The following is a 57,671-nucleotide window of genomic DNA, read 5'->3' as shown; positions in this document are numbered from 1 at the left end:
CGACGGCAGCCACCTGGTGCGCAACGCCAACAGCGGCAAGGTGCTGGCGGTCAGGGGCGGTTCGGCCGAGCGCGGCGCGCGGGTCGTGCAGGACGCGGACGACGACTCGCCCGACAACCGCTGGTGGTTCGTGCCGCGCGGCGAGCAGCGGCTCGAAAACCTCAACAGCGGGCTGGTGCTGGGCATCCTCGACATGTCGCTGGAGAACGGCGGCCCCGCGCTCCAGTGGGACAACACCGGCACCGCCGACCACTTCTGGGGCGCGGAGCGCGCGGGCGACGGCGCGTTGCTGCTGCGCAACCGCAACAGCGGGCTGGTGCTGTCGGTGGCGGACGCCTCGACGGAGGCCGGCGCGTCGGTCGTCCAGTGGCAGGACAGCGGAGCGGCGCACCAGCGGTGGCTGCTGCGGCACGGGCGGGACGGGTACTTCCGGGTGGTGAACGCGCACAGCGGGCTGGTCCTCGGCGTCCAGGACGCGGCGACGGAGCGCGGTGCGAGGGTTATCCAGTGGCGGGACTCGGGCACGGACGACCACCTCTGGCGCTTTGTGTGACTAGGGGAGCGACCACGCGCCGTTGCGTGTCCTCCACCGTTGTCGTCTGCGGCCCGTCCCAGATCACCCGCGCAGTTCCCCGCGCCCCCGGGTAGGTGAGGAGCGCGGGGAACCGCGCGAGCAACCGCCGCCGAGGCCGCACCGAGACCACCCCCCACCGTTGTCGTCCGCGGCCCGTCCCAGATCACCCGCGCAGTTCCCCGCGCCCCCAAACGCCCACCACCCCAGGGGCGCGGGGAACTGCGCGAGCAACGGTCACCGGGCCCGCACCCGCCCACGCACCGAGACCACCCCCCACCGTTGTCGACCTCGCCTCGTCCCTCATCACCCGCGCAGTTCCCCGCGCCCCTGGAGCGCGGTGCGCCGTCAGGTCAAGCCCAGGCCCAGGCCGTCGTCAGGCTCCGGCGCCGCCAGGTAGCGGGCGACGTCGGCCGCGCCGACGTCGGCCAACGTGGCGGGCCGCCACCGCGGGTTGCGGTCCTTGTCCACGACCTGGGCGCGAACGCCCTCCGCCAGGTCGGGGCTGGCCAGCAGCGCGCGGGAGATCCAGTACTCCCGCTCCAGCGCCTCCTCCAGCCCCCCGAGCCGGCGGGCCAGGCGAACGGCCGCCAGGGTGACCTTCAGCGAGGTCGGCGAGCGGGTCGCCAGAGTGGCGGCGGCCCGCCGGGCCGCCGGCTCGGGGCGGGCGGCCAGCCGGTCGAGGATCTCCTCGACGGTGTCGGCGGCGTAGCAGGCGTCGATCCAGGGCCGCTCGGCGGCGAGTTCGCCGGCCGGGACGGGGCGGGCGTGGGCGGCGACCGCCTCGGCGGCCGGGAGCCGGGCGAGGTCGGCGAGCAGCGCGGGCAGCGCGTCGGCCGGCGCGAAGTGGTCGGCGAAGCCGCAGTGCACGGCGTCGCCGGCGGTCATCTCCGCGCCGGTGAGCGCCAGATGGGTGCCCAGCTCGCCGGGCGCACGGGCCAGCAGCCAGGTGCCGCCGACGTCGGGCGCGAAACCGATGCCGGTCTCGGGCATGGCGACGCGGGAGCGTTCGGTGACCACCCGCAGGGTGCCGTGGGCGGAGAGGCCGACCCCGCCGCCCATCACGATGCCGTCCATCAGCGCCACATACGGCTTGGGGTAGCGGGCGATCCGCGCGTTGAGTCGGTACTCGTCGCGCCAGAACGCGGCGGCGGCGACGCCGGCGTCGGGGGCGCCCGAGGTGGCGTCGGCGTGGATGGCGCGGATGTCGCCACCGGCGCACAGGCCCCGTTCGCCGGCGCCGGTGATCGCCACCGTGGCGACGTCGGGGTCGGCCGCCCAGGCGCGGAGGGTGGCCGAAAGGGCGTGCACCATCCGGTGGTTGAGGGCGTTCAGCGCCCGGGGCCGGTTGAGGGTGAGCAGGCCGAGCCGGCCCGTCCTGGACGTCAGCACCTCGGGTTCCTCGGTCGTCACGCGCCTGCCCTTCCGTGTCGTTCCGCCGGCGCCTCTGCCGGGGCGGTTGCCGCGACGAGCCTACGGCCGTCGGGCCGAGGAGCGGGAAACCGGAACCGCGCGGGAGGTCTTGACGGAACGGCGTGGCCACCCCAACACTCCCGGTAGCCCGCATGACATCGTTGGTCAGCGATCCCAACGCGCCGCTCGATAAGGGGATTTGGCGATCCGGGGACCCGAAGGCTGACATCGATGTCGAGCGCGGCTCCCCCACGCCACGAGCCAGCCAGCAAGCCACCAGAGAGGGTGGTCCCCCCATGCCAGCACTGCGGGCGCTCGCCGCCGCGCTGTCCCTCGCCGCGCTGCTCCTCCTTCCCGCCACCTCGCTCGCCAACCCCACACCGGACGGCCCCGCGACCGCCGGCCCCACGCCCGTCACCTCGGCGCCCGTCGCCCCGGCGGCCGTTGACCAGACCACCGCCGAGGCCGGCAACCCGTTCGTGGACGGCTGGTACGCCGACCCGGACATCGTCGTCTACGAGGACCGCTACTGGGTCTTCCCGACCACCTCGCGCGGCTATGACGAGCAGACGTTCATGGACGCCTTCTCCTCGACCGACCTGGTGCACTGGACCAGGCACGAGCGCGTCCTGGACATCGCCGACATCTCCTGGGCCCGCCGCGCCCTGTGGGCGCCGGCCCCGATCGAGCGGGACGGGCGCTACTACCTCTACTTCGGCGTCAACGACATCCAGAGCGACGACGAACTCGGCGGCATCGGCGTGGCCGTGGCCGACCGGCCCGAGGGCCCCTACCGGGACGCCATCGGCGCGCCGCTGATCGGCGCGTTCCACAACGGCGCCCAACCCATCGACCAGGACGTCTTCCTGGACGACGACGGGCAGGCGTACCTCTACTACGGCGGCCACAGCCACGCCAACGTGGTGAAACTCAACGAGGACATGACCAGCCTCGGCCAGTTCGAGGACGGGACCACCTTCCGGGAGATCACCCCGGAGAACTACACCGAGGGCTCGTTCATGGTCCAGCGGGACGGGACCTACTACCTGATGTGGTCCGAAGGCGGCTGGACCGGGCCCGACTACTCCGTCTCCTACGCCATGTCCGACTCCCCCACCGGACCGTTCGAGCGGGTCGACCGGGTCCTCGAACAGGACCCGGCCGTGGCGCGCGGCTCCGGCCACAACTCCGTGGTCAACGTGCCGGGCACCGACGTCTGGTACGTCTTCTACCACCGCAGGCCGCTCAGCGAGACCGACGGCAACCACCGGGCGCTCGCCTACGACCGGATGTACTTCAACCCCGACGGCACCATCCAGCCCATCGAGATGCTGGTGCGCGACAACTTCGAGGACGACAACGCCATCGGCTGGCGCGCCTGGGGCGAGGGCGGCTGGACGGCGGCCGACGGCGGGTACACGGGCACCGCGCCCGGCGGGCTGTCCACCCAGGACACCGCCTTCGGCGACCTCGACTACGCGGCCGACATCACCCTGGCCACGGCGGAGGCCGAGGCGGGGCTGGCCTTCCGCGCCACCCAACTCGGCTCGGGGGCCGAGCAGTTCGACGGCTACCACGCCACCCTGACCGCCGACCGGCTGACGCTGGCCCGGGTCGCTGGCGGGGAGTCCGTCGAACTGGCGTCGGCGCCGGTGGAGTTGGCACCGGGCGACACGGTGCGGGTGCGGGTCACCGCCGTCGGCGCCGACCTCGCGGTCCATCTCGGCGACCAGGCCGAGCCGTTGCTCACCGCCACCGACGCGGAGCACGCCGCCGGCGCCAACGGCCTGCGCACCACAGGACCTTCCGGCGCCGAGGGCGCGCTGGCCACGTTCGACAACGTGACGATCGACGAGCCGTAGGAACGAGGAACGGCGGACGGGCTCCCGGCAACCGGCCGGGAGCCGCGCCCCGTTGCCCGACGCCCCTGCCCAACTCCCCCCGGCTCTGGCAGGATGCCGCCATGAGCCGTCTGAACCACCTGAGCCACCCGTCACCCGACCGAAAGGCCCATGCCGCGTAGGCGGCCGGGGCACGTCCGGGCCGAGCTGCCGCCGCGGCGCCGGACGTCACAACAGAGAACCGTGGACGGCCCCTCCGGCCTCTCCCGCGCGGCGCTGGCCGAGATCCTCCACATCGAGCGCACGCGGAACTACCTCTGGGCCGGCGGCACGGCGGAGGCGCTGCGGCGCTGGCGGACCTTCGTCCGCGAGCCGGGGCATCGCCTCTGGGACGAGCGGACGAACGGCGGCTGTCTGATCTGGGCGTGCTGCGGCGACCCGTTCGAGGCCAGGGAGTTCCTGGAGTCGGTCATGCGCGCGCTCTCCCGCCGCAGCGCGCGTGAACTCCGCGCGCTGGTCGAGCCGTTGGACGATCTCTACTGAAGCGGCGCCCAACTCCCCTGCGCCGGACGGCCGGTCACGCCGGGGAGATGTCGCCGCGCACCAGCAGATGCGTCGGCAGGGTGATCTGCTCCGTGGTGCGCGAGGGCCGCCCCAGCCGCTCCAGGGCCAGCGCGGCGGCGGCCTCACCCATCTGCGCCGGGTCGTAGGCGACCACGCTGACGCCCGTCGCCTGGGCCAGCTCGAAGTCGTCGAAGCCGAAGAGCACTACCCGCGACGGGTGCCCGCGCAGCGCGCGGGCCGCGCCGGCCGTGGCGCGGTTGTTGGCCGTGAAGACCGCCGTCGGCGGGTCGGGCAGCGCCAGCAGCTGGCCGGTCGCCGCCTCGGCCGCGTCCACGTCGGGCGCGTCCTGCCGGATCAGCGCCTCGTCCACCGGCAGCCCGGCCGCGCGCAGCACGTCCTCGTACCCGGCGCGGCGCTCCGCGTGCGGGCGGAGCCGCGAGGAGGAGCCGACGAACGCGATCCGCCGGTGGCCGGCGTCGACCAGCGCGCGCAGTGCCAGCGCGGCGCCGCCCCGGTTGTCCAGCACCACCAGGTCGCTGACCGCGTGGGAGAGGGGACGGTCCACGGCGACGATGGGCGTGCCCAGCTCGCGTTCGCCGTCGAGATAGGAGTGGTCGTCGGAGATGGGCACCAACAGCAGGGCGCGGACGCGGCGTTCGAGCATCGCCGTGACCGCCTGGACCTCGCGCTCCACCTGGTCCTCGGTGGCCGCGAGCACCATCGTGAGGTCCTGCCGGGCCAGCGCGCGCTCGACGCCGGAGGCGACGGCCGCGTAGAAGGGGTTGGTGAGGTCGCCGATGACGAAGGCCACGGTGCGGGACGTACCCCCGGTCCGCAGGTCGCGGGCGACCGCGTTGGGCCGGAACCGCAGCGCCTTGGCGGCGCGCAGCACCCGTTCCCTGGTGTCCGGCGCGACGTTCTGGCCGCCGGACATCACGCGCGAGACGGTCTTGCGGCTGACTTCGGCCAGCCGCGCCACATCGTCCAGCGTGGGGCGGGCCACGACGTCGACCGCGCCGGGCGCCGGCCGACTGTCCATCGAGGTCATGGCCGGAAGACTAACACCGGGCTGTGAGCGTGACCACAGTCCTCTTCACGCAGGTCATCGCGATGAGTTCGGGAAGTTAACCGAGTAAGCTCCACGGCCCGCCACGTTCCAACATTAGTTGACAACGTGAGACACGAAAGGACAGGTGCAACCGCTTTCCATCACCCGGCCCGCCGCCGCGTCCGGGATGCCGAACGGGCCTCTAGCGCCGCCCCCAACGCCGGCCGTCGACCGGCCCGTTCGGGCCGCCCCCTCCCCGAAGCCGGGGACGACAACGTGGGCCAGCGCGACCGGCCGGCTGCCGCCGGGCGGCGCGCGGTCGGAGCGGAACGGTCGCGAGGTGGGCCGATTGTGACAGCAACCCGCTCTCACATGTGCTTGTTACAGATTGAGATCAATCATCACCGACCAACAATCCGTAACAGAATCGACCTTGACAGCCCGATCCGGGGTCGTCAGACTCTGGGGTCGTGACATCGATGTCAACGGCCGCGCAGGGCGGCGGAGTCGAGCCGCGAACCGCCCAGGCGGCGCGCCGGCCGGCCCCCGCATCACACCCCGCGTTCGCCGTTCGAGACGGTTCTCACGGTCAACTCCCGCCGCCGGGCCCGCGCGCCGTCACCGCGCCCCGCCCGCGCCCGCGTTGACCCTCGTGAGCCAACGGTTGTCACGGTCGGTCTCCCGGAACCGCGAGCCGGGGACCCGTTCCCTTGGCCTCGGTGTCCGTCCGTTCCACGGTCCCGAGACCGCCACCGCCCAGGGCCTCGGGGCCCGAAGCACGCCAGGAAACCCGGAGGAGCAATGAAGATCCCAGGCAGGACGACCAGAACCCGGTGCATAGGGGCGGCGGCGGTGGCACTGGTCACCGCGTTCGGCGCGACCGCCTGCGGCGAGGACGGCGGCTCGGGCACCGGCGAGGGCGAGGTGGAGGTCTTCACCTGGTGGGCCCAGGGCAGCGAGAAGGAGGGCCTGGACGCGCTGGTCGCCGTCTTCGAGGAGCAGAACCCCGACCTGACCTTCGTCAACGGCGCGGTGGCCGGCGGCGCCGGCAGCGACGCCAAGAACGTGCTCGCCTCCCGCCTCCAGACCAACGACCCGCCCGGCACCTTCCAGGCCCACGCCGGCGCCGAGTTGACCGACTACATCGAGCAGGGCGACATCGAGCCGCTCACCGACACCTACGCCGAGCAGGGCTGGGACCAGCTCTTCCCGCCGGGCCTGCTGGAGCAGATCCAGCAGGACGGCGAGTACTACTCGGTGCCCTCCAACATCCACCGCGCCAACGTGGTGTGGGCCAACCCGGCGGTGCTGGAGGAGGCCGGCGTCGACCCGAACGCCGAGTACGCCGACCTGGACGCGTGGATCGCCGACCTGGAGCGCATCCAGGAGGCGGGCATCACCCCGCTGTCCATCGGCATGGACTGGACCCAGGTGCACCTGCTGGAGACGGTGCTCCTCGCCGACCTCGGGCCCGACGCCTACAACGGGCTGTGGGACGGGAGCACCGACTGGGCCGGCGCCGAGGTGACCGGGGCGCTTGAGCACTACGAGACGCTGCTGGGCTTCACCAACTCCGACCGCCAGTCGCTGGACTGGCCGGACGCGACCCAGCAGGTGATCGACGGTGACGCCGCGTTCAACGTCATGGGCGACTGGGCTGAGGCCGCGTTCGCCGGGCAGGACAAGGTCTTCGGCACGGACTACCTGACGTTCCCGGTGCCGGGCACGGACGGCGTCTTCGACTTCCTGGCCGACTCGTTCACGCTGCCGGTCGGCGCGCCCAACCCGGACGCCTCGCGGGCCTGGCTGGACACGGTGGCCAGCGCCGAGGGCCAGGAGGCGTTCAACTCGGCCAAGGGCTCGATCCCGGCGAACCTGGAGGCGGACACCTCGGGTCTGGGCGAGTACCAGCAGACCGCCGTGGAGTCCTTCGCGCAGGACACCATCGTCTCCTCGCTGGCGCACGGCGCCGCGGCCCCGGTGAGTTGGCTGACCGACATCACCGCCGCGATCAGCGAGTTCGGCAGCGGCGGCGACGTCGCCTCGCTCCAGGAGGACCTGGCCGCCACGGCGGAGAGCCAGCTCGCCGAGTAGGACCGACCGACCGCACCGGTGGGCCGGCCCTCACCCGGGCCGGCCCCCGCAATCCTGGAGGTGAAGCGTGCGCAGACGGGTCCAGAACTTCGGGCCGCCGCTGCTGCTGATCGCGCCGACGGTCGTGTTGGTCGGGGTGTTCGTCTACTGGCTGATCGCCGTCAACATCAACACCTCGCTGACCGACCGTCACACCCGCGCCCCCGCCGACGGCTATGTGGGCTTCGAGAACTACACGACGCTCTTCACCGACGACGACTTCCAACACGCCCTGGGCAACCTGCTGTTGTACACCCTGGCCTTCCTGGTCGGCGCGCTGTTCTTCGGCTTCCTGTGGGCGTGGCTGCTGGAGCGCGGCGCGCGGGGTGAGGGCTTCTTCCGCACCGTGTACCTGTTCCCGATGGCGGTGTCGTTCATCGCCTCGGGTGTGGTGTGGCGGTGGCTGCTCAACAGCGCGGAGGGCGACCGGGCCTCGGGCATCAACCGGCTGTTGGAGTCGACCGGCCTCGGGTTCCTCCAGAACTCCTGGTGGGCCGACCCCGACTGGGGCATCCTCGCACTGACGCTGCCGGCGATCTGGCAGCTGTCGGGCTATGTGATGGCGCTGTTCCTGGCCGGGTTCCGGGGCGTGCCGGAGGAGTTGCGGGAGGCGGCGCGGATGGACGGCGTCACCGAGTGGCAGCTGTACCGGCATGTGATCTTCCCGCAGCTGAGCCCGGTGGCGCTCTCCGCGATCATCATCGTGGGTCACATGTCGCTGAAGGTCTTCGACCTGGTGATGGCGATCGCGGGCCAGACCAACTACACGACCCAGGTGCCGGCGACGCAGATGTGGATCGAGTTCACCCGGGGCGACTACGCGCTCTCGGCCGCGATCGGCACGGTGTTGCTGGTGATCGTGGCGGTGCTCATCGTGCCGTACCTGGTGTACACCTACCGACAGGAGCGGCAGCGATGACCACGGTCTCCTCGGCGCCGAAGCCGGCGCCGCTCGCCCCGGCGCCGGCCACCCCGGCGCGCACGGCGCGGGCCAGGCGGAGCCTGGGCATCCGGGTGCTGCGCTACGGGCTGTTGCTGTTCTTCCTGGTCGTCGTGCTGATGCCGGTGTATGTGCTGCTGGTCACCAGCTTCAAGGGGCCGGGCGACGCGACCCCGGACCGGGCGTGGCTGCCGCCGACCGAGCTGTACTTCGACGGCTGGCGCTCGGCGTGGGAGCAGCTGTCGCCCGCGCTGGGGCGGACGTTCGCGATGGTGGTGCCGGCGGCGTTGATCAGCGCGACGCTGGGCGCGATGAACGGGTTCGTGCTCTCCCGGTGGCGCTTCCCGGGCGCCAACCTGGTGTTCACGCTGATCCTGTTCGGGATGTTCATCCCGTACCAGGCGGTGATGATCCCGCTGATCGAGCTGATGCAGGACCTGGGCGTCCGCAGCGGGGTGCCGAGCCTGATCGTGCTGCACGTGGTCTTCGGCCTGCCGATCACCACGTTGATCTTCCGCAACTACTACGCGGGGATTCCGCAGGAGATGATCGAGGCGGCGCGGGTGGACGGCGCGGGGATGCTGCGCACGTTCACCACGGTGGTGCTGCCGCTGTCGGCGCCGGCCTTCGTGGTGACGCTGATCTGGCAGTTCACCTCGGCGTGGAACGACTACCTGTTCGCGCTGTTCTTCTCCAACGCGCGCAACGGGCCGGTCACCATCTCGCTGAACTTCCTGGCCAGCGGGCAGCTCCAGGACTACTCGGCGAGCATGGCGGGGGCGCTGATCGCCTCGTTCCCGACGCTGATCGTCTATGTGGTGCTGGGGCGTTGGTTCCTCGGCGGGCTGATGGCGGGTTCGCTGAAGGGCTGAAGTTCAAGGGCTGAACGGGGTCCGTCCGTCCCGTCAACGGGGGCCGGCCCGGCGCGGAATGCGCCGGGCCGGCCCCTCCCGTGTTTCCGAACGGTCAGAGCTGGTAGCGCGGCTTGAGGTGGCGCCAGAAGTCGCGGGCCATCCAGGCGTCGAAGTCGGTGATGCGCTGGGCGCTGCCGGCGCGCATCAGGAAGCTGTCGACGCCGGTGGGCGTCCAGTCGTAGAAGTCGTCCAGACCCAGGGTGTGGCCGATCTCGTGGAGCAGGATGGTGATGTCCTGCTGGCCGAGGGCGCCGAGGAAGTACTCGCTGCCCATCCGCTGGCCCCAGTCGCCGCCGGCGCCGCCACCGAAGCCGTCGGTGAGCCAGAGCGACTGGTCGAAGTGGCGGGCCTCGCCGCCGGGGCACTGGCTGTAGTCGCCGTCCTGGTGGAAGAAGCGGTCGCACTCGGGCGCGCAGCGCGGCGCTCCGCCGGCGTCGAGGTCGCCGATGTAGAGGTCGACGGCGTCGTCGTCCCACTGGAGGGTGGCCCGGTCGGCGGCGGCCCAGCCGACGACGGTGACCGGGACCCGGTCGTAGGGGAAGCCGTCGAAGCCGTCGATGGCCTCGATCCAGCGGTTGACCTGCTGGTCGAGCACGGTGTGGATCTGGTCGCGCAGCTCGGCGGTGACCGGGGTGCTGGACTCCCAGCGGACGCAGTAGTTGAGCGTGCCGCCGTTGGCCATGATGTGGTCCCAGCCGTAGTTGGGGAAGCCCAACAGGTCGGGATAGGTCTCCGCCATGTGGCGCCAGACCTCGTCGAGGCCGGTGGCAAGCTCGGGTGGCGGGTTCCAGTTCTCGTCCGGATGGTCGGCGGCGGCCGGCGGGGTGGCCGGTGGTGCCGGGGTCGCCGTGGCGGCCGTCGCGCCCGGGACCAGCAGGGCGGCCAGGGCCAGCAGCAGGGCCGCGTACAGCGTCGGGGCCCGGCGCGGGCGGCGGGGGTGGGCGGTGAGCATGGTCAACTCCTCCGCGAGAGTGGGGGGTTGGGGCGCGGTGTGGCCCCGACCCCGGGTCGCCGCCGGGGCGTCGGAGGTTGCCGCGCGGTCGGTGCCGCCTGGGTGGGGGCGGTCTCCGCTGGTCAGCGAGGCAGGTTTAGGTTAGCCTCCCCTAAGTTCTGTTCGAGCAAAGGAATACCACCGCCATGCCCAGCCCGCTCCGTCACGGCCGGCTCCTCCTCGCCGCCCTCCTCCTGGGCGCCACCCTCGCCGGCTGCGGCTCCGACGACTCCGGCGGCTCCGACTCCGAAGCATCGGGGTCCGACGGCGCCGCTCCGGCGGCCGCCGAACCCGAGCCGGGCGCCTTCCCGGTGACCATCGAACACCGCTACGGCTCCACCACCGTCGAGGAGCAGCCGGAACGGGTCGTCACCGTCGGGCTGAGCGACCAGGACGCGGTGCTGGCCCTGGGCACCGTGCCGGTGGGCACCACCGAGTGGCTGGCGCTGCACGAGTCCGCCATCGGCCCCTGGGCGGAGGAGTACCTGGGCGACGCCGAGCGCCCGACCCTGCTCCAGGACCCGGGCACCGGGCCGCAGGTCGAGGAGATCGCCCTGCTCGACCCGGACCTGATCCTGGCGCTCTACTCGGGCATCACGCGGGAGCAGTACGACGCGCTGTCCGCGATCGCGCCGGTCGTCGCCGCGCCCGAGGACGTGGTCGACTGGGGCATCTCCTGGCAGGAGCAGACGCTGATCACCGGTCAGGCGCTGGGCCGGCCGGCCGAGGCGGAGCGGCTGGTGGGCGAGGTCGAGGGGCGGATCGCCGAAGAGGCGGCGGCGCACCCGGAGTTCGCCGAGTCCACCGGCGTGGTCGCCACCCCGTACGAGGGCATGTTCGTCTACGGCAGCCGCGACCCGCGCTCCAACCTGCTGACCGGGCTCGGCCTCTCGCTGCCCGAGGGCCTGGACGACGTGATGGGCGGCGAGTTCGGCGCCAACATCAGCCGCGAGCGCACCGACCTGCTCGACCACGACGTGGCGGTCTGGATCGTCACCGACCCGGAGGCCGACGCCGCGGCGCTCCACGAGGACCCGCTCTACGGCGAGCTGCCGGTGGTCACCGAGGGCCGGGAGGTCCTGATCGCCAACGAGTCGGACTACGGCTCCGCGTTCAACTTCGGCACCGTGCTCAGCCTGCCCTACGTCGTCGACCGCCTGGTGCCGCAGCTGGAGCAGGCCGTGGACGGGGACCCGGCGACCGTCGTCGAACAGCCAGCCGACGCGCGGTGAGCGAGGTCGAGGCGCCCGCGCGCCCGGCGGCGCGCGCCCCCGGACTCGCGCTGCTCGGCGGCCTGTTGGCGCCGCTGGCCCTGCTGGCGCTGGCCTCGCTGGCGCTGGGCGCCCGCGACGTCGCGCCGGCCGACGTGCTGGCGACGCTGCTGGGCGACGCGCCCGACCGCACCACCGAGAACATCATCTGGTCGGCCCGCGTGCCGCGCACCCTGCTGGCGCTGGCCACCGGCGCGGCGCTGGGCCTGGCCGGCGGGCTGATGCAGGCGCTGACCCGCAACCCCCTTGCCGATCCCGGGCTGTTGGGGGTCAGCGCCGGCGCCTCGTTCGCCATCGTGCTGGCCAGCGGGGTGCTGGGGATCGGCGCGGTCGGCGGCTATCTGTGGTTCGCGTTCGCCGGGGCGCTGGTGGCGACCGTCGGCGTCTACCTGCTGAGCAGCGCGGGCCGCGCGGGGCTGACCCCGGTCAAGCTGGCGCTGGCCGGGGTGGCGGTCACCGCGCTGCTGTCGTCGTTCACCAGCGCGATCATGCTGACCGAGCCGGAGTCGCTCAACCGCTACCGGTTCTGGGCCGCCGGCTCACTGGCCGACACCGACGGCGGCGAACTGCTGCGGGTGCTGCCGTTCCTGGCCGTCGGCGCGGTGCTCACCCTGGCCTCGGCGCCCGCGCTCAACAGCCTCGCCCTGGGCGAGGACATGGCGCGGGCGCTGGGCCGGCGCACCCGGCTGATCCGGCTGGCGGGGGTCACCGCCGTGACGCTGCTGACCGGCGCCTCCGTGGCGCTGATCGGGCCGGTGGTCTTCGTCGGCCTGATCGTGCCGCACGCCGTCCGCGTCCTGGCGCAGCGGCTGGGGCTCGGTCCTGACCAGCGGTGGCTGCTGCCGGCCTGCGCGCTGCTGGCCCCGTGTCTGCTGCTGGCCGCCGACATCGCGGGCCGACTGGTGGCCCGCCCGGTGGAGATCCAGGCCGGGGTGCTGGTCGCGGTCGTCGGCGGGCCGTTCTTCATCTTCCTGGTGCGCCGCCAGCGGCTGACGGAGGTGTGAGGTGCTGACCTACCGACTGACCCGCCCGCCCGTCTCCGGTGTGCTGCGCCCGCGCGACCTGGCGGTGTGCTGCGCGCTGGCGGCGGCGGTGCTGCTGGTGTTCTGCCTGGGCATCGCGCACGGCGACGTGCCGCTGCCACTGACCGACGTGCTGGCCGCGCTGACCGGCTCGGGGGACGCCGGAACGCTGCTGGTGGTGCGGGAGTTCCGGATGCCGCGCGCGCTGGCCGGGCTGCTGGTGGGCGTCGCGTTCGGCGTCTCGGGCGCCATCTTCCAGACGATGACCCGCAACCCGCTGGCCTCCCCGGACATGATCGGCATCACCCAGGGCGCGGGCGCCGCCGTGGTCGCCGGGCTGGTGCTGGGCTGGGGCGGCGGCCTGGGCACCCAGGCCCTCGGGCTGCTGGGCGCGCTGGGCACCGCGCTGCTGGTCTACGCGCTGGCGTGGCGGCGCGGCACCACGGGCTACCGCATCGTGCTGGTCGGCGTCGGAGTGGCCTGGATCTGCACCTCGGTGACCGACTATCTGACGGCGCGCGGCCGGTTCGTCGAGGCGCAGGCCGCCGTCGGCTGGCTGGTCGGCAACCTCAACGGCCGCTCCTGGAGCCAACTCACCCCGCTGATCTGGGCGTTGGCCGTGCTGCTGCCGACCGCGCTGCTGCTGTCCCGGCTGACCCGCACCCTGCAACTCGGCGACGAGGTCGCCACCGCGCTGGGCACGCCGGTGCAGCGGCTGCGGCTGGCGCTGCTGGTGACGGGCGTCGGCCTGGTCGCGTTCGGCACCGCCGTGGCCGGCCCGGTGGCGTTCGTCGCGCTGGCCGCGCCGCAGATCGCGCAGCGGCTGGTCGGCGCGGCCTGCCCGCCGCTGGTCGCCTCGGGGCTGACGGGGGCGCTGGTGGTGTTGGGCGCCGACCTCGCCGCGCGGGAGGCGATCCCGAGCGTCGAACTGCCGGTGGGCGTGGTCACCGGCGCGTTCGGGGCGCCGTTCCTGCTGTGGCTGCTGATCCGCGCGGCCCGCGCGTGAGGCATGTGAGAAGCGTGGGACGTATGGGATGTATGGGACGTTTGAGAAAGGGTGCTGGACCGTTGACGAGCCCATCCGCCGAATCCGCCGAATCCGCCGAATCCGCGACGGCCGCCGCATCCCCCGGGCCCGAGGAGGTCGGGCTGCGCACCACGGGGCTGACCCTCGGCTACGGCGCCAGGCCCGTCGTGGAGGACCTGGACCTGGCGCTGCCGCCCGGCCGGATCACCGCGATCGTGGGCGCCAACGCCTGCGGCAAGTCGACCCTGCTGCGCGCGCTGGCCCGGCTGCTGGCCCCCAGGTCCGGCGCCGTTCACCTCGACGGCCGGGACGTGCACGCCATGCCCACCCGGGAGTTGGCCCGCCGGCTCGGCATCCTGCCGCAGTCGCCGATCGCGCCCGAGGGGCTGACCGTGCGCGACCTGGTGACGCGGGGCCGCTCCCCGCACCAGACGTGGTGGCGGCAGTGGTCGAACGCCGACGAGCGGGCCGTGCACGACGCGCTGGCCGCCACCGGGCTGACCGAGCTGGCGGGCCGGACCGTCGACGAACTCTCCGGCGGGCAGCGGCAGCGGGCCTGGATCGCGATGGCCGTCGCCCAGGACACCCCGGTGCTGCTGCTGGACGAGCCGACCACCTATCTCGACCTGGCGCACCAGATCGACGTCCTCGACCTGGTCACCGACCTCAACCGGAACGAGGGCCGCACCATCGCCATGGTGCTGCACGACCTCAACCAGGCCAGCCGCTACGCCGACCACCTGGTGGCGCTCAAGGCCGGCCGGATCGTGGCCGCCGGGCCGCCGGGCGAGGTGATCACCGAGGAGACCGTCACCGACGTCTTCGCCCTCACCTGCCGCGTCACCGCCGATCCGATCACCGGCACGCCGCTGGTCCTGCCGGTCGGGCGCCACCACGCGCCGGTCGAGAACGGCTGAGCGCACCGCCAGGCCCCGGCCGGCGCCCGGGGCCTGGCGGTGCGCTGGCGTAGGGTCGGTGATCGGCGTTCGGCCGCTCGTCGCCGGGCCGTTTCCGTGCGGCGCGGCGGGCGGCGGCCGACGAGCCCGACCGGCGGGTGGGAGAGACGACGAGTGGGAGAGACCGTGACGGATCTGTACGACACGAAGCTGCGGACGCTTGAGGGTGAGGACACCTCGCTGGACGCGTTCCGTGGCCAGCTGCTGCTGGTGGTCAACGTGGCCTCGCGCTGCGGGCTGACCCCGCAGTACGAGGGGCTCGAACGGCTCCACGAGCGGTACGCGCCGCGCGGCTTCAGCGTCCTGGGCTTCCCCTGCAACCAGTTCGCGGGGCAGGAGCCGGGCAGCTCGGAGGAGATCCGCGCGTTCTGCTCGGCGACCTACGGCGTGACGTTCCCGATGTTCGAACGGATCGAGGTCAACGGGCCGGGCCGGCACCCGCTCTACGCGGAGCTGACCGGCGCGGCCGACGCCGGCGGCGAGGCGGGCGACGTGCAGTGGAACTTCGAGAAGTTCCTGGTCTCCCCCGACGGCCGGATCGTCGGCCGGTACCGGCCGCGCACCGAGCCGGAAGACGCGGAGCTGGTCGCGGCGATCGAGGCGGCGCTGCCCAACTGACCGGCGGCGCGGGCGGGTTGCGCCGGCCACGGCTCGGCGGGCGGGTCAGGGGGCGGCGGTGGCCGCCTCGGTGAGGTGGCGCAGCACCGCGCGGCCCGCCGCGCGGTGTTCGGCGGCGCCGGCCGGGTCGGTCGGCGCCAGCAGCGCGGCGATGCCCTCGTGGGCCAGCGCCTCCTGGTGGCGGTTGCCCAGCCTCGGGGCCAGTTCGAGGGCCTGCCGGTGCAGCCGCAGCGCCTGGTCGGCGCGGCCGGCAAGCCGGCAGGTCTCGCCGTAGCCGTTGAGGAAGTGAATCTTCCAGTGCTCCTCGAACACCTCGTCGAGCAGCGCGAACGCCTCCCGGTGGCTGGCCAGCGCCTCCTCGTACCGGCCCATCTCGCGCAGCGCGACGCCCTGGCAGTTGAGGCACCACGCCTGGTTGTGCAGGTGGCCGTCGGCGCGGGCCGCCGCGAGGGCGCGGCGCAGTTCGGCCGCCGCCGCGCCCGGCGTCTCGGCGGCCGTGGCCACGCCGAGCGTGATCCGCGCCGTCAGCGCGGGCGGCCAGGCCGGGTCGTCGTGCGGGGTTTCCAGCACGGCGCGGGCCCGCCGGGCCGCCTCGGCGCGGTGGCCGAGTTGCAGCAGCGCCCACGCCTCGGCCGCCGCCGCGTGGGCGGCGTCCGTCGGGGCGCCGGCCCCCGCGAAGCGGCGGCCGGCCTGCCGGAACAGCTCCAGCGGCTCGTCGACCCGCCCCTCGTCCCAGCTCAGATAGCCCCGCCGGATGGCCAGTTCGGCCTCGACCCGCGCCCCGTACTCGGCGTTCGCGTTCGCCGGTACGACCGGATCGTTGGCGTCCACCGGCGCGCCGGCGTCGTGCAGCTCCGCCGGCACGGCGGCGCCGTACTCCGCGTCCACCGGCGCGGCCCTGCCGGTCACGCCGGTCACGCCGGCCGGCCCAGCGGCACCGTTCGCCTCCGCCGGCATCGCGTCGCCGTCCACATCGGCCGACACGGGGCCACCGTTCGCGCCCGCCGGCGGGGCGGCACCGTGCCCCGGGCCCACCAGCGCGGCGCCGTGTCCCGCGTCCCCCCGCACCGCATCGCCGTCCACGCCCGCCGGCGAGGAACCGTCGTCGACGCCCACCGACGAGGCGGCACCATGCCCCACGCCCGCCGGCGCGGCCCCGTCGTCCACATCCGCCGGCACGGCGCCACCGTTCGCGCCCGCCGGCGGGGCGCCGTCCGCCGCGCCGCCCGCCCCGGCGAGTAGCCGTTCCGCCGCCGCGTACGCGGCGGCGGCCTCCGCCGTCCGCCCCGCGTGGTAGCGCGCGAAGCCCAGGTCGCTGTGCGCCTCCGCCAACCGCAGCGGGTCGCCCAGGCGTTCGGCTGCGGCCAGCGACCGTTCGAAGAGCGCGTTGAGGTGCGTGGTGCCGCAGCGCCGCGCGAAGTAGGCGCGCAGGAAGCGCGGCAGCTCGGCGACGTGCGCGTCGGCGCCGACGGCGTCGGCCGTCTCGAAGGCGGCGATCAGGTTGCCGTACTCGGCCACCAGCCAGGCGAACGCGGCGTGCCGGTCGGCGAAGCGCGGCAGGGCGGCCGGGGCCCGGCCGGCGGCGGGCGGGCGCCTCGGCGCGAGGAACGGCATCGCCGCGTCGGCGGCGGCCGCCGCGTGCACGGCGTAGTCGAGCACCCGACGCAGGGCGCGCTCCCGTTCGGCCGGCGCGTCCTGTTCGGCGCAGGACCGGCGCGCGTGGCGGTGCACCAGGTCGTGCAGCCGGTAGCGGTCGGCCGTCGGCTGCTGCACCAGGTGCGCGTCGAGCAGGTCCTCCAGCGCGGCCTCCGCCTCGGCCAGGGCAACGTCCGCCAGCGCGGCGACCACATGGGCGTCGAAGGTGGCCCCCGGCAGCAGCCCCAGCATCCGGAACAGCCGAGCCCTGCGGCGGTCCAACTGCCGCACGGACATGGCGAACGCGGCGTCGGTGGCCTCGGCGCCGGCGGACTCGGCGTCCCGCGCCATCCGTTCCGCCAGCACGCCCACCGTCCAGCCGGGCCGGTGCCGCAGCCGGGCGGCGGCCAGTCGCAGCGCCAGCGGCAGCCGGCCGCAGCGCCGCACCACCTCGGCCACCGCCTCGGGGTCGCGGGCCAGCCGCCCCTCGGGGCCGCCCGGGTCGCCGCTGGCACGGGCCAGCAGCTCCGCGCTCTCCGCCGCGTCGGGCACGTCGAGCGAGACCGGGGGCACCTCGTCGAGGCCGAGCAGCCGGTTGCGGCTGGTGACCAGCGCGACGGAACGGCCGGCGCCCGGCAGCAGGGGCCGCACCTGCCCGGCCTCGGCCGCGTTGTCCAGCACGAGGACGACCCGGCGGCCGGCCAACTCCGAGCGCCAGCAGGCGGCCAGCCGTTCCAGCCCGTCCCGGGGCACCCGCTCGGAGGGCACGTCGAGCGCGCCCAGCAGGGTGCGCAGCGCGGACTCCGGGTCGAGCGGCGGCCGGCCCTCGGTGAAGCCGTGCAGGTCCACATAGAGCTGGCCGTCGGGGAAGTCGTCGGCGAGCCGGTGCGCGGCCCGCACCGCCAGGCAGGTCTTGCCGACGCCGGCCATGCCGTCGACCGAGACGGCGCGATGGCTGTCGAGCGCCGCGAACACGGCGGCCAGCGCGGCCTCGCGCCCGGTGAAGTCGGGGGCGTCGCGCGGCAGTTCGTTCCGCGCCGGCGGCTTCGCCAGCCGGCTGCTCCTGGGCGGCGCCGGCAGCGGTCGGGCGACCCGTTCCCACAGCGGGCGCAGCGGGCGCGGGTCGCGTCCCACCCGGCGGCAGAGCGCGACCACGGCCGGCCAGGGCGGCGCGGTCTGCCCGTTGAGATAGCGGGACAGCGACGAGGAGCTGAGCCCCGTCTCCCGGGCGAGGGCCCGCACGCCGAGCCCGGACAGCTCCCGGAGCAGGCCCAGCCGGTCCGCCAACTCCCGCCCGGCCTCGGTCGGTTCCACCGGCCTCTCGCCTCCCCGTCCCATCGGACAAGGAGTCTGTCCGTCCGGGTCGCCGCTGGTCAAGGCCGTTGCGGCTGTCCCAGGGTGTCCCAACCCCGTGGCCCGGCGCGGCGGATCGCGGTGTGCTGGGGACAGGCCCGAGGAACCGGGCCCCGAACCCCCGAGGGAGGACGAACGGATGCCCGTGCGATCGCGGATGCGGGACCCCGCCGCCGTGCTGCCGGCGGCGGCCGGGCTGCTGGCCGGCCTCGACGAGGCGGCGCGCGCCGCCGGCGTGGCGCCGCTGACCGTGGAGCTGGTGCGGCTGCGGGTGAGTCAGATCAACGGCAGCGGCGCCTGCGTCGAGGCCGCCGCCCGGGCGGCCCGCGTGGCGGGCGCGAGCGAGGAGGCGCTGGCCACGGTCGCCGTCTGGCGGCAGTCCCGCGCCTTCGACGGGGCGGAACGGGCGGCCCTCGCGCTGGCCGAGGCGGCGACCCGGCTGGCGGACCGGCCCGACGCGGTCACCGACGACACCTGGGACGCGGCCGCCACCCACTTCGACGAGTGGCGGCTGGCCGGGCTGCTGCTGACGGTCGGCGTCACCAACCTGCGCAACCGGCTCAACGCCGCCACCCGCCAAGGCGCCGGCGCGGCGCGATGACCCGCAGGACCCGCTCGGCGGCCGCCGGGCAGCAGGATGTAACCACACCATCGTTCCGATAACGGAGGAAACCACCATGGCCGACAGCCAGAAGAAGACCGCGAGCAAGACCACGAGCAAGACCACGGGCGGGGCCGCCGAGGGCTTCACGCCCGAGGAGCGGGCTGCGATGAAGGAGCGCGCCAAGGAGGTCAGGGCGTCCTCGCGCCGCCTGTCGCGCGAGGAGCGCGCCGCCCAGGACGAGGCCGCCGTGGTCGAGAAGATCGCCGAGATGGAGGGCTCGGACCGCGCGATGGCCGAGCAGGTGCACGCCATCGTCAGGGCCAGCGCGCCGGAGCTGGCGCCCAAGCTCTGGTACGGGATGCCGGCCTACGCCAGGGACGGCAAGGTCGTCTGCTTCTTCCAGAGCGCGGCGAAGTTCGGCGCGCGCTACGCCACCCTCGGCTTCAACGACACGGCGAACCTCGACGAGGGCACGATGTGGCCGACGGCCTTCGCGCTGACGGGGCTGGCGCCCGCCGAGGAGCGGCGCATCCGCGACCTGGTGCGCAGGGCGGCGGGCTGACCCCGGCGCGCACCGCCGCCCCCACGGGACACCGCCCTCACGAGCCGCCGCACCCGATCGCGCCCCGCAGCGCCGCCTCCCGGTAGTCGCTCGGCGGCTGGCCGTACGCCGCCCGGAACGCCCGGGTGAAGTCGGCCGGCCGCACGAAGCCGTGCCGCCGCGCGATCGCCGCGATCGGCAGCTGGGCCGAGGCCGGGTCCCGCAGCGCCCGGCGCGCCCGCTCCAGCCGCTGCCCCCGCAGGAACGACCGCACCGTCGTCCCGTTCCGCTGGAACAGCCGGTGCAACGAGCGCACCGACAGGTGGTGGGCCGCCGCGATGTGTGCCGGCGACAGGTCGGGCTCGGCCAGATGCCGTTGGACGAAGGCGTGGACGCGCAGCGTCAGGGCGCGCTCCCGTTCCTCGGGCGGCAGCGGCCGGTCGAGGTGCGCGCTGAGCAGCGCCCCGACCAGGTCGACCGCGACGGTGCCGAGGGTGTGGGGGGACGCCGGGCGGAACGCGTCGGCATCGTCCACCAGTTGGGTCAGGAACTGGCTCAGCAGCCCGCCGAGCCCCAGGTCCGAGGGGAGGCACAGCGCGACCGAGGGGCTGCACGTCGCCAGGGAGGCGGGCAGCAGCGCCCGGGGAACGAGCAGGTCGTCCAGGGCGAAGGCGGGTTCGGCGTCGTCCCCGCCCGACAGCCGGGCGCGGTAGGGGTAGGAGCTGCTCATGACGAGCAACTGGCCGGTGTCGACGGTGAGCTGGCCGTCGGCGTGGTCGACGGCGATGCGGCCCCGTCGGGGGACGGCCAGATAGAGCAGTTCGGGGTCGGCCTGCCGGATCAGCCTCGCCGTCCTGGCGGAGGTCATCGGCGGGCAGCGGAACGACGTGCCCCACACGGCGCCCAGGTCGAGCACCCGCAGGCTGGCGTCGAAGTCCTCCGGGCGTTCCAGGAGGAGTTCGCACGGGTTGTGGCTGGCGAACGCGGCCTGCCGCCAGCGCTCGAACCGCTCCGCGCCGCTGCGCCCCTCGCCCGAGTACACCGTCTCCCTCACCGGTTCCCCTCCCCCACACCCCGCCGCGCGGCCCGGTCGGCGTGACGGATCAGCCGGGGCGTGCGGCGGACCCGGGAGTTCGAGGGGCACGCCACCGAGTCGAAGCGTTCCGCTCCGGGTAAGTGCTCGCTCGTCAGGCTGGTTGTGATCATCGGTCTCCTTCGATCGCTCGCGGACGGCGGTCCGTCACGGGGACGCGGCGTGTTCCGAGCCGGTTCCGGGTCGGTGCCAGGTGCCCGGTGCCAGGTACCGGGGAACGGCGCCCGCCGGCGCGGGACACTCGCCAACGATGGGTCATCCGCGAGCGGGCCGACAACGGCCCGCCCGCCCCATGACCGGGCAACGACCGGGGACCAACCGGCCCGCGACCGGACGGCGCCGCCCCGCCCCCTCAGGCCGCCGGCACCTCCCCCGGCGGGGCCACCGAGGCGCGGACCACCACATGGGTGCCGAGCAGCACATGCTGCCCGCCCTGGGCCGGGCGCGCCCGGCTGTCCAGGGCGAGCCGGACGGCGGTGCGGCCCAGCTCCTCGTAGGGCACGTGCACGGTGGTGAGTTGGGGCCGCAGGTCGGTGGCCGGCGGCACGTCGTCGTAGCCGACCAGCGAGACCTCCTCGGGAACGGACAGCCCCGCCTCGGTGAGGGCCCGCAGCGCGCCGGCGGCGATCGCGTCGGTGACGGCGAAGACGGCGGTGAAGTCCCGGCCGGCGGCCAGCCGTTCCCGCAGCCCCAGGTAGGCGGCGTCCCGCGTGAAGTCGGCCGGCTCCACCAGAGCCGGGTCGAACGCCACCCCGTAGTCGTCGAGGGCGCGGCGGTAGCCGGCCAACCGCTGGGCGGAGGTGGTCTGTTCCTCCTCGCCGCCGAAGAACAGCACCCTGCGGTGCCCGGCCGCCAGCAGCCGGCTGGTCACCGCGTGGGCGCCGGCCTCGTTCTCGTACTCCACCACCGTGGCCGGCACCTCGGGGCCCAGCGAGGGCCGCCCGCACAGCACCAGCCGGGAGCCGGCCTGGTCCAGCGAGGCGGCGAGGGAACGCATCTGCCGGCGGTAGGAGTCGTCGTCCCGCACGCTGCCGATGAGGATCACGGCCTCGGCGCCCTGCTCGCGCATCAGCCGCACCGCGTCCAGCTCGCGGACCGGGTCGCCGCCCGTGGTGCAGATCAGGCACAGCCGCCCACGCCGCGCCGCCTCCTCCTCGATGCCGTGCGCGACCTGCGCGAACGACGGGCCGCGCACGTCGTTGAGGATGAAGGCGACCGCCTTGATGGCCTGGCCGCGCAGCGCCCTGGCGTGGGTGTTGGCGACGTAGTCCAGCTCGCGCAGGGCCTTCTCGACCCGGCGCCTGGTGCTGACCGCGACCGGGTAGTTCCCGGCGATCACCCGGGAGACGGTGGGCACCGAGACGCCGGCGCGCTGCGCGACGTCCTTGAGGGTGGCGCGCCCCGGGCGCGGGATCTGGTCAGCCTTGGTCGTCACCCGGCCCAGTCTAGTTTTCCGCCGCGCCCGGCGACCGCCGCGCGGGCGTCACTTGAGGCTGCCCAGGGTGACGCCGGTGCGCCAGTACCGCTGCATGGCCACCATGAAGACGGCCAGCGGCACGATCGACAGCAGCGAGCCGGTGAGCACCAGCGCGGACAGGTCGATCTCGGCCTCGTCCCGCTTGGCGTTCCAGGCGAACAGGCCCAGGCTCAACGTCCACTGCTCCTCGCCGCGCAGCATGGTCAGGGGCAGGAAGAACTGGTTCCAGTTCTGCACGAACGCCAGCAGGAAGACCGTCGCGCCGCCGGTGGTCATCATCCGCAGCACGATCTGCCCGAAGATCCGCAGCTCCCCCGCCCCGTCGATGCGGGCCGCCTCGATCAGCTCGACGGGGATGGCGCCGTCCACGTAGACCTTGGCGAGATAGACGGAGAACGGGCTGACGAACGACGGGATCAGCACCGCCCACACCGAGTTGACCAGCCCGATCCGGGAGAACAACAGATAGAGCGGCAGCGTCAGCATCGCGTACGGGATGAGGAACGAGCCGATCACCGCGCCCAGCGCCACGCCCCGCCCGAAGAACCGGAAGCGGGAGAGCGCGTAGCCGGCGCCGATCGCGACCACCGTGCAGACCAGGGCCCCGACGCCGGCGTAGAGCAGGGAGTTGAGCAACCAGCGGAAGAAGATGCCGTCGTTGTAGCGGAGGACCTGGCGGAGGTTGTCCAGCAGGTTGAAGTCGGCGAACCACAGGCCGTTGGAGTAGAGCAGGTCGCGCTGGTTCTTGGTGACCGAGACCAGCAGCCACCACACGGGGGCCACGGAGTAGAGGGTGAAGAGCGCGAGCCCGAGCAGGACCAGGGCGTTGCTCCGACGGGCCGGGGCGGCTCCGGCCGTCGTCGCGCGCTGCGCGGGGTTCTTCATAGGGGCTGCCTGTTCGTGAGCTTGTAGAAGACGAAGGACACGGCGCCCACGACGAGCGCGAGGATGATCGACAGGGCGGCGGCGTAGTGGTAGTCGCCCGCGTCGAACGCCTGGTGGTAGATCATCAGGATCGGCGTGTAGTTCTTGGTGACGGTCTCGGGGGCGACCTGTCGGAAGAGCAGCGGCTCGTTGAAGATCTGGAGCATCCCGATGATGGAGAGCATCCCGGTCAGCACCAGCGCGCCCCGCACGTACGGCACCTTGATCTGGAGCGCGATCCGCAGCTCGGAGGCGCCGTCGACGCGGGCGGCGTCGAACAGCTCCCTCGGCACGGCCAGCAGCGCGCCGTAGATGATCAGCATGTTGTAGCCGACGCCGTGCCAGGTCAGCAGATTGCCCAGGGAGACCCACAGCATCTCGGAGGCGTAGAAGTCGGCGTCGAGCCCGAGGGTGCCCAACACGTCGGTCAGCGGCCCGAGTCGGGGGCTGTAGAGGTACATCCACATCAGCGCGGCGACGACGCCAGGGATCATGTAGGGGATCAGGAACGCCAGCCGGTAGCGGTGCGCGGTGCGGGTGGCCAGGGTGTCCAGCAGCAGCGCCATCACCAGCGCGAGGCCGAGCATCACCGGGATCTGCACGCAGGCGAAGACCAGGACCCGCAGCATGGACGCCCAGAACGCGCCGTCTCCGAGGCCGCGGGTGAAGTTGTCGAGGCCGACGAAGACCCGCTCCTGGCCGCCGATGCCCAGGCCCGAGCTGCGCTCGGTGAACAGGCTCTCGTGGACGGCGTAGCCGACCGGCAGGACGAAGACGAAGAGGAAGCCGAGGAGGAACGGGGCGGCGAACGCGGCGCCCTTGAGCGCGCGGAGCGTCTGCCAGCGCGGGCGCGGCCACGCCCGTCGGCCCTCCACGGGGGCGGGCGGCGGGGCGACGTGCGCCGGCGTGGGCGGGGCGGCGGTGCGCTGGTCACTCGACAACGTTGACGCCCTGCCGTTCCAGGTCGGCCACCGTCCAGCGCTGCATGTGGGTCAGCACGTCGGCGACGGCGACCTCGCCGTTCATGGCCTTGCCCCACTGGTCGGCCAACTCCTCGTACATGGCCATGGAGTTGGGGCCGTAGGTCCAGCCCTCGGCGTACTCGGACGCCTCCTCGATCACGGGGACGGTGCGGTCGGCGTGCTCGCCGAAGAGCTGCTCGGGCACCAGCTCCGCCAGGTAGGGCGCGGGGTCGGTGACCGCCGGGTACCAGCCGGAGCCGTCGACCGGGTCGGCCATCGCGGCGACCGGCTCCTGCTCGGTGGCCAGCCACACCGCCGCCTCGACCGCCTCCTCCTGGTGCTCGCAGAGCGCGGTCACCGCGTAGCCGCTGGTGTCGGCGGCGGAGAGGGCGATGTCCTGCCCGGGCGCCGCCAGGTTGGGCGCCGGCTCCCACTGGCCGAGGGAGGCGTCCATGTTCCGCTGGTGGCCGGCGAGTTGCCAGGTGGAGAGCTGGCGCATGGCGATGCCGCCCTGGTCGTAGCGCTGCATCATGGCGGCGTACTCGGCGTAGGAGATGCGTTCCACCAGGTCCTCGTCGAGGAGGGTCTGCATGATGTCGGCCGCCCACCGCGAGCCCTCGTCGAGGAAGTCGACGCGCCAGGCGTCGCCCTCGACCTGGTACCAGCGGGCGCCGGCCTGCCAGGCCAGGCCCATGAACGTGGAGGGGTCCTCGCCGGCGAGGTTGAAGACGTGGACGCCGTCCTCGCGCAGCTGCCGGCCGACCTCGATGGCCTCCTCCCAGGTGGTGGGGTACTCCAGCCCGCGCTCCTCGAAGGTGGGGCGGTGGAACATGGTGAAGATGGGCTGCCGTTGGTTGGGCACGGCGTAGACGGTGTCGGCGATGGAGAGCGCGTCCAGGGAGCCGTCGGCGAAGTGCCCCGCGTGCGGCTCCAGCGCCTCGCCGATGTCGGCGATCACGCCCTGGGCCACCAGCATGGCGCCGTTGCGGTTGTCGGTCTGGGCCAGGCAGGCCGTCTGGGAGGCGTCGCCCGCCTCGTGCGCGTTGTTGAGGTTGCCGGCGATCTCCGGTGCGGGCACCTCGACATAGCGGATCTGGATGTCCTCGTGGGCGGAGTTGAACGCCTCGACGCCGGCGCGGGTGCCGGCCTTGTCGCTCCACAGCTCGATCACGACCGGGCCGTCCGCCCCGTCGCCGTCGCCGTCGCCCCCGCAGGCAGCGCTCGTGGCCACCAGGGCGCAGGCGACACCCCCGACCAGCCAGCGCCTCTTCGCGTTGCCCATGCTGGGTCCCTGCCTTCTTCTCGGGATCGTTCTCGGGATTGTTAGCAATCGTTTTCTATTACGGCCGTCGACCGCCACCCGCTCGTCGGGCCCTGGGACGGGCCGGAAGTTGGGCGACAAGTCCGGATACCGGCCGCCGACTTGGCGCGGATGGACCACGCCTCTCGGCCGGGGCGCGGCGAGCCACAAGATAACCTTTTCTATCAAGGGAGACGACTCCGCGCCCCGGTGGCCGCGATGTGTTCCCGCACGCTAGACGCCGCCGGGGTGGACGTCAACGGGGTGGACGTCACGTGGACATCAGGGGGTGGCGGCGGGGCGTCCGGTGCCGGGCCCCTAGGGCCTCCCGACGGGGTCGCCACCCGCCGCGCCGGCGCGGAACCGGGGTGCGCGGAAGTCGGCCGGCGCCCTCGTCCCGCCCAGGTCCTGGGCGCAGATCCCGAGGAACGCCCCGGTGAACCGCAGCCGGCTGCCGTAGTCGTCGGAGAGCCGGGTGGCGTCCAGCTCGGGGCCGATCCGCCGCCAACTCCCCTCCTCCGGCGCCGCCTCCAGCCACAGCGAGGCGCCGTCCAGCCGCGCCCGCAGCAGGATCTCGTCCGGCCAGTCCTCGCACTCGACCACGGTCTCCGGCGGCTCGGCGTACGCCCCGTCGTCGCGGAGCACCAGGCCGAGCACCCGCCCGCGCCGCTCGTCGTGGCTGACCCGCAGGTAGTAGTAGGTGGAGGTGTCGTACCAGGCGATGAGCCCGGCGGCCTGCGAGAACCGGGTGGGGTGGAACTCCATCCCGACCGTGAGGGACTGCCGGGTGTCGGTGACCCGCCGGGCCAACAGGCTCTGGTCGAACAGGGAGTGTGGGCTCTGGCCGCCGAACAGCCGCAGCCAGCCCGGCCGTTCGGTCAGCGAGGCCCAGGAGTCGTCGATCGGGCGGCGCAGCGCGCTCCACTCGGGAGAACGCCAGGGGCCGCCGTCCTCGCCCGGCCCGCCGCGCCGGGGACGGCGGGCCACGCTCCTCGGGGCCGGGCCGTCCGGGGCCGGGGGTGCCGGCGCGGCCGCGCCCGGGGCGGGGGTGGTCAGCGCGGCCTCCGTCGTGCCGTCGGCCAGGCGCAGCCAGCCGTCGCGCCAGACCACGCGCTGGAGGCAGGTCTCCCGCCCCAGCACACACCGAGGTTCGCCGGTGGGCGAGGCGACCGGGCGGCTGGCGAGGTGGGCCAGGTACCACTCCCCCTCCGGGGTGGCGACCAACTCCCCGTGCCCCGCCTTCTGGAGCGGCAGTTCGGGGCGGCCGCGCGAGGTGAGCACGTCGGGCACCGGGTCGAACGCGTAGGGGCCGGCGATCTCGCGGGCGCGAGCCATGCTGATGCCGTGCTCCCAGCCGGTCCCTCCCTCGGCGAGCATCAGGTAGTACCAGCCGTCGCGGCGGTAGAGGTTGGGGCCCTCGATCAGCCGGTCCTTGCGGGCGATGGTGGTGACGGGCCCGGTCAGCCGCCGCTCCCCCGGGTCGTACTCCTGGAGGACGATGCCCGCGAAGGAGGGCCGGTCGGGGCGGTGGTCCCACTCGACGTTGACCAGCCAGTGCCGGCCGTCCTCGTCGTGGAAGAGCGAGGCGTCGAAGCCCGAGGAGTTGAGGTGCGCCGGCTCGGACCAGGGGCCGGTCGGCGCCTCGGCGGTCACCAGGTAGTTGTCCACGTCCTTGTAGGGCGAGCCGACGTGCCGCACCACGCTGTAGACCAGCCAGAAGCGGCCGTCGTGGTGGCTGAGCGAGGGTGCCCAGACGCCGCCGGAGTCCGGGACGCCGCGCAGCGGGGGAAGGTCGGCGCCATCGAGCGCGCCGCCCAGCGAGCGCCAGTGCACCAGGTCCCTGGAGTGGTGCAGCCGGACGGCCGGTGTCCACTCGAAGGTGCTGGTGGCGAGGTAGTAGTCGGAGCCGACCCGGACGATCGAGGGGTCGGGGTGGAAGCCGGGAAGCACGGGGTTGACGATCGCGCGGGGCGCTGGGGCGGACACCGGATTCCTTTCGGAGGGTGGCGGCGCGGACGGGGATACCGTACAGATAACGATTGTTGGAAAGTAGGCGGGTGGCCGAGCGGACGTCAACAGGACGCCAGCAGGAACGCAGGGCGTTCAACGGCTTCACGGGTCCGGCACCCGGGCGTAATGTTCAGAACACGTTTACTACGATCTATCCGCGATCCCGGGAGAGGAGAGCGATGGACGGCACCGACGGCGCGCGCGGTACGGGCCCCACCATGGCCGCCGTGGCCCGCGAGGCGGGCGTCTCCGTGCCGACCGTCTCCAAGGTGGTCAACGGCCGGCTGGGCGTCGCCCCCGAGACCCGCCGGCGGGTGGCGCTGGCCGCCAGGCGGCTCGGTTACGCCAGGCCGACCGCCCCCGACCCGGTCGCCAGGCGGCCCCTGGTCGAGCTGGTGACCGGCGGCCTGGACCGCCCCGGGACGGCCGCCGTGCTCCAGGCCGTCGAACGGGCCGCCAGCGGACGGGGGTTCGGGCTGCTGGTCTCCGTCGTCCCGCCGCCGGAGCGGTGGCGGGACGCCACGCCCGACTGGTTGCCGCAGCCGCGCCGCCGGCCGGCCGGCGGCCTGCTCTTCCACGTGCGCGGCCTGCCGCCCCGGGTCTACGGCCGGCTGCTGGAGCACGGAACGCGCTTCGTGATGGTCGACCCGGAGACCGCGCCGCCGGACGAGGTTCCGTGGGTGGCCACGGCCAACCGGCTGGCCGGGGCCCAGGCGGCCGACCACCTCCTCGCCCTGGGCCACCGCAGGATCGCGGTACTCACCGGGCCGGACGGCTCGCCCGCCGACCGGGCCAGGGTCGCCGGCCTCCGCGCCAGGTTGGCCGGCGCCGGCGTCGCGGTGCCGAACGCGCTGGTGCGGCCGGGAGAACCCGGCCGGGGATCGGCGCGGCGGGCGGTCGGGGAGCTGCTGGCGCGGATCGACGGCCGGCCGACGGCGGTCTTCGTCTCCTCCGACACCCTCGCGGCGGCGGTCCTGCTGGAGGCGGCGGCCCGGGGCGTGCGGGTGCCCGATGAGCTGAGCGTGGTGGCCTTCGGCGAACCGTCGCCCGACTGGGCGTGCGCTCCCGCGCTGACCACGGTGTGCCGGCCGGTGGCTGAACTGGCCGCCGAGGCGTTGGCGCTGCTCCTGGACGGCGCCGTCCGCGCCCAACAGGGCCCGCACTGGGTCGAGTTGCCGCCGGTCCTCCGCCTCGGCTCCAGCACGTCGCCGCCCGCCGAAGCCCACCTCGGCGAGGCGGCCCGGCGCTGAGCGGCGTGGAACGGCCGCCGGGGCGTGTGGGCCGGCGCCGTCCGTGCCCGCCGTGACGTTCGAGGTGAGTGAGGTGAGTGAGGTGAACGAAGTGGTCGAAAGGGTTGAAGGGGTCGAGGTGTTCGGGATGGGCGGGGTGGTCGGGATGGGCGGGGTGGTCGGGATGGGCGGGGTGGTCGGGATGGGCGGGGTGGTCGGGATGGGTGGGATGGGGAGGGCGTTGGGGGCGGCCGGGGTGGTCGAGGTGGTGCGGATGCTCCGGGTCGTCGGTCCGGGTCGCCCCTCCCCCGGGTCCGCGTAGTGGCGGCCGGCTCGCGCCGGGCCACGCTGCGGGCCGTGGCCGCGCACGCGGGCGTCTCCATGGCCACGGTCTCCCGGGTGTTGGCCGACAACTACCCGGTGGCCCCCGCCACCCGGCAGCGCGTGCTGCGGGCCGTGCGGGAGTTGGACTATGTCGCCAACACTCACGCCCGCGCCCTGCGCGGCCGGCGGACCGGAAGCGTGGCGTTCGTGCTGAACGACGTGCGGGGGCCGTCGTTCGCGGAGGTCGCCCACGGCATCGAGGAGGAGACGGCGCGCGCCGGGCTGCTCAGCCTGATCTGCACCACCCACGGCGACGCTGAACGGGAGTTGGCGGCGGTGCGCCTGATGCGGGAACAGGGTGCCAGCGCCGTGATCCTCATCGGCGGCGTGGTGGACAACGCCCAGTACCGGGCCCAGATGGCGCGCATCGCGCACGCGCTGGACGCGTCGGGCTCGCGGCTGGTGCTCTGCGGCAGGCCGCCGCTGGACCCGGGTGCCCCGACCACGGTCGTCGAGTACGACAACGAGTCGGGCGCGTTCGCCGTCACCAGCCGGCTGTTGGCCGGTGGGCACCGCCGGGTGCTCTTCCTGGGCGACCGGCCGGACGGCTCGACGACCGTCACCGGCCGACTGGCCGGCTACCGCAGGGCGTTGGCGACCATGGGGCTGCCGGCCGCGCCGGAGTTGGTCGTGCCGTGCCCCTTCCGGCGCGAGGATGCCCATGCCGCGCTGCGGGAACGGCTGGGCCGCGCACGGGACTTCACCGCCGTCTTCGCGGCCACCGACGAGGTTGCGGCGGGGGCGCTGGGCGCCCTTCGGGACGCCGGGCTCGACGTGCCGCGCGACGTGTCGCTGGTCGGCTACGACGATGTGGCGCCGGCCACGGATCTCCGTCCCCGGCTGACCACGGTGCACGTTCCCTATGCCGAGATGGGCCGCACAGCCGTCCGGCTGGCCCTCGCCCCCGACGGCCGCCCCGCCCCACCCGGCCGCCACGCGCTGCTGGGCACCCATGTGGTGGTCCGCGAGTCGACCGCCCCGCCGCGTTGACGTGCGGCGGGAACGAGAGGGCGGCGGTTCGGGTGCGGGGTGCGGGTGGTGGGTGGTGCGGGCCTTCGGGTGCGGGCCGGTGGCCGGTGCGGGGCAGCCCGACTGGTCGTTTGTTGGTCGACGAGACTCGTTGTGAGGGGTTGGGGCTCTGGCGCGGGCTACGACGCCTGGCCTACATGGCGCACGATCGGCCGGGTGCGGGCGTAACGAATACCGGCAGGAGGCTGGCTGGGAAGGGGGGCGCGGCTTCCGGGAGGTGGAGTTCGTTGCCGCCAGGGGTGGTCGGGAATGGCGACCGTGCCCTCCGGGCGCAGGGACCGCGCCGAGTTCGAGGGTCGTTTGGCCGCTGGGGGCGTGCGTGGCGCGCACCGGCTTCGCCGGCCTGCCCCGGCATGTCGCCCGTCTCGGACCTAACCGATCATCGGGCGACTGAACGGGACGGTGCCGGTTGTTCGGGTGGGGCGGGCGGTAGGTGGGGTGTTCGGTTAATGACCACGCTGCCGCGCGAACATCGCCTGCCGTCTTGGTAGTCAGCGGGCCGTCGACTCCCGAAGGCGGGCGCGCCGCGGGGGGTGGGGGACCTTTTTTCTAGGTGCCCGTTTGGAAGTGAACAGATCGTTCAACTCTAGACGGGCACCTACAGAAAGAGACCCCCACCCCCCCTGCCCGGAAGCGGACAAGGTGCGGACTACCTCACCGGCAGGCGATGTTCGCGCGGCAGCGTGGTCGTTGACCGAACGCCCCGTCCTGCCGGCGGAGTGGAGTGGCGAGGGCCGTCCCCCTTCAGTCGTCCGACGATCGGTCACGTCCGAGACGGGCGACATGCCGGGGCAGGCCGGCGAAGCCGGTGCGCGCCACGTACGCCCCCAGCCGCCGGCCGTCCCCCGAACTCGGCGCGGTCCCCGCGCCCGGAGGGCACGGTCGCCAGAGCTGGTCTCCGTTCGGCAACGAACTCCACCTCCCGGAAGCCGCGCCCCCCTTCCCAGCCAGCCTCTTGCCGGTATTCGTTACGCCCGCACCCGGCCGATCGTGCGCCATGTAGGCCCGGCGTCGTGGCCCGCGCCAGAGCCTTCCACCCCTGTGGGCGCGTCTCGTCGAGGGACGGCGACCAGTCGGGCTGCCCCGCACCGGCCACCGGCCCGCAGACAAACCCCGCACCCAACACACCACCCGCACCACCCCACCCCTCCGCCCCGCCCCGCCCCGGCAGGGGCTACGCCGCTCGGTGGAGTTCCGCCCGGTGGACGCGGTGGCGGAGCGGGTGGCCGGCCGCCAGGCGTTCCAGTTCCTCGACGGCGGTGCGGCCCAGCCGGCTCAGCTCGTTGCCGTGCGAGCCGGCGATGTGCGGGGTGAGGAGGACGTTGGGCAGGCCCCAGAGCGGCGAGTCGGCGGGCAGCGGCTCCGGCTCGGTGACGTCGAGGATCGCGCTGAGCCGGCCGGAGACCAACTCCTCGGTGAGGGCCTCGTGGTCGACGAGGCTGCCGCGCGCGGTGTTGAGCAGAACCGCCCCGTCGCGCATGGAGGCGAGGGCCGCCCGGTCCACCAGGTGGTGGGTCTCGGGCACGGCCGGCGCGTGGACGCTGACGATGTGGCTCTCGCGGAAGAGTTCGGCGACCCCGACCAGGCGCGCGCCGAGCCGGGCGGCGTCGGCCTCGTCGACGTAGGGGTCGTGGAGGACGACGTCGAGGTCGTGGTGGCGCAGCAGTTCGATCAGGCGGCGGCCGATGCGGGAGGCTCCGATCAGGCCGACGCGGCGGCCGACGTTGCCCACGTCCCGGTGCACCTCGCCGAGGGTGAAGCGGCGTTCGGCGCGGTAGCGGTCGGCGAGGGTGAGGACGCCCTTGCCGGCCAGGAGGATCATGCCCAGGGCGTACTCCGCCACGGGCAGCGCGTTGGCGGCGGCGGCCGAGGAGACCAACAGGCCGCGTTCCCAACCCTCGTTCGGCAGCAGGTACTTGACGGAGCCGCCGGTGTGCAGGACGGCGCGCAGCCGGGGTGCGGCGGCCAGGGTCTCGGGGGTGAGCGGCGGGCAGCCCCAGCCGGTGACCAGCACCTCGGTCGAGGCGAGCAGCCGGCGGGAGGCGGGGTCGTCGAGGTCGGCGACCAGGGTCGGGTCCAGGTCGGCGGTGGCGGTGAGGCGGGCCATCAGGTCCGGCGGAAAGAGCAGCGGAAGGTGCTCGGGGTCCAGCGCGAACAGCACCGAGGGACGCTCAGACATCGGGGGAAAGTCCCTCCTGAACAGCTGTGGAAAGTCATAGAAATCGTTCTCTAAGCGGCCAACCTATGCGGCGACCGCGAGGAGGTCAAGCGGCCCGGGGCCGGTGGGCCCCGGGCCGCCGGGCGTCAACTGCCGCGTGTCACCAGCCCGTCGAGGGCCTCCCGCAGCGCGTCCGTCGCGGTGTCCACCGCCTCCTGCTCCGGGTGTTCGGCCGTCGAGGCGGCGCGGGCCGCCTCGACGGCGGCGTCCACGGCCGCCAGGCTCTCCTCGGTGAAGCGCTCCCGGTCCAGCCCGTCGGCCCGCTCCAGCAGCACCGTCGCCAGGGTGGTGTCGACGGCACGGGCCAGCAGCTCGATCTCGGCGAGGTTGGACCGCCCGTCGTGCTCGTCGAGGAACCGCAGCAGCGGGACGTCCACCGGCTCGGGGAACGCCGCCTCGTACCAGCCGGCCTCGGTGACGCCCTCGATGGTGTGGATGGTCTCCCAGCTCTCCCCGCCGTCCGAGGACCGCTGCACCTCCGTGCCGTTGGCCCGGGCCACGTGGGTCGAGCGGGGCTGGACGCGCAGCGCGTCCAGGGTCAACGGCCCCCGCCCGCCCGGGTCAACGGCGATCCAGCTGACGGCGGCCGTGGTGTCGGTGAAGGTCGCCGGATCGCCGTCGAAGGCGCGCCAGCCGTTGGCGGCCGGGCTGCCGTCGGGCTCGCCCCAGGGCGGGGTCGAGGCCGTCACCATCTCCTCGGTCACCGGCAGCGGGGTCAGGAGGGTGTCGCCGTCCACCAGCAGTTCGTAGGCCGCGTGGACCCGGTCCACCAGCGCCGGCACGTCGGCGTCCGGCTCCTCGGCGGCGCGGGCGACGGCCTCGACCTCCTCGGCGAAGAGGAAGTGGCTGCCCCGGGTGTAACCGTCCCGTGCCACCTCCCGGGCGCGCGCGACGACCTCGGCCAGCGGCTCGGCGGTGGCCGTCAGCGCCTCGGGCGAGGTGCGGTGTCCACCGTCGGCGAGCCGGGCGACGACCCGGTAGTGCGCCTGGCCGACCCGGAGTTGGTCGGTCGCCGTGGTGGCGCGGCCCTCGGCGATCCGCTCCCAGCCCTCGGGCTCCTCGGCCGGGTCGCCGGCGGCCGTCTCCGGGTCGTCGGTGCGGTAGACCTCGAAGCCCACGGCGTCCTTGGGCTTGTTCCACTCCAGGGTGACCCGGTCCGCCTCGCGCGTCAGGTAGGGCGTCAGCCGGCCCGGTTCGGTGGCGGCCACCTCGACGGAGGCGAACGCGCCCGAGCCGGCCGCCGTCACTCCGGCGTGCACGTCCCCCGGCAGCGGGGTGAACAGCCGCCCCACGACCTGCCATGCGGCGCCGTCGGCGGAGACCAGGGCCGTGACCTGCCCGGTCCCGGCGTCGCGGGCCAGCCGCAGCCAGGGGTGGGACGCGGCGGTGACGCCGTCGAGGGTGCGGGTCAACGGGCTGCGCACGTCGTCCTGCCAGTCGTGGCGGCTGTCCCGCGAGCGGTTGGCGAACACGAGTCGCCCCTCGGCGTCGGCACCGAGATAGGCGTAGCGGTCGTGGCGGGTGTCGGGGTCGTTGCCGTCGCGCAGCATGATCCCGGTGGCCGCGCCCTGGTGACCGTCCAGCCGCGCGGTGACCGTGCCGGAGCCGACCAGCGGGCGGTTGACGAAGTGCAGCGCGTCGTCGATGTCCCGGGTGTGCAGCATGTAGTCGTCCCCGCGGCCCAGCCCGGCGCCGTCGCCGCCGTCGATCGTCACCGCGCCGTCCTCGACGGCGGCGCCGCCCTCGGTGATCGAGCCGAGCCGGTCGTCGCGCCAGCCGGAGCCGGCCAGTTCGCCGGAGACGGGTGCCGCGACCTCGGCCTCTGCGCGGTAGGAGGGGTTGCCGGCGCCGTGCTCGTTGACCGGGGTGACGGTGTAGTAGTACGTCCGCCCGCCGCGCGCGGTCGTGTCCACGTGGTGGGTGTCGGTGACGCCCCGGGCGACGGTGGTGTAGCGGCCGTCCTCGCGGGTGGCGCGGCGCACGGTGTAGGACTCGGCGCCGGCGGACGGGTTCCAGCTGAGGGCGACCTCGCCGTCGCCGGGCGTGGCGTGGGTGAAGTCCACGTTGGCGGGGGTCTCGGGCCGGGTCGCGTCGTCGAGCCGCAGCACCAGCGCGGAGTTGGGGGCGAGGGAGACCGCGCCGTCGCGCACCGGGAGGCGTTCCCCGGAGACCAGGTCGAGCACCCGGCCCCGGGTGCCGGGCGGCACCGCGACCCGGTGGACCGACTCGTTGCCGTACTCCTCGCGCGTGGTGTTGAACGCGAACAGGTAGCGGTCGTACTGGGCGGTCAGCAGGTCGGGGTAGCCGGAGTAGGCGTGGTCGGCCTCGAAGTTCTCCCGCCGCACCTCGCCGACGCCCGGCTGGTAGGTGATGGGCGCGATCTCGCCGGCCAGCGCCTGGGGCGCGTCGGCGCCGCCGGTCTGCTGGTCCTCCATGAAGTCCACGTCGATGTTGTCCATCCGCCCGTAGTAGTCCCGGTAGCGGAAGACGCCCTCGGTCTCGATCTGCACGATCGCGCTGTGGTCGGGGCGTTGCACGTGGAGCCGGCCGTTGCCGGCGTAGCCGCGCTGGCGTTCGTTGAGCGCGCCGAAGATCCGGGTGTCGCCGTCGCGCAGCGAGACGAAGGCGTTGTCGACGTCCACCCAGGCGAAGCGCTCGTAGTCGGCCGGGTCCACGTCGAGTTCGGCCAGCTGCTCCTCGGTGTAGCGGGTGAAGTCGGTCTGCGGCAGGGCGAGTCCGGCCATGGCCTGGCCGGCGAAGCGGTCGTGGTCGGCGCGGCCGCCGGTGACGTAGGCGTAGGTGGCGGGCAGCCGCAGGTCCTCGCGCCACTTGGCCTCGGCGTAGGCGGCGAAGTTGTTGAAGTACTGGTGGTCGGCGAGCTGTTGCTGCATCGCGCCGACGGCCTCGGCGGCGTGCCGCCAGGTCTCCTCCCACTCCTCGCCCCGGTAGCGCTCCGGGTGCTGGACCATGTGGTGTTCCAGGGAGGCGTAGTGCATCGGCCGGTCCACGCTGACGTAGGCGAGCTTTCCGGGGAAGCCGGTGTTGCGCTCGTCGACGACCTGGTTCATCCGCATGACGCGGTTGCCGTCCGCGTCGGTGTCGCTGTACCGGGTGTGGGAGCGGGCGTGGTGGTTGCGGAGCGCCAACTCAAGGATGTCGTCGTTGAGTTCCTCGTCGCCCTCGTGCCCCCAGGTGCGGTGGAACCACTCGGGCAGGTAGTTGGTGGACTCGCCGTAGTTGCCGACATAGCCGTTCTCGCGGGTGAGGCCGGCCTGAGTGACGGTGGTGTAGTGGTCGCCCAGCGGGCGGCGGCGCTCGATCTCACCGTTCTCGTCGAGGGCGCTCGTGGCGAGGCCCTTCATCACGATCTGCCGGTAGTCCTCGGTGTAGCGGGCGGTGCGGTCGTGGTAGAAGAGCGAGTGGAACAGGTCGAGTTCCTCGCCCTCGGGGCCGACCAGGACCTCCTCGCCGAGGAAGGGCGCCAGGCCCAGCGCCTCGCGGGCGATCCGGTGGCCGCGCTCCCGGCCCTCGTAGAAGTCGCTGCCGATGACCCGCAGCCCCTCGTGGGCCTCCCAGGCGCCCTCGTAGGTGTACATCACCTGGTTGTAGATGTAGGACAGCCGGGAGCGCGCGAAGTCGAAGTTGGCCTTCAGGGTGCGCTCCCACGCCTCGCCCCGGGTGAGCTGGCCGCCGTCGAGGTCGACGGGCGCGAGGGAGGTCTCGCCGGCCTCGGTGCCGGTGTCGAACGGCTCGGCCAGGAACGCCTCGAACGCCTCGCGGCCCAGCACCTCCTCGTCGGCGATCAGGTTCTCGACGATGTAGAGCGCCTCGCCGAGCGCGCCGTAGTAGCCGCCCCAGTCGGACTGGTGGCCGCCGTTGCCCAGCGACATGGTGTCGCCGTAGTAGGCGGTCACCCAGTTGTCGACGGTCTGGAAGATCCGCTCCAGCGCGGCCCGTCGCTCCCCGGGCGTGCGGGCCGGTGACCAGTCGGTGGTCAGCGCGGTGGCGTAGAAGCGCAGGTCGTCCTTGTAGCGCTCGATGCTGAGCCGGGCCTCGGGGTCGGCGTCGATGGTCTCCGACATGGCCTCGAAGTTGTCGATCTGGGTCTGCCGGTAGCCGTCGACCAGGGCCTGGCGCTCCTCGGCGGGGAGGTCGTCGGCGACGTCGGTGGGCAGGGGCTCGTCGGGTAGGTCCTCGCCGCCGAGGTCGAGGGCCGGATCGGTGTGGGTGTAGGCCCGGTAGAAGCCGCGCGAGGGCTCGGTGAGCGGGGTGGCGAAGTCGTTGGCGAAGGAGGTCAGGGTGATCTCGACCCGTTCGCTGCCCTGGGTCATCGACAGCGGCAGCAGCACGGTGGCGTGGTAGTAGCGGCCGGGAACGGGGTTGGCGTGCCCGGGGTTGAGCGCCTCCCAGTCGCCGGAGCGGCGGTAGCCGAGCTGCTCGCCGTTGACCTCGACGAGGGTCTTCTCCGTGCTGGTGTCGCCGCCCCAGAACCGGACGGTGAGGTAGTTCTGGTCCTGGGGGTCGACGGCCATGGTGAAGGTGAGGTCGCCGGCGTGGAGGTCGGGCGGGTCCAACGGCTGGGCGACGCGGGCGAGTTGGCCGGAGCCGCCGGTGACGACGGCGGAGTCGGGGGCGTGCAGCGCGTGGGCGCGTTCGGACTCCTCGTCGCCGAAGACCAGCAGGTCCTCGTGGCGGCCCCGGTCGTCGGCCCGGGCGGCCGGGGCGGCGCCGGCGCCCAACAGGCCGGCCAGCAGGGCCAGCAGGAGCACCGCGACCAGCGCGGGCTGCCGGCCGCGCGGCGGTGGTCCCCAGGCCGCTCTTCGCGTCGGGTACATGACGGCTCCTCCTCGGTGACGACCTCCTCCGCCACGGCCCCGCTGGGCTGCGGCGGCGACCCGCCGATAGATATCGATTTCTGACGCAGGAAGGTACCCCGGTACCCGCCCGGCGAGAACCGCTCGGCGCCGACGGAAAACTTTCCAATTCCGCGCGCGCCCGGTTCCGCCGTGAACGTTCCCGACCACCATGTGCGGCACCCAACCCCCCACATCCGAAAGGTGCGTTACTCATGCAGGGACGACATGGGCGCGACATGACCAGCCGGCGGCGGCTGCTGAAGACGGCCGTGCTCGGCACGGGAGCCGCCGTCGTCGGCGGCCTCGCCTACACCGCGCAGGCCGCGCGCTCCACGGCCGGCGCCGCCCCGGCGGCCGGCACCGGCGGCGACCCGGTCCGCCCGCTGGCCTTCACCCATCCCGGAATGCTGCACGCCCAGGCCGACTTCGACCGGATGCGCGGCCACGTCGAGGCCAACACCCAGCCCTGGCTGTCCGGTTGGAACCGGCTCACCGCCAACGGCCACTCCTCGGCGACCTGGGCCGAGCGCCCGACCGCCACCATCATCCGGGGCGGCGACGGGCAGAACTACCCGCAGCTCTACAACGACGTCCACGCCGCCTACCAGAACGCGCTGCGCTGGAAGGTCAGCGGGGACACCGCGCACGGCGACAAGGCGCGCGACATCCTCAACGCCTGGTCGGGCACCCTGACCACGGTCACCGGGAACGCGGACCGCTTCCTGGCGTCCGGGATCTACGGCTACCAGTTCGCCAACGCGGCCGAGATCATGCGCGGTTACGACGGCTTCGACCTGGGCCGCTTCCAGACCATGCTGATGGACGTCTTCTACCCGCTGTGCGACAGCTTCCTGGTCAACCACAACGACGCCTGCATCACCAACTACTGGGCCAACTGGGACCTGTGCAACATGGCGGCGATCATGTCGTTCGGCATCCTCAACGACGACCAGGCCCTCTTCGACCGCGCCGTGGACTACTTCCACAACGGCGAGGGCAACGGGTCGCTGCCGCACGCCGTTCCGCACCTGCACGGCGACCTCGCCCAGTGGCAGGAGAGCGGCCGCGACCAGGGGCACACCATCATGGGCATCGGGCTGATGGGCACCCTCTGCGAGATGGCCTGGAACCAGGGCGTGGACCTCTACGGCGCCGACGGCAACCGCTTCCTCAAGGCGTGCGAGTACGTGGCCCGTTACAACCTGGGCAACGACGTCCCGTTCACCCCCTACCAGTGGGGCACCGGGCAGAACTGCGCGCCGCGAGAGCACACCGTGATCAGCTCCGCCGGGCGCGGCCAGGTCCGCCCGGTCTGGGAGCGGGTCTACCACCACTACGCCGGCCGGCGGGGCCTGGCCACCCCCAACCTGTCCGCGATCGCCCGCGCCAACAGCCCCGAGGGCGGCGGCGGCGACTACGGCACCACCAGCGGCGGCTTCGACGAACTGGGCTTCGGCACCCTGGCCTACGTCCGCTGACGCCGCGCACCGGCCACGCGAACGCCCGGCCACGCCGCTCCTCGTCCGTTCGGCCTTCCGGGTGCGGCGGCACCCGGAGGGGGGCCGGTCGTTAGCATGGGCGCCGTGAGCACAGGTGAGAGCGGGTCGACCACCGTCGCGGGGCGGGTCACCATCCACGACGTGGCGCGGCTCGCCGGGGTCTCCCGGCAGACCGTCACCCGGGCCATGAACGACATGACGGGCATCAGCGCCGAGACCAGGACCCGGGTGCTGCGGGCGGCCTCGCTCCTGGGGTACCGGCCCAACCGGGCGGCCCGGGCGATGGTCCAGGGGCCGGGCACCACGCTGGGCCTGGTGATCCGCTCCCTGTGGAACCCGTTCTTCGCCGAGATCGCGGAGAGCGTCATCGACGCCGTCCACGGCCGCCAGTGGAACCTGCACCTGAGCTATGTGGGCTCGGGCGGCCGGGACGCGCTGGCCGTGGTGCGGGACATGGCGCCCGAGGTGGACGCCGTCATCGGCTACCTGCCGCCGGAGATCGGCTCCGCGCTGCCCTCGTTCACCGGACCGCTGATCCAGCTGGACATCTCGGACGGGGACAGCGCGGACGCCGGCTTCCGGTTCGCGGTGGAACACGATCTGGGGCTGGTGGTGCGGCGGTTCGAGGAGACGGGCCGCCGCCGGGTCGCGATGATCGACGGCAGCACCACCGGCGGGCCCAGCGTCCGCGCCCCGGTGTTCTCCGAGTTGGCCAGGGCCGCCGGCATCTGGGACGAACGGGGCGGCGTGGTCAGCGCGGACGAGTCGCCGGCCGGCGCGAGCGTCGCGGTGGGCGAGTTGCTGGACCGCTCCCCCGGGGTCGACGCGGTGTTCGTCTTCAACGACGTGATGGCGCTGGGCGTGATGCACGAACTCACCCGCAGGGGCGTGGCGATCCCCGACGACGTCGCGGTGGTGGCGATGGACGGCATCCAGCTGGGGGCCTACAGCTCGCCGCCGCTGACCACGGTCGACCTGGACCCGCGCGGCCTGGGCCGGGCGGCGGTCGAGGCCGCCGCCGACATCCTCTCCGGCCAGGCCCCGCGCGGCGGCCGGGGCGCCCAACGGGAGCGCCGCCACCGCCTGTTGGTCCGCGACTCCGGCTGACCCGGCGGCGCCGGCTGGCGCGGTGCCGACTGGGGCGGTGCCGGCTGGCGCGGTGCCGGCTGGCGCCGCGCCTCGGGAGACGGGTGGCCGGGGCGCCGGCGGCCGGCGGCCGGGCCGGGGCGCGTTGAGCCGGGGGCACGGCGGGCCGGCGCGTCGGGCTGGGCCGGGGGCCGGCGGCGGCTCCGGGACGGGTCCCGGAACGCGTGCTCCAGCATGGGGCGATGACAGCGTTGACGGAGGGCGGCCGCCTCGCCCGGGATGGCGTCGGCGCGGGACACCGCGCGAACTCGGGCGCCGAGTGCGACGGCCCGTTCCCCGGGGTGAGCCACTGATGCGCCGGACGAAGTTCCGCGTCGACGCCGCGACCCGCGACCGTCTCGGTGGGGACACCCTGCGCCGGCTCGCCACGACGCTGACGGCGGTGGACTGCCAGACATGCGGCCGTGCGATCACGCGGTGGCGAAGGCCCTCACTGGTCGTCAACGCGGTGGGGGAACAGGCCGAGGCGAGCCTGCACCACGGCTCCTGCCAGCGACCCTGCTGGCGCGAGCAGACGGAGCACACCGTCCCCGCGCCCGCACATCTCACCTGGCGCGCCGGGACGTTCATCGGTCTCCTTCGTGGATGCCCCCGGCGTCAGCCGGGGGAGGAAACGAAGCTCGCGCGGAGCGGGGCGGGGAAAGCCGGTTCGCCGTTGGGGCGGACCGGCGTCCACCGGCCGCCATACAACGTCCGCTGCTTACCGGAGCGTTGATAGAGTGTGAGGCGTGGCGCGGCAGGTCAGGCGGGCTTTCCGGTACCGCTTCTACCCCACGAGCGAGCAGGCGGCGGAGCTGTCGCGCACGTTCGGCTGCGTCCGCCTCGTCTACAACAGAGCACTGGAGGAACGCACCCGCGCCTGGCACGGCGAGCAGCGCCGGATCTCCTACGCGGAGTCCTCGGCGATGCTCACGGAGTGGAAGAGGACCGAGGAACTGGCCTTCCTGACCGAGGTGTCGTGCGTCCCGCTCCAACAGGCGCTGCGGCATCTCCAGACCGGGTTCACCAATTTCTTCGGCAAGCGGGCGAAGTATCCGCGTTTCAAGTCGAAGAAGAGGTCTCGGGCTTCGGCCGAGTACACCCGCTCCGCGTTCACGTTCCGTGACGGGCAACTGACGCTGGCCAAGATGGTCGGGCCGTTGGATATCCGTTGGTCGCGTCCCCTGCCCGAGGGTGTGAGTCCTTCGACGGTGACCGTCTCCCGCGACAGCGCGGGCCGCTGGTTCGTCTCGATGCTGTGCGAGGACACCATCACCCCGGCCCCAGTGACCACGCGGGCGGTCGGTATCGACGCCGGGATCACCTCCCTGGTGACCCTGTCCACCGGGGAGAAGATCACCAACCCGAAGCATGAGCGCCGGGATCGCGCCCGCCTGGCCCGCGCGCAGCGGGAGTTGTCCCGCAAGGCGAAGGGCTCGGCCAACCGAGAGAAAGCCCGACGCCGCGTCGCCAAGATCCATGCCAGGATCGCCGACCGGCGCCGCGACCACCTGCACAAGCTGTCGACTCGGCTCGTCCGTGAGAACCAAACGGTCGTGATCGAGGACCTGACCGTCCGCAACCTGCTGAAGAACCACTCCCTCGCCCGCGCCATCTCCGACGCCGCCTGGCGGGAGCTGCGCTCCATGCTGGAGTACAAGTGCGCCTGGTACGGGCGTGAACTGGTGGTGATCGACCGCTACTTCCCCAGCTCCAAGCTGTGCGGGGCCTGCGGAACGGTAGCGGCCAAGTTGCCGTTGCACGTCCGGACATGGACGTGCGCGTGTGGCGCCACGCAAGACCGTGATGTGAACGCGGCGAAGAACCTTCTGGCGGCCGGGCTGGCCGCCTCTGCCTGTGGAGACGGTGTAAGACCTCAACGGGAGTCCTCCCGGACAGGGCAGTCGTCGGTGAAGCAGGAAACCCAGCGGGCAACCGCTGGAACCCCCCGCCTCTAGGCGAGGGAGGAAGTCAACATGCCGGAGCCGCTGTTTCTGGGCGGGGTTTCGCACGATGTTCCGGTCTTCCTGGTCAATCCCTCCTTCGAAGTCGCGCTCCTGCGGTACCGCGCCGAGGGCGGCTGGCTGGAGTCGACGGTTGAGCCCTTCGCCGAGCTGGGGTTCGGCCTGAGGTTCGGGTCCGAAGCGGCGGGCTGGCCGCCCAGAATCCGGCGTGGGTATGCCGAGATCGACTGGAGGCTGATCTCCGTGACGATCCCGGTCGGCAGGAACGAGTACCGCTGGCACGACGTGCCGATCTCCCCGCCGGCCGAGGCGCTGGTGCGCGACCTGCGGTGGGTCCTCGTCGTCGTCACCTCTCTCGACCCGCACCGCTTCCGGCTCGGCGATCTGCTGAACCACATGCTGGGAGGGCGGGCCGCGATGGGACGGGCCCCGCTCGCGGTGCGCCGGGCTCCCAGATTCGAGGGCAAGACGAGGGCGACGCCCCGCCAGAAGGACCGGCGCAGACGCTGACCGGCGAGCCGCGAGCCGGTGGGACCCCGGCCGGCCCATCCCGGCGCGCCGGTCAACTCCCGGGCGGGCGGCTACCGTTGGGCGGCGGGCCGGTCGGCCGTCGGACGGCGGCCGCCGTGCGACGGTCCGCGCACCAGAGGGCGAGGAGGCGGGCCAGGTCGGCGGGCCGTTCCTCGTGCGGGTAGTGGCCGCACTCCTCCCACAGGTGCACGCGGGAGGCCGGGTGGCTCAGCAGCCCGCGTTCCCAGGCGGCCGCCGCCGGGTCGGTGTGGACCGCGAGCACCGGGCAGCGGCGCCGGCGCAGGTACGCGTCGGAGGCGGGGCGCAGCCCGAACGCGTCGGGCGCCAGGTAGAGGGCGTCCCGGTAACGGGCCAGCACCTCCGGGGACATCCGGGCCATCAGCCGGCGGTGGCGCTCCCGCAGGTCCTCGGGCGCCAGGGGGCCGAAGGCGCCGGCGACGAAGTCGACCGCCCAGGCGCTGCCCCGCCGCCGCAGCGCCCGCTGCTCGGCGACGATGCGGTCGCGGTCCTCGGGCGCTCCGCCGTAGGCCGGGGCCAACACCGCGACCGCGCCGACGAGTTCGGGGTGCGCGATGGCCAGCGCCGAGACGACCTGGCCGCCCAGCGAGTGCCCGATGGCGACCACGGGTCCCGTGCCACGGTCCCGCAGCAGGGCCGCGAGCAGGTCGGCCACCCCGTGCGGCGAGTGGGGGCCGCCGTCCCCGCCGGCCCTGGCCGCCGAGGGGCCGTGCCCGGGCAGGTCGGGGGCGATCACCCGGGCCCAGCCGGCCAGTTCGGGCACCAGCGGGGCCCAGTCGTCGGCGTCGCTCCCCCAGCCGTGCACCAGCAGCAGCGACCAGCCGCCGCGCCCGACCGGGCCGGTGTCGACGACGCGCATCCGCCCTCCCTCCAGGCGCCGGCCTTGTCGGTCGTTGCCGCCATCCGTACCATCCCAGTCATAGAAAACGATTACTATCATGGTCCTGGCCCGCCTGGGCAGACCGCCCGAGAGAGGAACGCCACCGATGAGAGTGGGCCCCCCTGCGCTTCTCCCCGACTGCGATGCGCGTCTGGCTGCGTGCCCGGTGAGCGCCGAGCCTCCGCCCCCGCCGCACCGGAGCGTGCGGTGGGGCCACGCCGCCCTGCGGGCCGAGTTCGTCGCGGCGGCCGACGGCTCGCTGCGGGCCGTCCGCCTCGGCCCGCCGGGCACGCCGCCCCGGCCGCCCGAACAGGCCACGCCCGTCGTCGAGTTGCTGGCCCTCGGGCACGGCAGCAACTGGTCGGGGCGGCGCGCGATCGAGACGACCGTGGGCGGCCGGCTGCGCCTGCGGGCCCACGCCGCCGAGCGGGAAGGGCCCTGGCACCGCCTGCGGCTGAGCCTGGCCGACCCGGTCAGCGGCCTGGCCGCCGACCTCGTCCTCTCCTCCCCCGACGGCCTGCCCGTGGTCCGCGCCGAGGTCGAGGTCACCAACGAGGGCGCCGCGCCGGTGACCCTGCTGGCCGTCACCTCGCTGACGCTCGGCGGGCTACCCTCGCCCCGGGCGCTGACGCTGCACCGGGCGGACAACGACTGGCTGGCCGAGTGCCGTTGGCGGGCCGAGCCGCTGGGCGAGCGGCTGCCCGACCTCGGGCGACGGCTGCACGAGCGGGACAGCCGGGGGCGGTTCGGCCTGAGCGGGGCCGGCAGTTGGTCGACGGACGGCCAGCTGCCGATGGGCGCGTTGACCGAAGACGAAGGCCAACGGTGCTGGCTGTGGCAGGTGGAGACCTCGACGGGCGGCTGGTCCTGGGAGGTCGGCGAGCGGGAGGAGGGCACCTATCTGGCGCTGTCCGGTCCCGGCGACGCCGAGCACCAGTGGCGCCAACACCTGCCGCCCGGCGGCTCGTTCACCACCGAACCCGCCACGCTCGTGGTCACCGGGGACGGCCTGGACGCGGCGTTCGCCGCGCTGACCCGCTACCGCAGGCTGGTCCGCCGCCCGCACCCCGACCACGGCCAACTGCCGGTCGTCTTCAACGACTTCATGAACACGTTGATGGGCGACCCGACGACGGAGCGGCTGCTGCCGCTGGTGGACGCGGCGGGCGCGGTCGGCGCGGAGTACTTCGTGATCGACGCCGGCTGGTATGACGACGACGCCGACGGCTGGTGGGACAGCGTCGGCGCCTGGCAGCCGGCCGCCAGCCGCTTCCCCGGCGAGCGCGGCATCCACCAGGTGCTGGACCGCATCCGCGAGCGCGGCATGGTCCCCGGCCTGTGGCTGGAACCCGAAGTCGTGGGCGTCCGCAGCCCGTTGGCGGCCCTGCTGCCCGACGAGGCGTTCTTCCAACGCGACGGCATCCGCGTCCGCGAGCACGGCCGCTACCACCTCGACCTACGCCACCCGGCAGCCGTCCGACACCTCGACGAGACCGTCGACCGCCTCGTCACCGACTGGGGCGTCGGCTACCTCAAACTGGACTACAACATCAGCGTCCCACCCGGCACCGACCGCGGCCGCCGGGAGGCCCCCGGCGCCGGACTCCTCGGCCACACCCGCGCCTACCAGCGGTGGCTGGAATCCGTCCTGGACCGCCACCCGGGGCTGGTGATCGAGAACTGCGCCTCCGGCGGGATGCGGATGGACGGCGCCATGCTGCGGATCACCCAACTCCAGTCCACCAGCGACCAGCAGGACTTCCGCCGCTACCCGCCGATCGCCGCCGCCGCGCCGACGGCGGTCCCCCCCGGAGCAGGGGGCGGTCTGGGCCTATGTCCAGCCGGAGTTCACCGCCGAGGAGAACGCGTTCGTCCTCGCGGGGGCGCTGCTCGGGCGGGTTCACCTCTCCGGCCACATCGACCGGATGTCCCGGGAGCAACGGGCCCTGGTGCGCCGCTCGTTGGCGACCTACCGGGCGATCCGCGCCGAGGTGGCCGAGGGAACGCCCTTCTGGCCGCTGGGACTTCCCGCCTGGACCGACCCCTGGCTGGCACTGGGCCTGCGAACCCCGGGCTCGACCCTGGTCACGGTCTGGCGCCGGGACGCCGAGGAGCCTCGGGTCACGCTGCCCGTGCGGGCGCTGCGCGGGCGCTCCGCCAGGGTCGAGGTGCTGTTCGCCGCCGAAGCGGCGCGGGTCGCGGCCGACTGGGACCCCGCCGCCGGCCTGCTCTCCGTGGGCCTCCCCGCGCCCACCACGGCCGCGCTGCTGCGCGTGACGGACGAGGGCCCCGCGCCCCACCGCTGAGCGCCCCCTCCGGTGGGCCGGACACCTCCGGTGGGCCGGACACCTCCGGTGGGCCGGGCCAACGAGCGCGCAGCGCGCCACCGCCGCCCGTTCACCCCCGCCAACGAACGCCCCACCAGCGGCCGTCCGGCCGACTCCCCCGCCAACGAGCCCCCCGCCACCGGCCGTCCGGCCGCACCACCAACCCACCTTTCGCCACCGGCCGTTGAGCCACCGCCGCCCGTCGGCCCAACGCCCCCACCACCGGCGGGCCAGCCGCACCACCAACGAGTCCCCGCCGCCGCCCGTTCACCCCCGCCAATGATCTCCCCACCACCGGCGGCCCGCCCACACCACCAACGAGCCCCCCGCCACCGGCCGTTCACCCGCCGCCGGCCGCCGGCCACGCCCGTCCGGCCGCACCACCAACCCGCCCCCGCCGCCACCGGCCGTTCACACGCCGCCGGCCGCAGGCCGTCCGCCCCACCCAAGGTCGCCGCCCCCTCCCGAGGCCGGCCGCCAGGCCAAAACCGTGATCGTTCACGCACACCCCTTGACCCGCGCCCCACCCGCTCCCTAACCTGCGGCTGAAGAGCCGGCATTCTGCCTGTACACAGCGCCACTTGCCGCCGCAGCACCGTTCCGTGCGGCCAGCGCAGCGCGTCTCGTGCACGTTCACGCAACCCGCCTCGTGGCCGCCCCGTTCCGGCCGTGGCGGCGGCTTCCCGACGATCGGAGTACCACGCCATGACTCAGCTCTCACGTCGCCGCTTCCTCGGTGGGGTCGGCACGGCCCTCGGCGGGATCGCGCTCGCCGGACCGCTGTCGGCCTGCGGGGGCGGCGGTGGCGGGGCGGCGCGCAGTGACGCGCCGTTCGACATCCCGACCTTCCGGGAGCCGCCGCGCCCCGCCCTGGAGCCGGCGTTCGTCGCCGAGCACGAGGCGATGTGCGACGTCTACGTCGGCCAGCCGGCCGAATACCGGGCCACCTACGAGGGCAGGCCGCTGTCCGGCGGCGAGATATCGACGTTCCAGTTCACCTGGGGCAACCCGCCCACCGACGTCTCCGGCGACCCGTACTGGCGGGAGTTGAACGACCGGCTGGGCGGGACGATCAGGACCACCTTCGTGCCGGCCGCCCAGTACGGCGACAAGCTGGCGACCACGCTGGCCTCGGGCAACGTCCCCGACCTGGTGTTCGTCGACGACAACAGCCCGGTCGCGCTCCAGGCCATCCGCGACGGCACGTTCGCCGACCTGAGCGAGACGCTCTCCGGCGACAACGTGCTGGAGTGGCCGAACCTGGCGGCCCGGCGCGAGGCGGTGTGGCGCTCCTCGCTGCGCGACGGGCGGATCGTGACCGTGCCGAGCCCGGTGCACCCGCTGTCGTTCTTCCCGCTGATCCGGCTGGACATCGTGGAGCGGATCGGCGGCAACCCCGCCCCGGGCGACGCCGAGGAGCTGTTCGCGCTGCTGGCCGAGGCCGCCTCCGTGCGCGAGGCGCACGGCCTGCCGGTGCACGGCATCGCGCTCTACGACGACGCGCTCCAGACCACGGTGGAGGCGATGTACCGGGTCGGCTGCGACTGGCAGTTGACCGACGCGGGCGGGTTCGTCCACAAGGTCGAGACGGAGGCGTACCGGGAGTCGCTGGCGTTCCTGGCCCGCTGTTGGGAGGCCGACGTCTTCAACCCGGACGCGCTCGGCGGGACCAAGCCCGAGGGCCCGGCGGCCAACGCGGTCTTCCACCCCACCGCCTGGTCCGACTCGGTGGGCGGCGGCGGCCTGCACACCGCAGAGACCGACACGGAGGGCGTGCGGCTCGACTTCCTCGACCTGAAGGGCTTCGACGGCGGCGAGTGCCGGTGGGAGCGGAACCTGCCGCACGGCCGGTCGATCGCCGTCTCCTCCCGGGCGGCCGGCGACGCCGACCGGCTGCGGGAGATCCTGAACGTCCTCGACTACCTCAGCGCGCCCTGGGGCAGCGAGGAGCGGCTCTTCGTCGACTCCGGCATCGAGGGCACGCACTGGGAGATGCGCGACGGGCTGGTCACCCCGACCGAGCCGCCCAGCACCCAGTACACCTGGGTCAGCGCGGGCGACCCGGTCTACACCCTGGCGCCGCAGTCCGAGCCGTGGGCGGAGAGCTTCTTCCGGGTGGCCTCGCGCGCGGCCGAGCAGTCGGTGCCCAAGGACACGGTCGGGCTGACCTCGCCGACCCTGGCGAGCAAGGGCACCCAGCTGAACGCGGCGCTGCTCGACCAGCAGAACGCCGTGGTCTCGGGGCGCGCCTCGCTGACGGACTTCGACGACTTCGTCGACTCCTGGCTGGGCCAGGGCGGCGAGCAGATCCGCCGCGAGTACGACGAGGCGCGGCAGGCGCGGGGCTGAGATGGCGACCGAGCAGAGGGCGCCCGCCCTCGAAGGGGAGGCGCCCCGCGAGCCGGCCGCGGTCGGGACCGTTCGGCGCCGGTCCACGCTGTGGTCCCGGATCAGGCGGGAGCGCGTCTCCTACACCTTCATCCTGCCGGGTTTCGCGTTCTTCGTCCTGTTCGTCTACGTCCCGCTGTTGGGGAACGTGGTGGCGTTCATGGACTTCTCGCCGTTCCTGGGGCTGGCGGAGTCGCCGTGGGTGGGTCTGGACAACTTCCGTGCGCTGCTGGACGATCCGGAGCTGCGCGACGCGGTGGTCAACACCCTCGCGATCTCGTTCCTGTTGATCGTCTTCGCGTTCCCGGCGCCGATCGCGCTGGCGCTGCTGCTCAACAGCCTGCTGTCGGAGCGGATCAAGCGGACCGTGCAGACGGTCGTCTATCTGCCGCACTTCCTGTCCTGGGTGATCGTCATCTCGCTGTGCCAGCAGCTGCTGGGCGGCAACGGCTTCGTCGCCGCGCTGGTCGAGGAGTTCGGCGGGGAGCCGTTCAACGCGATGACCAACCCGGACACGTTCAAGGCGCTGGTGGTCTCGCAGTCGATCTGGAAGGACGTCGGCTGGGGCACCATCATCTTCTTCGCCGCGATCGCCGCCGTGCCGCGCGACCTCTACGAGGCGGCGGCCGTGGACGGGGCGAGCGCCTGGCGGCGGACCTGGCACATCACGCTGCCGGCGCTGCTGCCGGTGACCACGCTGCTGCTGATCCTCCAGATCGGCAACGTGCTGACCGTCGGCTTCGAGCAACTGCTGCTCCAGCAGCCGGCGGTGGGCGCCGAGGCGGCGCAGGTCATCGACACCTTCGTCTACTACCGGGGCGTGGCCGGCGGGCAGTGGGGCGTCTCGGCGGCGGCCGGGCTGCTCAAGGGGGTCATCGCGACCGTGCTGATCATCGGGGCCAACCGCGTGGCCAAGCGTCTCGGAGGGAGTGGGATCTTCTGATGGCCCACACGATCGTCGACAAGGCCACACCACCCAGCGCCGGCGGGCCCGCGCCCGGCCGGCGGCGGCCGGGGGACGACCTGCCGCCGTGGATGCGGAAGACCTCGCGGCCGGTCTCCGCGCTCAAGGCCGTGGTCATCACCGGCATCTGCCTGGTGATGCTCTATCCGATCGTCTATGTGATCGTGATGAGCCTGGCCTCGCCCCGGCAGGCCCGGCAGGGGGTGCTGTTCCCGACCGAGTTCAGCCTGGACGCCTATCGGGCCATCTTCTCGGGCGGGGTGGTCACCCAGGGCCTGTGGGTGTCGTTCCTGGTGACGGCGACCGGCACCATCCTGTCGCTGGCGATGACCTCGACGCTGGCCTGGGGGCTGACGCGGACCCGGCAGGTGCCGGGCGCGCGGGTGGTGTTGGTGCTCGTGCTGGCCAGCATGTTCTTCGGGGCCGGGATCATCCCCAACTATCTGCTGATCAAGCAGCTGGGGCTGTTGGACTCGCTGTGGTCGCTGATCCTGCCGGGCATGATCTCGGCGTTCAACCTGGTGGTGATGCGGAACTTCTTCATGGAGCTGCCGCGCGAGCTGATGGAGTCGGCCCGGATCGACGGGGCCGGCGAGTGGCGGATCTTCCTGCGGATCGTGCTGCCGCTCTCCCGGCCGATCATGGCGGTGATGGGGCTGTTCTACGCGGTCGGCTACTGGAACTCGTACTTCAACGCCCTGCTGTACATCAACGATCCGGAGAAGTGGCCGATCCAGGTGGTGCTCCAGCAGTACGTGATCGCCGCGTCGCCGATCCCGGGAATGACGCCGAACCCGGACGCGCCGCCGCCGCCGGCGATCACCCTCCAGATGGCGATCATCGTCGCCGCGACGCTGCCGATCCTCCTCGTCTACCCGTTTGTGCAGCGGTACTTCACCTCGGGCGTCCTGACCGGCGCCATCAAGGGCTGACGGCCGGTCCGCCGTTCCCCTGACGGCCGCCGCGCCGTGCCCGGACGGCCGGTTCGCCGCGCCCGGACGACCGGTTCGCCATCCCCCGACCGAAGGAGATCTCGTCCCCATGACACCCCCCGCCCCCCTGCCCGAAGCGAGTCCGGAGTGGGAAGGGGCCGGCTATGTGACCTCGTTCGCGCCGAGCGCCGGCACGCTGCCGCCCCGGGCCGCGCCGCGCGGCGACGCCCCGGCCCTCGACCTGGACGGGGCCTGGGCCTTCCGGCTGGTGCCGGGGCTGGCCGACCTGACGCCCGGCTTCCAGGACCCGGCCTTCGACGACACGGACTGGGACCGGCTGCCGGTGCCGTCCTGCTGGCAGCTGGCCGGCCTGCGCTCGCCCGAGGGCGAGCTGCTGGAGCGGAGCAAGGCCCGCTACGGGCTGCCCGCCTACACCAACCAGGTCTATCCGTTCCCCGTCGAGCCGCCGCACGTCCCGGACGAGAACCCGACGGGCGAGTACCGGCGGACGTTCGAACTCCCGCCGGAGATGGTCGGGTTCGCCGGCCGGCTGGTGCTGCGGTTCGAGGGCGTGGACTCCGCGTTCGCGCTCTGGTGCAACGGGCGACCGGTCGGCTGGGCCACCGGCAGCCGGCTGCCCAGCGAGTTCGACGTCACCGACGCGCTGGTGCCGGGCCGGAACGTGCTGGCGGTGCGGGTGCACCAGTGGTCGGCCGGCAGCTATCTGGAGGACCAGGACATGTGGTGGGTCTCCGGGATCTTCCGCTCGGTCGCCCTGCTGGCCCGGCCGGCCGGCGGCATCACCGACCTGTTCGTGCGCGCCGGCTACGACCACCGCACCGGCCGGGGCACGCTCCGGGTGGAGACGCCGCAGCCGGCCCGGCTGTCCATCCCCGAACTCGGCGTGACGGCCGACACCAACGAGGAGCTGACGCTGCCGGCCGTCGAGCCGTGGAGCGCCGAGTCGCCCCGGCTCTACGCGGCGACCGTCTGGACCGACAGCGAACGGGTCGCGGTCCGCGTCGGATTCCGCACCGTGACGGTCGAGAACGGGCTGATCCTGGTCAACGGGCGGAACATTCGCTTCCGTGGCGTCAACCGGCACGAGTGGCACCCGGACACCGGCCGCACCCTGGACGAGGCGACGCTCCGCGCCGACGTGCTACTGATGAAACGCCACCACATCAACGCGGTGCGCACCAGCCACTACCCGCCCGACCCCCGATTCCTCGACCTGTGCGACGAGTTGGGGCTGTGGGTGATCGACGAGTGCGACCTGGAGACCCACGGCTTCCTGCTGACCGGCTGGCGCGGCAACCCGGCCACCGACCCGCGCTGGCGGGACGCGCTGCTGGACCGGATGCGGCGCACCGTGGAGCGCGACAAGAACCACCCCAGCGTCGTGATGTGGTCCCTGGGCAACGAGAGCGGCTCGGGCGCCAACCTGCGGGCGATGGCCGAGTGGACCAGGGCCCGCGACCCGGAGCGGCTGCTGCACTACGAGGGCGACCCCGAGCACGGGTACGCCGACGTCTACAGCCAGATGTACACCCACCCCGACGAGCTGGAGCGGATCGGCCGGCGGGCCGAGGAACCCACCGACGAGGCGGCCTCGGACGCGCACCGCCGCCAACTGCCGTTCCTCCTGTGCGAGTACGCGCACGCGATGGGCAACGGGCCCGGCGGGCTGAGCGCGTACGAGGAGCTGTTCGACCGCCACCCCCGGCTGCACGGCGGCTTCGTGTGGGAGTGGCTGGACCACGGCATCCGGCAGCGGGCCGACGGGGGTCCCGGCCGGGGCGGGGAGTTCTTCGCCTACGGCGGCGACTTCGACGAGGTGCTGCACGACGGGAACTTCGTCGCCGACGGGCTGCTCTTCCCGGACCGGACGCCCTCGCCCGGGCTGGTCGAGTACGCGAAGGTGATCGAGCCGCTGCGGCTGACCGTCGCCGGCGACGGGGTCAACGGCCTGACCCTGACCGTGCGCAGCCGCTACGACCATGTCTCGACCGGGCACCTCGCCTACCGCTGGGCGGTGGCGGCGGACGGGGTGCCGCGCGCGGCCGGCCGGCTCGCGGTGCCGGAGATCGCGCCCGGCGCGAGCGCCTCGGTTGACCTGCTGGGGGCGTGCGCCGGGGCGCTGCGGCAGGCGATGCCGCCGGGCGCCGAGGTCTGGCTGACGGTCAGCGCGCGGCTGGCCGATGACCGGCCGTGGGCGCCGGCCGGGCACGAGGTGGCGTGGGCGCAGCACCGGCTGACCGGCTGCGAACGGCCGGCCGCGCCCCGGCCGGCCTCCGCGTTCGCCGGCCCGCCGGTGGTGGCCGGCGCGCGGGGCTTCGCGCTGGGCGCGGCCCGCTTCGACCGCTCGGGCACGCTGGTCGCGCTCGGCGAACTCCCGCTGGTCGGGCCCCGGTTGGACGTCTGGCGGGCGCCGACGGACAACGACGCGGCGCCGCACGGGGACGACGCGGCCGGCGGCTGGCGGGCGCTCGGCCTGAACCGGACCGTCAGCCGGCTGGTGGCGGTGGAGCGCGCGGACGACGCGCTGGTGGTGACCACCAGGACGGGCGCGGCCGCCGGCGAGGCCGGGCTGGTGACCACCCTGACCTGGCGGGCCGGGGAGCGGGGCGCGCTCGAACTGGAGGCGGAGGTGGTGCCCGAGGGACGCTTCGCGCGGGACCTGTTCGCGGTGGCCCAGGGGCGGGGCCGGGGGCGGCCGGTGCCGCTGCCCCGACTGGGGCTGCGGCTCGGCCTGCCGGCGACGCTGACCGAGGTCGGCTGGTTCGGCCTGGGCCCTGGCGAGGCGTATCCGGACTCCCAACGGGCCGCGCGGGTGGGCGCGTTCACCTCCTCGGTGGCCGACCTCCAGACGCCGTATCTGATGCCGCAGGAGAACGGCGCGCGCCGCGCGGTGCGGCGAGCGCGGATCACCGACGCGGCGGGGCGCGGGCTGGCGGTGGCGGGGCATCCCACGTTCCTGCTGACGGTCAGGCCGTGGACCAGCGAGGCCCTGGCCGCCGCCCGGCACCCCACCGACCTGGTGCCGGACGAGCATCTGTGGGTGAACCTGGACCTGGCCCACCATGGCCTGGGCAGCCAGTCCTGCGGCCCGGGGGTGCTGCCCGCGCACCGGCTGCACGCGGGCCGGGCGGCGTTCGCCCTCACGCTGAGGGCGCTGGACGCGGCACCCGACGGAGAGGGGTAGCGGGCCGGGGTGCCCGCTTCCGCGTGCGGCGCGAAGCGGGCACCCCGGCGCGGCTCAGCCGGCGTCGCCCACCACCGCGACCTCGACTCCGCGCAGCCGCGCCCGTTCCGCGATGATCTCGATCCTCGCGATCCGGTCGTCGTCGGTGACCGTGAAGGCGAGGACCAGTCGCAGCCGCCCCCGGGGCGCCATCGCCAGCCCCACCGTCCCGTCGAGCAGCGCGAGGCCCGTGAACCGGGCGCGTCCCGTCGCCGCCATCGCGCCCTCCGCCACGGCGCGGGCCCCGCTGACGGAGATGGGCTCGGGGGTGGGGACGACCATCCGGTCGGCGCTCAGCACCACGCCGGGGTGGAGCAACGCGACCAGCGCCTCGAAGTCGCCGGCCCGGGTCGCCGCCAGGAACGCCTCGACGACCCGGTGTTGGCGGCCCGGGTCAGGCGCGGTCGCCGGGGTGGCGTTGCCCCTGGCCCGGCGCCGGGCGCGGCTGGCGAGCTGGCGCGCCGCGGCGGGGGTGCGCTCCAGCATCGGACCGATCTCGTCGAAGGGCACCTGGAACATGTCGTGCAGCACGAAGGCCAGCCGCTCCGGCGGGGTCAGCGTGTCCAGGACCACGAGCATGGCCACGCCCACCGCGTCGGCGAGCAGCGCCTCCTCCTCCGGGTCGGTGACGTCCTCCCGGGCGCGGGTCGGCTCGGGAAGGTAGGCGTCGAGGGGTTCCTCCCGGCGGTTGTCCCGCGAGCGCAGCATGTTCAGGCAGAGCCGGGAGACCACCGTGGTGAGCCAGGCACCAAGGTTCTCGACGTCGCTCGGGTCGGAGCGGTCGAGGCGCAGCCACGCCTCCTGGACCGCGTCGTCGGCCTCGCTCAGCGAGCCGAGCATCCGGTAGGCGACCGCCCGCAGCCGAGGGCGTTCCTCCTCGAAACGCGAGATCAGCGATGCGTTCTCGGTCATCCGTCACATTCCTCGGTCCGGGCGGGTCGTCAGGGTGGACAAGGAAAACCTAGGCGCCCGGCGGGATTCTCGACTCACCGGGGGCCGGAACTTGGGAGCGGTCATGACGACATCAACGATCCTGGTCACCGGTGGTACGGGAACGCTCGGCGGCCACGTTCTCCCCCTGCTGGCCGAGGCCGGCCGCACCGTGCGGGTCCTCAGCCGGACGCGGCGGGAGAACGGGAACGGCGTCGCGTATGTCGCGTGCGACCTCCTCAGGGGGGAGGGCATCGACACCGCGCTGGAGGGCGTGGAGACGGTGCTGCACCTGGCGGGCGGGCCCAGGGGCGACGACGTGGCGACCCGGAACCTGGTGGCGGCCGCCCGGCGGGCCGGGACCGTCCGGCACCTGGTCCTGGTCTCGGTGGTCGGCGCGGACAGCGTGCCGCTCGGCTACTTCCGGGCCAAGCACGAAGCGGAGCGGGCGGTCGCGGCCTCGGGCATCCCGTTCACCACGCTGCGGGCCGCCCAGTTCCACGACCTGGCGCTGAAGGTGGTCGAGAAGACGGCCAGGATGCCGGTGGTGCCGTCGCCCGGCGGGCTGCGCTGGCAGCCGGTCGACGCGCGGGAAGTCGCCGCGCGTCTGGTGGAGTTGGCGCTGGGCGAGCCGGCGGGCCGGGTGCCCGACCTGGTCGGTCCCCGCGTGTACTCGCTGGGCGAGTTGACGCGCGGCTACCTCGGGGCGCGCGGCAGGCGGCGGCGTCCCCTGCTGCCGGTGCGGATGCCGGGAAAGGTCGGGAGGGCCTACCGGGCCGGGGACAACCTCGCCCGCGAAGGAGCCACCGTGGGCACGCGGAGCTGGGAGGACTTCCTGGCCGAGCGCGTCGCCTAGGCCGTGCCCGGACGCGTCGCGGGGCCCGGACGACACGTCCGCCGCCGGCAGGGCTCAGCGGCGCTGCGGGTGGGGGGTGAGGAGTTGGTCGACCGGCGCGAAGTCGTCGGTCAGCACGCGGGCATCGCCGATCCACTCCGAAAGCACGGCGCCCTCGACGACCCGCCAGCCGCTGCCGCGCTCGGTGACCCGTTCCGCCCACGCCTCGGCGTCGAACGGGGCGTCGGAGGCCGTGGCGACGAAGTTGCCGCCGCCCTGCCCCTCGAAGGCACCCGGTCGCCCCGCCACCGCCACATGCTCGAACTCCGCCCGCAACGTGCGCACCGCCGCCCGGACGAAGGCGAGTTCGCCGTGGTCGATCATGTTGACGGTGTAGAGGCCGCCGGGGCGCAGCACCCGCCCGACGTCGGCCAGCGCCTCGCGGGTGGTGAGGTGCCAGGGCACGCTGACGCCTCCGAACGCGTCGCCGACGACCAGGTCGCGGGAGTCGTCGGCGAGCCGGCGCAGCCCCAACCGGGCGTCCTCCACCCGCACCTGAAGACGTTCTCCGGTCGCCACGCCCAGTCGTTCCCGGTCGATCTCGATCACTCCGGGGTCGATCTCGGAGACCACGCTGGTGGAGCCGGGGCGCACCGTGTCCAGATAGGTCGGCACGGACAGCCCGCCGGCGCCGAGGTGGTAGGCGTCCAGCGCCTCGCCCGCCGGATAGGCGGTGTCGACCAGCGAGGCGATCGCCTGGACGTAGGCGAACTCCAGGTGCTCGGGGTCGTCGAGGTCGACATAGGAGTGGCGCAGACCGTCCAGGACGAGGGTCCGGCCGCCCTCCCGTTCCGGGTCCGCCTCGACGGCGGCGCAGTGGTAGCGCGTCTCCACATCGCACCCGCTGGGGACCGCCGCTCCCCCGGCGACGCTGCCGCCGACGGCCACCCCCGCCAGCAGTGCCCGCCGCCCGCGCCGCCAGTCCCGCGTCGAGGCGTCGACGAGAACACCCGCCAGCAGCAGGACAACGCCGAGGCCGATCAGGATCACGCTGACCGGGACGACCGAGACCAGCACGAACCCGGTCAGCACCGTGCCGGCGATGCCGCCGGCCGTCCCGATGCCCGACAGCCGGCCCACCACGGTGCCGGTCACCTCCAGGTCGACCAGCAGCAGCTTGGTGACCATCGGCGTGACGGCCGTGAGCAGCGCGGCCGGCACGAACAGGCAGCAGCCGCCGACGAACAGCGCCATCGCGCCGTCCGCCGCGCCGGCCAGCCGCACCACGCTCGGCGTCAACGCCACCGCCACCCCGGACAGCGCCAGCAGCGGCCCGAGGGTCCGGCGCGGTGCCATCACGTCGGCGGCCCGCCCGCCGGCCCACGCCCCCAGGGCGATCGCCGTCAGGGCGATGCCGATCACCATGGTGTTCATCTCCAGGGTGAGCCCGACATAGGGCGCCAGCAGCCGCAGCGCGACCAGCTCGACGACGAGCACCGCCGCCGAGGAGCCGAACACCAACACCGCACCGGTGCGCGGACCGATCCCCGGCACGGGCGCCGCCCCGCCGCCGGCGACGCCGTCGCCCGTTCCGCCCTCAGCGCCGCCGGCGCCCGAGGCGCGCTCGTCGCTGGCCGTACCTGACGCGTGCACACTCATATCGACCTCACGATCGGATGCGAACTCCAGCGGCGCCCAGGGGACCTGCCACGAAGGTGTGCGACGACCGCGACGGGGGCGACCCCCACCACGGCCCGGTGAACGCCCGCCCGAGCCGACCGCGTTCCTCATCCTGTCAGGAACCGCGACCACGTCGCGCCGCCTCATCGGGCCAGCCCGACATCCCGCGCCCCCGTCCGTTCAGCACGCCCGACCGGCGCGGTGATCCGCTGCGCGGCGGGTCCGAAGATCTACACCCCACCGGGCGACGAGCAGGAGCGCGGCGCGCCACCGGAGCACCGCATGGCGTGCCCGGCGATGCCGGAGAACACCAACGCCCGCCGAGAAGACCGAAACGACGAGGAAGACCGTACTCCTGAACGAGTCCTACACCCTCTCCAACGGCGTTCGGCTCCCCAGGCTGGGTCTGGGCACCTGGTTCATCGACGACGACAAGGCCGCCCAGGCCGTGCGGGACGCCGTCGCGATCGGGTACCGCAACATCGACACCGCGCAGCATCTCCGACCAGGACATGTCCACGCTGCGGAACATGCGCGCCCAGGAGTACGGCGAGCACAGCGCCTTCCCCGTCTACAGCGGGAAGTAACGCGCCGAGGCGCCCCGGGGCGGGCGACCCACGGCGTCCAGGGGCCATCGCGCCAACCGGGAGCGTCCCCGTGCACGAAGTCTCGCGTTGACGGGGACAGCTCCCAGCCGGGGCCACGTTCACCGCTCCGGACCGACACCGCCGATCAACCGACGCGGAACTGACGCGGACTAGACCTCCGTCAGCCTGAACTGCTGCCAGGCCGCGTCCGTGCAGGTGTACTGGATCAGCCCCGTGCCGTCGGCGGTGGACTCGTCGGCGACGTCCAGGCACCTGCCACTGTTCCGGGCCACGAGGGTCACGTATCCGTCGCCGGCGTCGGTCAGCTGCCACTGCTGTTCGGCCCCGCCACCACAGGTCGCCTGCACCACGGCGGTGCCGTCCGCGTCGGAGCCGTCGGCGACAGCCAGACACAGGGAGCTGTGCCTGGCGACGAGTTGAACGTGGCCGTCAGCGGCCTCGCGGGCCCAGAAGCGCTGATTGTTCCCGCTGTTGCATTCCCACTGGACCGCCTGCTGTCCGACGCTCTGGGACCGGTCGGGGACATCGACGCACTTGTCGGAGTGCCGGGCGCTCAACGTCTGGTACGGCCCGCCGCTTCCTTCCACGCTCCCGGCGCTGGTGTCGATGGTCAGTTGGGGGGCCCAGTTCAGATCGATGCTGGTGTCACTGGGAAAGGTGATCGGGAGCCACACGTAGCGGGAGTCGTTGACCGTCCCGCCGGAGGCGTTGCCCCACCGGTCGCCGAGGTAGAGGTAGGAGGTGGCCTCGGTGCCCTGGATCGGCAGCACGAAGGTGGTCTGGGAGTCGAAGCCGGTGGCGTCGCCGACGTTGCGCATCTGG

The 57,671-nt window shown here is 73.7% G+C and carries 42 protein-coding genes and 1 pseudogene (1 of these 43 running past the window's edge); 27 read left to right on the top strand and 16 right to left on the bottom strand.

Going from position 1 to position 57,671, the window contains the following annotated elements:
* Positions 1–553, top strand: partial view of a beta-L-arabinofuranosidase domain-containing protein gene (locus FH609_RS25245; RefSeq protein ID WP_139671826.1) — the final stretch only. The gene continues 2,177 nt to the left of window position 1, outside the view; only the last 553 of its 2,730 coding nucleotides appear in the window; its start codon lies off the left edge, out of view; it ends in the stop codon at positions 551–553.
* A gap of 366 nt (positions 554–919) precedes the next feature.
* Here FH609_RS25245 and FH609_RS25240 read toward each other — a convergent pair whose 3' ends face one another.
* Positions 920–1,984 carry an enoyl-CoA hydratase/isomerase family protein gene (locus FH609_RS25240; RefSeq protein ID WP_139671824.1) on the bottom strand — a complete coding sequence of 355 codons (1,065 nt, stop codon included), beginning with the start codon at positions 1,982–1,984 and terminating at the stop codon, positions 920–922.
* A gap of 296 nt (positions 1,985–2,280) precedes the next feature.
* Between FH609_RS25240 and FH609_RS25235 the strand changes: the two genes are divergently transcribed.
* Positions 2,281–3,846, top strand: coding sequence for a glycoside hydrolase family 43 protein (locus tag FH609_RS25235; RefSeq protein WP_139671821.1), 1,566 nt, complete (start codon positions 2,281–2,283; stop codon positions 3,844–3,846).
* A gap of 222 nt (positions 3,847–4,068) precedes the next feature.
* On the top strand, positions 4,069–4,368 hold the full coding sequence (locus FH609_RS31255; protein ID WP_226961940.1) for a hypothetical protein: 300 nt from the start codon (positions 4,069–4,071) through the stop codon (positions 4,366–4,368).
* A gap of 34 nt (positions 4,369–4,402) precedes the next feature.
* Here the strand turns inward: FH609_RS31255 and FH609_RS25225 are convergent, their stop codons facing one another.
* Positions 4,403–5,437 carry a LacI family DNA-binding transcriptional regulator gene (locus FH609_RS25225; RefSeq protein ID WP_139671815.1) on the bottom strand — a complete coding sequence of 345 codons (1,035 nt, stop codon included), beginning with the start codon at positions 5,435–5,437 and terminating at the stop codon, positions 4,403–4,405.
* An 852-nt stretch (positions 5,438–6,289) separates the two neighbouring features.
* Here FH609_RS25225 and FH609_RS25220 point away from each other — a divergent pair.
* The 3 genes from FH609_RS25220 (at position 6,290) to FH609_RS25210 (ending at position 9,382) form a co-directional block, all read left to right on the top strand.
* The gene (locus tag FH609_RS25220; protein WP_226961939.1) at positions 6,290–7,531 is read left to right on the top strand and encodes an ABC transporter substrate-binding protein; all 1,242 of its coding nucleotides are present in this window, start codon (positions 6,290–6,292) and stop codon (positions 7,529–7,531) included.
* Positions 7,532–7,598: 67 nt separating this feature from the next.
* Positions 7,599–8,489, top strand: a complete 891-nt coding sequence (locus FH609_RS25215; protein WP_139671810.1) for a carbohydrate ABC transporter permease — start codon at positions 7,599–7,601, stop codon at positions 8,487–8,489.
* The gene (locus FH609_RS25210) at positions 8,486–9,382 is read left to right on the top strand and encodes a carbohydrate ABC transporter permease (protein WP_139671807.1); all 897 of its coding nucleotides are present in this window, start codon (positions 8,486–8,488) and stop codon (positions 9,380–9,382) included. The genes FH609_RS25215 and FH609_RS25210 overlap by 4 nt, the downstream gene beginning before the upstream one ends.
* Before the next feature lie 94 nt (positions 9,383–9,476).
* Here the strand turns inward: FH609_RS25210 and FH609_RS25205 are convergent, their stop codons facing one another.
* Entirely contained in the window at positions 9,477–10,376 is a 900-nt protein-coding gene (locus tag FH609_RS25205; protein ID WP_139671804.1) for a hypothetical protein, read from the bottom strand.
* Between the two features lie 185 nt (positions 10,377–10,561).
* Between FH609_RS25205 and FH609_RS25200 the strand changes: the two genes are divergently transcribed.
* From FH609_RS25200 to FH609_RS25180, 5 genes are all read left to right on the top strand, one after another.
* Positions 10,562–11,647 (top strand): iron-siderophore ABC transporter substrate-binding protein, encoded by a 1,086-nt coding sequence (locus tag FH609_RS25200; protein WP_139671801.1) that lies wholly within the window; start codon positions 10,562–10,564, stop codon positions 11,645–11,647.
* 50 nt (positions 11,648–11,697) lie between these two features.
* The gene (locus FH609_RS25195; RefSeq protein WP_193318046.1) at positions 11,698–12,690 is read left to right on the top strand and encodes an iron ABC transporter permease; all 993 of its coding nucleotides are present in this window, start codon (positions 11,698–11,700) and stop codon (positions 12,688–12,690) included.
* Between the two features lies 1 nt (position 12,691).
* Positions 12,692–13,714, top strand: a complete 1,023-nt coding sequence (locus FH609_RS25190; RefSeq protein ID WP_139671797.1) for a FecCD family ABC transporter permease — start codon at positions 12,692–12,694, stop codon at positions 13,712–13,714.
* 62 nt (positions 13,715–13,776) lie between these two features.
* On the top strand, positions 13,777–14,652 hold the full coding sequence (locus tag FH609_RS25185) for an ABC transporter ATP-binding protein (protein ID WP_405379099.1): 876 nt from the start codon (positions 13,777–13,779) through the stop codon (positions 14,650–14,652).
* Positions 14,653–14,817: 165 nt separating this feature from the next.
* Positions 14,818–15,309: a glutathione peroxidase gene (locus FH609_RS25180; protein ID WP_139671789.1), complete on the top strand. Its 492-nt coding sequence runs from the start codon at positions 14,818–14,820 to the stop codon at positions 15,307–15,309.
* Positions 15,310–15,354: 45 nt separating this feature from the next.
* On the opposite strand, the gene FH609_RS31900 is transcribed toward FH609_RS25180, so the two are convergent.
* Positions 15,355–18,282, bottom strand: coding sequence for a tetratricopeptide repeat protein (locus tag FH609_RS31900; RefSeq protein ID WP_405379096.1), 2,928 nt, complete (start codon positions 18,280–18,282; stop codon positions 15,355–15,357).
* Between the two features lie 160 nt (positions 18,283–18,442).
* Between FH609_RS31900 and FH609_RS25165 the strand changes: the two genes are divergently transcribed.
* Both FH609_RS25165 and FH609_RS25160 read left to right on the top strand, forming a co-directional pair.
* Positions 18,443–18,898 carry a carboxymuconolactone decarboxylase family protein gene (locus FH609_RS25165; RefSeq protein ID WP_139672127.1) on the top strand — a complete coding sequence of 152 codons (456 nt, stop codon included), beginning with the start codon at positions 18,443–18,445 and terminating at the stop codon, positions 18,896–18,898.
* Between the two features lie 76 nt (positions 18,899–18,974).
* The gene (locus tag FH609_RS25160) at positions 18,975–19,463 is read left to right on the top strand and encodes an iron chaperone (RefSeq protein ID WP_139671785.1); all 489 of its coding nucleotides are present in this window, start codon (positions 18,975–18,977) and stop codon (positions 19,461–19,463) included.
* Between the two features lie 37 nt (positions 19,464–19,500).
* Here the strand turns inward: FH609_RS25160 and FH609_RS25155 are convergent, their stop codons facing one another.
* The 6 genes from FH609_RS25155 to FH609_RS25130 form a co-directional block, all read right to left on the bottom strand.
* Positions 19,501–20,496 carry a helix-turn-helix domain-containing protein gene (locus tag FH609_RS25155; protein ID WP_193318035.1) on the bottom strand — a complete coding sequence of 332 codons (996 nt, stop codon included), beginning with the start codon at positions 20,494–20,496 and terminating at the stop codon, positions 19,501–19,503.
* A 391-nt stretch (positions 20,497–20,887) separates the two neighbouring features.
* The gene (locus FH609_RS25150; RefSeq protein WP_226961937.1) at positions 20,888–21,970 is read right to left on the bottom strand and encodes a LacI family DNA-binding transcriptional regulator; all 1,083 of its coding nucleotides are present in this window, start codon (positions 21,968–21,970) and stop codon (positions 20,888–20,890) included.
* A 48-nt stretch (positions 21,971–22,018) separates the two neighbouring features.
* Positions 22,019–22,897, bottom strand: coding sequence for a carbohydrate ABC transporter permease (locus FH609_RS25145; protein WP_139671780.1), 879 nt, complete (start codon positions 22,895–22,897; stop codon positions 22,019–22,021).
* Entirely contained in the window at positions 22,894–23,811 is a 918-nt protein-coding gene (locus FH609_RS25140) for a carbohydrate ABC transporter permease (RefSeq protein WP_139672121.1), read from the bottom strand. The genes FH609_RS25145 and FH609_RS25140 overlap by 4 nt, the downstream gene beginning before the upstream one ends.
* Positions 23,812–23,866: 55 nt before the next feature.
* The gene (locus tag FH609_RS25135) at positions 23,867–25,180 is read right to left on the bottom strand and encodes an ABC transporter substrate-binding protein (protein ID WP_139671777.1); all 1,314 of its coding nucleotides are present in this window, start codon (positions 25,178–25,180) and stop codon (positions 23,867–23,869) included.
* A 336-nt stretch (positions 25,181–25,516) separates the two neighbouring features.
* Complete coding sequence (locus tag FH609_RS25130; protein WP_139671774.1) at positions 25,517–27,184, bottom strand: glycoside hydrolase family 43 protein; 1,668 nt, start codon at positions 27,182–27,184, stop codon at positions 25,517–25,519.
* Positions 27,185–27,387: 203 nt separating this feature from the next.
* Here FH609_RS25130 and FH609_RS25125 point away from each other — a divergent pair, with 203 nt between their 5' ends.
* The 3 genes from FH609_RS25125 (at position 27,388) to FH609_RS25115 (ending at position 29,811) form a co-directional block, all read left to right on the top strand.
* Complete coding sequence (locus FH609_RS25125; RefSeq protein ID WP_139671771.1) at positions 27,388–28,458, top strand: LacI family DNA-binding transcriptional regulator; 1,071 nt, start codon at positions 27,388–27,390, stop codon at positions 28,456–28,458.
* A 73-nt stretch (positions 28,459–28,531) separates the two neighbouring features.
* Positions 28,532–28,759, top strand: coding sequence for a hypothetical protein (locus FH609_RS31250; RefSeq protein ID WP_193318034.1), 228 nt, complete (start codon positions 28,532–28,534; stop codon positions 28,757–28,759).
* Between the two features lie 35 nt (positions 28,760–28,794).
* Positions 28,795–29,811 carry a LacI family DNA-binding transcriptional regulator gene (locus FH609_RS25115; RefSeq protein WP_264372782.1) on the top strand — a complete coding sequence of 339 codons (1,017 nt, stop codon included), beginning with the start codon at positions 28,795–28,797 and terminating at the stop codon, positions 29,809–29,811.
* A gap of 1,213 nt (positions 29,812–31,024) precedes the next feature.
* Here FH609_RS25115 and FH609_RS25110 read toward each other — a convergent pair.
* A complete protein-coding gene (locus FH609_RS25110) occupies positions 31,025–32,029 on the bottom strand; it encodes a hydroxyacid dehydrogenase (protein ID WP_139671767.1) in 1,005 nt (334 codons plus the stop codon).
* 125 nt (positions 32,030–32,154) lie between these two features.
* Entirely contained in the window at positions 32,155–36,903 is a 4,749-nt protein-coding gene (locus FH609_RS25105) for a fibronectin type III domain-containing protein (protein WP_139671762.1), read from the bottom strand.
* 233 nt (positions 36,904–37,136) lie between these two features.
* Between FH609_RS25105 and FH609_RS25100 the strand changes: the two genes are divergently transcribed.
* The 4 genes from FH609_RS25100 to FH609_RS25085 all read left to right on the top strand — a co-directional run bounded on the left by FH609_RS25100 (position 37,137) and on the right by FH609_RS25085 (position 42,022).
* Positions 37,137–38,402: an alginate lyase family protein gene (locus tag FH609_RS25100; protein ID WP_226961936.1), complete on the top strand. Its 1,266-nt coding sequence runs from the start codon at positions 37,137–37,139 to the stop codon at positions 38,400–38,402.
* Positions 38,403–38,507: 105 nt separating this feature from the next.
* Positions 38,508–39,530, top strand: a complete 1,023-nt coding sequence (locus FH609_RS25095; RefSeq protein ID WP_193318033.1) for a LacI family DNA-binding transcriptional regulator — start codon at positions 38,508–38,510, stop codon at positions 39,528–39,530.
* Positions 39,531–40,297: 767 nt separating this feature from the next.
* Positions 40,298–41,506, top strand: a complete 1,209-nt coding sequence (locus tag FH609_RS25090; RefSeq protein WP_139671756.1) for an RNA-guided endonuclease InsQ/TnpB family protein — start codon at positions 40,298–40,300, stop codon at positions 41,504–41,506.
* Positions 41,507–41,524: 18 nt separating this feature from the next.
* On the top strand, positions 41,525–42,022 hold the full coding sequence (locus FH609_RS25085; RefSeq protein ID WP_139671753.1) for a hypothetical protein: 498 nt from the start codon (positions 41,525–41,527) through the stop codon (positions 42,020–42,022).
* Positions 42,023–42,074: 52 nt separating this feature from the next.
* On the opposite strand, the gene FH609_RS25080 is transcribed toward FH609_RS25085, so the two are convergent.
* The gene (locus tag FH609_RS25080) at positions 42,075–42,920 is read right to left on the bottom strand and encodes an alpha/beta fold hydrolase (protein WP_226961935.1); all 846 of its coding nucleotides are present in this window, start codon (positions 42,918–42,920) and stop codon (positions 42,075–42,077) included.
* 187 nt (positions 42,921–43,107) lie between these two features.
* On the opposite strand from FH609_RS25080, the gene FH609_RS25075 reads away from it, so the two are divergent.
* The 5 genes from FH609_RS25075 to FH609_RS25055 all read left to right on the top strand — a co-directional run bounded on the left by FH609_RS25075 (position 43,108) and on the right by FH609_RS25055 (position 52,757).
* The gene (locus FH609_RS25075; RefSeq protein WP_319789621.1) at positions 43,108–45,456 is read left to right on the top strand and encodes an alpha-galactosidase; all 2,349 of its coding nucleotides are present in this window, start codon (positions 43,108–43,110) and stop codon (positions 45,454–45,456) included.
* Positions 45,457–45,973: 517 nt separating this feature from the next.
* Positions 45,974–47,617: a hypothetical protein gene (locus FH609_RS25070; protein ID WP_139671746.1), complete on the top strand. Its 1,644-nt coding sequence runs from the start codon at positions 45,974–45,976 to the stop codon at positions 47,615–47,617.
* A 1-nt stretch (position 47,618) separates the two neighbouring features.
* Complete coding sequence (locus FH609_RS25065) at positions 47,619–48,599, top strand: ABC transporter permease (protein ID WP_139671743.1); 981 nt, start codon at positions 47,619–47,621, stop codon at positions 48,597–48,599.
* Complete coding sequence (locus tag FH609_RS25060; protein ID WP_139671740.1) at positions 48,599–49,552, top strand: carbohydrate ABC transporter permease; 954 nt, start codon at positions 48,599–48,601, stop codon at positions 49,550–49,552. Before FH609_RS25065 ends, FH609_RS25060 begins: the two co-directional genes overlap by 1 nt.
* Positions 49,553–49,661: 109 nt before the next feature.
* On the top strand, positions 49,662–52,757 hold the full coding sequence (locus tag FH609_RS25055) for a glycoside hydrolase family 2 TIM barrel-domain containing protein (protein ID WP_139671737.1): 3,096 nt from the start codon (positions 49,662–49,664) through the stop codon (positions 52,755–52,757).
* 54 nt (positions 52,758–52,811) lie between these two features.
* On the opposite strand, the gene FH609_RS25050 is transcribed toward FH609_RS25055, so the two are convergent.
* On the bottom strand, positions 52,812–53,708 hold the full coding sequence (locus FH609_RS25050) for a sigma-70 family RNA polymerase sigma factor (protein ID WP_139671735.1): 897 nt from the start codon (positions 53,706–53,708) through the stop codon (positions 52,812–52,814).
* Positions 53,709–53,811: 103 nt separating this feature from the next.
* Between FH609_RS25050 and FH609_RS25045 the strand changes: the two genes are divergently transcribed.
* Positions 53,812–54,582, top strand: a complete 771-nt coding sequence (locus FH609_RS25045; RefSeq protein WP_139671732.1) for an SDR family oxidoreductase — start codon at positions 53,812–53,814, stop codon at positions 54,580–54,582.
* Positions 54,583–54,636: 54 nt separating this feature from the next.
* Here the strand turns inward: FH609_RS25045 and FH609_RS25040 are convergent, their stop codons facing one another.
* Entirely contained in the window at positions 54,637–56,220 is a 1,584-nt protein-coding gene (locus tag FH609_RS25040) for a fused MFS/spermidine synthase (RefSeq protein ID WP_193318032.1), read from the bottom strand.
* 376 nt (positions 56,221–56,596) lie between these two features.
* Between FH609_RS25040 and FH609_RS31895 the strand changes: the two are divergent.
* Positions 56,597–56,737, top strand: a pseudogene (locus FH609_RS31895) (aldo/keto reductase); the annotation flags it as partial.
* A gap of 261 nt (positions 56,738–56,998) precedes the next feature.
* Here the strand turns inward: FH609_RS31895 and FH609_RS25030 are convergent.
* Positions 56,999–57,671, bottom strand: a 673-nt coding sequence (locus tag FH609_RS25030) for an RICIN domain-containing protein (protein WP_193318031.1), incomplete at its 5' end; no start/stop codon positions are given.

Origin of the sequence: Streptomyces sp. 3MP-14, assembly GCF_006334905.2 — a bacterium.
GTDB lineage: Bacteria > Actinomycetota > Actinomycetes > Streptomycetales > Streptomycetaceae > Streptomyces > Streptomyces triticirhizae.
This window is presented reverse-complemented; position numbering and strand designations above follow the sequence as displayed.

Excerpts from the sequence above, each read along its gene's own strand:
- FH609_RS25110 (WP_139671767.1), bottom strand. The coding sequence starts at position 32,029 with ATGTCTGAGCGTCCCTCGGTGCTGTTCGCGCTGGACCCCGAGCACCTT.
- FH609_RS25210 (WP_139671807.1), top strand. The coding sequence starts at position 8,486 with ATGACCACGGTCTCCTCGGCGCCGAAGCCGGCGCCGCTCGCCCCGGCG.
- FH609_RS25055 (WP_139671737.1), top strand. The coding sequence starts at position 49,662 with ATGACACCCCCCGCCCCCCTGCCCGAAGCGAGTCCGGAGTGGGAAGGG.
- FH609_RS25225 (WP_139671815.1), bottom strand. The coding sequence starts at position 5,437 with ATGACCTCGATGGACAGTCGGCCGGCGCCCGGCGCGGTCGACGTCGTG.
- FH609_RS25205 (WP_139671804.1), bottom strand. The coding sequence starts at position 10,376 with ATGCTCACCGCCCACCCCCGCCGCCCGCGCCGGGCCCCGACGCTGTAC.
- FH609_RS25100 (WP_226961936.1), top strand. The coding sequence starts at position 37,137 with ATGCAGGGACGACATGGGCGCGACATGACCAGCCGGCGGCGGCTGCTG.
- FH609_RS25200 (WP_139671801.1), top strand. The coding sequence starts at position 10,562 with ATGCCCAGCCCGCTCCGTCACGGCCGGCTCCTCCTCGCCGCCCTCCTC.
- FH609_RS25145 (WP_139671780.1), bottom strand. The coding sequence starts at position 22,897 with ATGAAGAACCCCGCGCAGCGCGCGACGACGGCCGGAGCCGCCCCGGCC.
- FH609_RS25065 (WP_139671743.1), top strand. The coding sequence starts at position 47,619 with ATGGCGACCGAGCAGAGGGCGCCCGCCCTCGAAGGGGAGGCGCCCCGC.
- FH609_RS25125 (WP_139671771.1), top strand. The coding sequence starts at position 27,388 with ATGGACGGCACCGACGGCGCGCGCGGTACGGGCCCCACCATGGCCGCC.
- FH609_RS25160 (WP_139671785.1), top strand. The coding sequence starts at position 18,975 with ATGGCCGACAGCCAGAAGAAGACCGCGAGCAAGACCACGAGCAAGACC.
- FH609_RS25235 (WP_139671821.1), top strand. The coding sequence starts at position 2,281 with ATGCCAGCACTGCGGGCGCTCGCCGCCGCGCTGTCCCTCGCCGCGCTG.
- FH609_RS25050 (WP_139671735.1), bottom strand. The coding sequence starts at position 53,708 with ATGACCGAGAACGCATCGCTGATCTCGCGTTTCGAGGAGGAACGCCCT.
- FH609_RS25070 (WP_139671746.1), top strand. The coding sequence starts at position 45,974 with ATGACTCAGCTCTCACGTCGCCGCTTCCTCGGTGGGGTCGGCACGGCC.
- FH609_RS25080 (WP_226961935.1), bottom strand. The coding sequence starts at position 42,920 with ATGCGCGTCGTCGACACCGGCCCGGTCGGGCGCGGCGGCTGGTCGCTG.
- FH609_RS25045 (WP_139671732.1), top strand. The coding sequence starts at position 53,812 with ATGACGACATCAACGATCCTGGTCACCGGTGGTACGGGAACGCTCGGC.
- FH609_RS25105 (WP_139671762.1), bottom strand. The coding sequence starts at position 36,903 with ATGTACCCGACGCGAAGAGCGGCCTGGGGACCACCGCCGCGCGGCCGG.
- FH609_RS25135 (WP_139671777.1), bottom strand. The coding sequence starts at position 25,180 with ATGGGCAACGCGAAGAGGCGCTGGCTGGTCGGGGGTGTCGCCTGCGCC.
- FH609_RS31900 (WP_405379096.1), bottom strand. The coding sequence starts at position 18,282 with ATGGGACGGGGAGGCGAGAGGCCGGTGGAACCGACCGAGGCCGGGCGG.
- FH609_RS25060 (WP_139671740.1), top strand. The coding sequence starts at position 48,599 with ATGGCCCACACGATCGTCGACAAGGCCACACCACCCAGCGCCGGCGGG.
- FH609_RS25085 (WP_139671753.1), top strand. The coding sequence starts at position 41,525 with ATGCCGGAGCCGCTGTTTCTGGGCGGGGTTTCGCACGATGTTCCGGTC.
- FH609_RS25040 (WP_193318032.1), bottom strand. The coding sequence starts at position 56,220 with ATGAGTGTGCACGCGTCAGGTACGGCCAGCGACGAGCGCGCCTCGGGC.